The organism is Ciceribacter sichuanensis (assembly GCF_024055605.1).
Classification (GTDB): Bacteria; Pseudomonadota; Alphaproteobacteria; order Rhizobiales; family Rhizobiaceae; genus Allorhizobium; species Allorhizobium sichuanense.
In genome coordinates, this window is sequence record NZ_JAMXLX010000002.1 from 803,269 (window position 1) to 860,733 (window position 57,465).

General features: G+C 61.1%; 53 protein-coding genes (2 of these 53 cut by a window edge). 23 read left to right on the forward strand and 30 right to left on the reverse strand.

Translation table 11 applies throughout. The features are described from left to right. On the reverse strand, positions 1-670 hold the 5' portion of the coding sequence (gene olsC, locus NBH21_RS10145; RefSeq protein ID WP_250915616.1) for an ornithine lipid ester-linked acyl 2-hydroxylase OlsC. It extends 161 nt beyond the left edge of the window; 670 of the gene's 831 nt are visible here — the first part of the coding sequence; its start codon is at positions 668-670; its stop codon lies off the left edge, out of view. Positions 671-979: 309 nt separating this feature from the next. On the opposite strand from olsC, the gene NBH21_RS10150 reads away from it, so the two are divergent. Then, complete coding sequence (locus NBH21_RS10150; RefSeq protein ID WP_250915615.1) at positions 980-4,363, forward strand: hybrid sensor histidine kinase/response regulator; 3,384 nt, start codon at positions 980-982, stop codon at positions 4,361-4,363. Further along, positions 4,356-5,279, forward strand: a complete 924-nt coding sequence (locus tag NBH21_RS10155; RefSeq protein ID WP_250915614.1) for a response regulator — start codon at positions 4,356-4,358, stop codon at positions 5,277-5,279. The genes NBH21_RS10150 and NBH21_RS10155 overlap by 8 nt, the downstream gene beginning before the upstream one ends. A 173-nt stretch (positions 5,280-5,452) precedes the next feature. On the opposite strand, the gene NBH21_RS10160 is transcribed toward NBH21_RS10155, so the two are convergent. The 9 genes from NBH21_RS10160 to NBH21_RS10200 form a co-directional block, all read right to left on the reverse strand. Then, positions 5,453-7,099, reverse strand: coding sequence for an acyl-CoA synthetase (locus tag NBH21_RS10160; RefSeq protein WP_425340396.1), 1,647 nt, complete (start codon positions 7,097-7,099; stop codon positions 5,453-5,455). 182 nt (positions 7,100-7,281) lie between these two features. Further along, positions 7,282-8,400: a branched-chain amino acid ABC transporter substrate-binding protein gene (locus NBH21_RS10165; RefSeq protein ID WP_250915613.1), complete on the reverse strand. Its 1,119-nt coding sequence runs from the start codon at positions 8,398-8,400 to the stop codon at positions 7,282-7,284. A 140-nt stretch (positions 8,401-8,540) separates the two neighbouring features. Continuing rightward, positions 8,541-8,894, reverse strand: coding sequence for a DUF6867 family protein (locus NBH21_RS10170; RefSeq protein ID WP_163900524.1), 354 nt, complete (start codon positions 8,892-8,894; stop codon positions 8,541-8,543). Positions 8,895-8,913: 19 nt separating this feature from the next. Then, entirely contained in the window at positions 8,914-9,642 is a 729-nt protein-coding gene (locus NBH21_RS10175; RefSeq protein WP_163900526.1) for an ABC transporter ATP-binding protein, read from the reverse strand. Continuing rightward, the gene (locus NBH21_RS10180) at positions 9,642-10,514 is read right to left on the reverse strand and encodes an ABC transporter ATP-binding protein (RefSeq protein ID WP_250915612.1); all 873 of its coding nucleotides are present in this window, start codon (positions 10,512-10,514) and stop codon (positions 9,642-9,644) included. The genes NBH21_RS10175 and NBH21_RS10180 overlap by 1 nt, the downstream gene beginning before the upstream one ends. Beyond that, positions 10,514-11,905, reverse strand: coding sequence for a high-affinity branched-chain amino acid ABC transporter permease LivM (gene livM / locus NBH21_RS10185; protein WP_163900530.1), 1,392 nt, complete (start codon positions 11,903-11,905; stop codon positions 10,514-10,516). Before livM ends, NBH21_RS10180 begins: the two co-directional genes overlap by 1 nt. A gap of 4 nt (positions 11,906-11,909) precedes the next feature. Continuing rightward, complete coding sequence (locus NBH21_RS10190; protein ID WP_250915611.1) at positions 11,910-12,812, reverse strand: branched-chain amino acid ABC transporter permease; 903 nt, start codon at positions 12,810-12,812, stop codon at positions 11,910-11,912. A gap of 269 nt (positions 12,813-13,081) precedes the next feature. Then, on the reverse strand, positions 13,082-15,508 hold the full coding sequence (locus tag NBH21_RS10195; RefSeq protein ID WP_250915610.1) for a GcvT family protein: 2,427 nt from the start codon (positions 15,506-15,508) through the stop codon (positions 13,082-13,084). Between the two features lie 183 nt (positions 15,509-15,691). Continuing rightward, a complete protein-coding gene (locus tag NBH21_RS10200; protein WP_250915609.1) occupies positions 15,692-16,324 on the reverse strand; it encodes a TetR/AcrR family transcriptional regulator in 633 nt (210 codons plus the stop codon). 122 nt (positions 16,325-16,446) lie between these two features. On the opposite strand from NBH21_RS10200, the gene NBH21_RS10205 reads away from it, so the two are divergent. Then, positions 16,447-17,649 carry a multidrug effflux MFS transporter gene (locus NBH21_RS10205; RefSeq protein ID WP_250915608.1) on the forward strand — a complete coding sequence of 401 codons (1,203 nt, stop codon included), beginning with the start codon at positions 16,447-16,449 and terminating at the stop codon, positions 17,647-17,649. Here the strand turns inward: NBH21_RS10205 and NBH21_RS10210 are convergent, their stop codons facing one another. The 4 genes from NBH21_RS10210 to NBH21_RS10225 are packed head-to-tail and all read right to left on the reverse strand — an operon-like array spanning position 17,650 to position 22,717. Further along, on the reverse strand, positions 17,650-18,207 hold the full coding sequence (locus tag NBH21_RS10210) for a sarcosine oxidase subunit gamma (protein WP_250915607.1): 558 nt from the start codon (positions 18,205-18,207) through the stop codon (positions 17,650-17,652). A gap of 11 nt (positions 18,208-18,218) precedes the next feature. Continuing rightward, entirely contained in the window at positions 18,219-21,176 is a 2,958-nt protein-coding gene (locus NBH21_RS10215; protein ID WP_250915606.1) for a sarcosine oxidase subunit alpha family protein, read from the reverse strand. Further along, positions 21,173-21,454, reverse strand: coding sequence for a sarcosine oxidase subunit delta (locus NBH21_RS10220; protein ID WP_250915605.1), 282 nt, complete (start codon positions 21,452-21,454; stop codon positions 21,173-21,175). The genes NBH21_RS10215 and NBH21_RS10220 overlap by 4 nt, the downstream gene beginning before the upstream one ends. A 9-nt stretch (positions 21,455-21,463) precedes the next feature. Then, positions 21,464-22,717 (reverse strand): sarcosine oxidase subunit beta family protein, encoded by a 1,254-nt coding sequence (locus NBH21_RS10225; RefSeq protein WP_250915604.1) that lies wholly within the window; start codon positions 22,715-22,717, stop codon positions 21,464-21,466. 239 nt (positions 22,718-22,956) lie between these two features. Between NBH21_RS10225 and cysQ the strand changes: the two genes are divergently transcribed. From cysQ to NBH21_RS10240, 3 genes are all read left to right on the forward strand, one after another. Then, positions 22,957-23,733: a 3'(2'),5'-bisphosphate nucleotidase CysQ gene (cysQ, locus tag NBH21_RS10230; RefSeq protein WP_250915603.1), complete on the forward strand. Its 777-nt coding sequence runs from the start codon at positions 22,957-22,959 to the stop codon at positions 23,731-23,733. 158 nt (positions 23,734-23,891) lie between these two features. Next, the gene (locus tag NBH21_RS10235) at positions 23,892-24,917 is read left to right on the forward strand and encodes a DUF2793 domain-containing protein (protein WP_250915602.1); all 1,026 of its coding nucleotides are present in this window, start codon (positions 23,892-23,894) and stop codon (positions 24,915-24,917) included. Between the two features lie 471 nt (positions 24,918-25,388). Then, the gene (locus NBH21_RS10240; protein ID WP_250915601.1) at positions 25,389-26,015 is read left to right on the forward strand and encodes a sugar transferase; all 627 of its coding nucleotides are present in this window, start codon (positions 25,389-25,391) and stop codon (positions 26,013-26,015) included. A gap of 72 nt (positions 26,016-26,087) precedes the next feature. On the opposite strand, the gene NBH21_RS10245 is transcribed toward NBH21_RS10240, so the two are convergent. Beyond that, entirely contained in the window at positions 26,088-26,825 is a 738-nt protein-coding gene (locus NBH21_RS10245; RefSeq protein WP_250915600.1) for a helix-turn-helix transcriptional regulator, read from the reverse strand. Between the two features lie 37 nt (positions 26,826-26,862). Next, positions 26,863-27,054 carry a hypothetical protein gene (locus tag NBH21_RS10250; RefSeq protein ID WP_250915599.1) on the reverse strand — a complete coding sequence of 64 codons (192 nt, stop codon included), beginning with the start codon at positions 27,052-27,054 and terminating at the stop codon, positions 26,863-26,865. A gap of 182 nt (positions 27,055-27,236) precedes the next feature. Between NBH21_RS10250 and sciP the strand changes: the two genes are divergently transcribed. Beyond that, positions 27,237-27,512 (forward strand): CtrA inhibitor SciP, encoded by a 276-nt coding sequence (gene sciP, locus NBH21_RS10255; RefSeq protein ID WP_006725852.1) that lies wholly within the window; start codon positions 27,237-27,239, stop codon positions 27,510-27,512. Positions 27,513-27,604: 92 nt separating this feature from the next. Here the strand turns inward: sciP and NBH21_RS10260 are convergent, their stop codons facing one another. Beyond that, complete coding sequence (locus NBH21_RS10260) at positions 27,605-28,063, reverse strand: paraquat-inducible protein A (RefSeq protein ID WP_250915598.1); 459 nt, start codon at positions 28,061-28,063, stop codon at positions 27,605-27,607. 112 nt (positions 28,064-28,175) lie between these two features. Here NBH21_RS10260 and NBH21_RS10265 point away from each other — a divergent pair, with 112 nt between their 5' ends. Continuing rightward, entirely contained in the window at positions 28,176-28,469 is a 294-nt protein-coding gene (locus NBH21_RS10265) for a GNAT family N-acetyltransferase (RefSeq protein WP_250915597.1), read from the forward strand. 110 nt (positions 28,470-28,579) lie between these two features. Here the strand turns inward: NBH21_RS10265 and NBH21_RS10270 are convergent, their stop codons facing one another. After that, on the reverse strand, positions 28,580-28,930 hold the full coding sequence (locus NBH21_RS10270; protein WP_250916397.1) for a flagellar export protein FliJ: 351 nt from the start codon (positions 28,928-28,930) through the stop codon (positions 28,580-28,582). A gap of 443 nt (positions 28,931-29,373) precedes the next feature. Here NBH21_RS10270 and ctrA point away from each other — a divergent pair, with 443 nt between their 5' ends. Beyond that, on the forward strand, positions 29,374-30,075 hold the full coding sequence (gene ctrA, locus NBH21_RS10275; RefSeq protein ID WP_099058674.1) for a response regulator transcription factor CtrA: 702 nt from the start codon (positions 29,374-29,376) through the stop codon (positions 30,073-30,075). 206 nt (positions 30,076-30,281) lie between these two features. Here the strand turns inward: ctrA and NBH21_RS10280 are convergent, their stop codons facing one another. Both NBH21_RS10280 and chpT read right to left on the reverse strand, forming a co-directional pair. Then, entirely contained in the window at positions 30,282-30,644 is a 363-nt protein-coding gene (locus tag NBH21_RS10280; RefSeq protein WP_250915596.1) for a response regulator, read from the reverse strand. Positions 30,645-30,794: 150 nt separating this feature from the next. Continuing rightward, positions 30,795-31,442 carry a histidine phosphotransferase ChpT gene (gene chpT / locus NBH21_RS10285; protein WP_250915595.1) on the reverse strand — a complete coding sequence of 216 codons (648 nt, stop codon included), beginning with the start codon at positions 31,440-31,442 and terminating at the stop codon, positions 30,795-30,797. 190 nt (positions 31,443-31,632) lie between these two features. Here chpT and NBH21_RS10290 point away from each other — a divergent pair, with 190 nt between their 5' ends. Both NBH21_RS10290 and NBH21_RS10295 read left to right on the forward strand, forming a co-directional pair. Beyond that, positions 31,633-32,220, forward strand: coding sequence for a DUF1134 domain-containing protein (locus tag NBH21_RS10290; protein WP_250915594.1), 588 nt, complete (start codon positions 31,633-31,635; stop codon positions 32,218-32,220). Positions 32,221-32,367: 147 nt separating this feature from the next. After that, the gene (locus NBH21_RS10295; protein ID WP_250915593.1) at positions 32,368-33,570 is read left to right on the forward strand and encodes a coiled-coil domain-containing protein; all 1,203 of its coding nucleotides are present in this window, start codon (positions 32,368-32,370) and stop codon (positions 33,568-33,570) included. A 33-nt stretch (positions 33,571-33,603) separates the two neighbouring features. Here the strand turns inward: NBH21_RS10295 and NBH21_RS10300 are convergent, their stop codons facing one another. Both NBH21_RS10300 and NBH21_RS10305 read right to left on the reverse strand, forming a co-directional pair. Further along, positions 33,604-34,437 carry a TrmH family RNA methyltransferase gene (locus NBH21_RS10300; protein ID WP_250915592.1) on the reverse strand — a complete coding sequence of 278 codons (834 nt, stop codon included), beginning with the start codon at positions 34,435-34,437 and terminating at the stop codon, positions 33,604-33,606. 12 nt (positions 34,438-34,449) lie between these two features. After that, on the reverse strand, positions 34,450-34,839 hold the full coding sequence (locus tag NBH21_RS10305; RefSeq protein ID WP_250915591.1) for a hypothetical protein: 390 nt from the start codon (positions 34,837-34,839) through the stop codon (positions 34,450-34,452). Positions 34,840-35,019: 180 nt separating this feature from the next. On the opposite strand from NBH21_RS10305, the gene NBH21_RS10310 reads away from it, so the two are divergent. Together NBH21_RS10310 and NBH21_RS10315 are read left to right on the forward strand one after the other, a co-directional pair. After that, the gene (locus NBH21_RS10310) at positions 35,020-36,060 is read left to right on the forward strand and encodes an RluA family pseudouridine synthase (RefSeq protein WP_250915590.1); all 1,041 of its coding nucleotides are present in this window, start codon (positions 35,020-35,022) and stop codon (positions 36,058-36,060) included. 211 nt (positions 36,061-36,271) lie between these two features. Further along, positions 36,272-39,187: an autotransporter outer membrane beta-barrel domain-containing protein gene (locus tag NBH21_RS10315; protein WP_250915589.1), complete on the forward strand. Its 2,916-nt coding sequence runs from the start codon at positions 36,272-36,274 to the stop codon at positions 39,185-39,187. 50 nt (positions 39,188-39,237) lie between these two features. Here NBH21_RS10315 and NBH21_RS10320 read toward each other — a convergent pair whose 3' ends face one another. Continuing rightward, complete coding sequence (locus tag NBH21_RS10320) at positions 39,238-40,110, reverse strand: DMT family transporter (RefSeq protein ID WP_250915588.1); 873 nt, start codon at positions 40,108-40,110, stop codon at positions 39,238-39,240. Between the two features lie 96 nt (positions 40,111-40,206). Here NBH21_RS10320 and NBH21_RS10325 point away from each other — a divergent pair, with 96 nt between their 5' ends. Both NBH21_RS10325 and rpoH read left to right on the forward strand, forming a co-directional pair. Next, positions 40,207-40,890, forward strand: a complete 684-nt coding sequence (locus NBH21_RS10325) for a helix-turn-helix transcriptional regulator (RefSeq protein ID WP_250915587.1) — start codon at positions 40,207-40,209, stop codon at positions 40,888-40,890. 169 nt (positions 40,891-41,059) lie between these two features. Further along, positions 41,060-41,962: an RNA polymerase sigma factor RpoH gene (rpoH, locus tag NBH21_RS10330; RefSeq protein ID WP_250915586.1), complete on the forward strand. Its 903-nt coding sequence runs from the start codon at positions 41,060-41,062 to the stop codon at positions 41,960-41,962. A gap of 88 nt (positions 41,963-42,050) precedes the next feature. On the opposite strand, the gene NBH21_RS10335 is transcribed toward rpoH, so the two are convergent. Both NBH21_RS10335 and NBH21_RS10340 read right to left on the reverse strand, forming a co-directional pair. Continuing rightward, the gene (locus NBH21_RS10335; protein WP_250915585.1) at positions 42,051-44,453 is read right to left on the reverse strand and encodes a hypothetical protein; all 2,403 of its coding nucleotides are present in this window, start codon (positions 44,451-44,453) and stop codon (positions 42,051-42,053) included. Positions 44,454-44,516: 63 nt separating this feature from the next. Beyond that, the gene (locus tag NBH21_RS10340; RefSeq protein WP_250915584.1) at positions 44,517-45,815 is read right to left on the reverse strand and encodes an adenylosuccinate synthase; all 1,299 of its coding nucleotides are present in this window, start codon (positions 45,813-45,815) and stop codon (positions 44,517-44,519) included. A 195-nt stretch (positions 45,816-46,010) separates the two neighbouring features. Between NBH21_RS10340 and NBH21_RS10345 the strand changes: the two genes are divergently transcribed. Continuing rightward, a complete protein-coding gene (locus NBH21_RS10345; protein ID WP_250915583.1) occupies positions 46,011-46,901 on the forward strand; it encodes a DMT family transporter in 891 nt (296 codons plus the stop codon). 106 nt (positions 46,902-47,007) lie between these two features. On the opposite strand, the gene NBH21_RS10350 is transcribed toward NBH21_RS10345, so the two are convergent. Further along, positions 47,008-47,583: a transglutaminase-like cysteine peptidase gene (locus NBH21_RS10350; RefSeq protein WP_250915582.1), complete on the reverse strand. Its 576-nt coding sequence runs from the start codon at positions 47,581-47,583 to the stop codon at positions 47,008-47,010. A gap of 310 nt (positions 47,584-47,893) precedes the next feature. On the opposite strand from NBH21_RS10350, the gene NBH21_RS10355 reads away from it, so the two are divergent. Next, positions 47,894-48,691, forward strand: coding sequence for a creatininase family protein (locus NBH21_RS10355; protein ID WP_250915581.1), 798 nt, complete (start codon positions 47,894-47,896; stop codon positions 48,689-48,691). Here the strand turns inward: NBH21_RS10355 and NBH21_RS10360 are convergent. Further along, on the reverse strand, positions 48,679-49,671 hold the full coding sequence (locus NBH21_RS10360; RefSeq protein WP_250915580.1) for a LysR family transcriptional regulator: 993 nt from the start codon (positions 49,669-49,671) through the stop codon (positions 48,679-48,681). The genes NBH21_RS10355 and NBH21_RS10360 overlap by 13 nt on opposite strands. A gap of 182 nt (positions 49,672-49,853) precedes the next feature. Between NBH21_RS10360 and NBH21_RS10365 the strand changes: the two genes are divergently transcribed. The 6 genes from NBH21_RS10365 (at position 49,854) to NBH21_RS10390 (ending at position 56,366) form a co-directional block, all read left to right on the forward strand. Beyond that, positions 49,854-50,870: an ABC transporter substrate-binding protein gene (locus tag NBH21_RS10365; protein ID WP_250915579.1), complete on the forward strand. Its 1,017-nt coding sequence runs from the start codon at positions 49,854-49,856 to the stop codon at positions 50,868-50,870. A 161-nt stretch (positions 50,871-51,031) separates the two neighbouring features. Continuing rightward, positions 51,032-51,874 carry an ABC transporter ATP-binding protein gene (locus NBH21_RS10370; RefSeq protein WP_250915578.1) on the forward strand — a complete coding sequence of 281 codons (843 nt, stop codon included), beginning with the start codon at positions 51,032-51,034 and terminating at the stop codon, positions 51,872-51,874. Next, complete coding sequence (locus NBH21_RS10375; protein WP_250915577.1) at positions 51,874-52,725, forward strand: ABC transporter permease; 852 nt, start codon at positions 51,874-51,876, stop codon at positions 52,723-52,725. The genes NBH21_RS10370 and NBH21_RS10375 overlap by 1 nt, the downstream gene beginning before the upstream one ends. Beyond that, complete coding sequence (locus NBH21_RS10380; protein WP_250915576.1) at positions 52,725-54,044, forward strand: cytosine deaminase; 1,320 nt, start codon at positions 52,725-52,727, stop codon at positions 54,042-54,044. The genes NBH21_RS10375 and NBH21_RS10380 overlap by 1 nt, the downstream gene beginning before the upstream one ends. A 32-nt stretch (positions 54,045-54,076) precedes the next feature. Continuing rightward, on the forward strand, positions 54,077-55,483 hold the full coding sequence (locus NBH21_RS10385) for an FAD-binding oxidoreductase (protein ID WP_250915575.1): 1,407 nt from the start codon (positions 54,077-54,079) through the stop codon (positions 55,481-55,483). 301 nt (positions 55,484-55,784) lie between these two features. Further along, positions 55,785-56,366, forward strand: a complete 582-nt coding sequence (locus NBH21_RS10390; protein ID WP_250915574.1) for an NAD(P)H-dependent oxidoreductase — start codon at positions 55,785-55,787, stop codon at positions 56,364-56,366. Between the two features lie 82 nt (positions 56,367-56,448). On the opposite strand, the gene NBH21_RS10395 is transcribed toward NBH21_RS10390, so the two are convergent. The 3 genes from NBH21_RS10395 to NBH21_RS10405 form a co-directional block, all read right to left on the reverse strand. Next, complete coding sequence (locus tag NBH21_RS10395; RefSeq protein ID WP_250915573.1) at positions 56,449-56,847, reverse strand: DUF1236 domain-containing protein; 399 nt, start codon at positions 56,845-56,847, stop codon at positions 56,449-56,451. 163 nt (positions 56,848-57,010) lie between these two features. Next, a complete protein-coding gene (locus NBH21_RS10400; protein WP_250915572.1) occupies positions 57,011-57,400 on the reverse strand; it encodes a RidA family protein in 390 nt (129 codons plus the stop codon). A 13-nt stretch (positions 57,401-57,413) separates the two neighbouring features. Then, positions 57,414-57,465, reverse strand: the 3' end of a protein-coding gene (locus NBH21_RS10405; protein WP_250915571.1) for a DMT family transporter. The gene runs 839 nt beyond the window's last position; only the last 52 of its 891 coding nucleotides appear in the window; its start codon lies beyond the right edge, outside the window — the gene reads right to left on this strand; it ends in the stop codon at positions 57,414-57,416.

The window sequence follows — 57,465 nt, forward strand, 5'->3', positions numbered from 1 at the left end:
CGACGAACAGAACGACGCGCGTCTTGTCCGTGTGGTTCCACGCCTCGTGCTCATAGGCGTCGTCGAAAATAAGGACCTTGCCCTCCTCCCAGTGGCAGACCTGATCCTTGACTCGGATAGCGAGGTTGTCACCGGTATTTTCGGGAACGATCATGCCGAGATGCAGGCGAAGCACACCGTTATAAGGACCGCGATGCGGCGGCAGGTGCTTGCCCGGCTCGAAGATCGAGAACATCACCGTCGTCAGGCCGGGGATCTTCTGCATGGCCTTCCATGTTTCCGGGCACGACCGGATATTCTGTTCCGACTTCACCCCGAAGCCGAGCAGGAAGAAGGTCTTCCAGCCATTGTCGGTCGAGATCGTCTTCACATCGGTGGAAATGTCCTGGAACGTCGGCAACTCGTTCTTGCGCAGGAGAATGCGGTCTAGTTCGGCGCGGATCGCCGGCGCCGCCTTCTCGATTTCTGCAGCCCAGGGGAAGGTCGCATTGTCGTAGACCGGCGGATTGCCGAGCTTGGCGTATTTGAGGTTCAGGCCCTCCGCCCATGCGACGATGCCCATGAAGGCACGCGTAATGGCGCTCGGCCGGTCCATCGGTGCTATGCCATCGGTTGCAAAGGTCTGCTGCGGCTCGGGGGTATTAGAATCGGCGGAAAAGGGTGCAGCCACATCAGGCTCCGTGACGTTCAGGATTGAAACTTGAAAACATGTTCTTCGGGTTTACAGACGGCAACCGGCGCAATGCAAGCCCTCCTCCCCACGCTTGCCTCGGCCAGAACCGCAATCTCGACCATCTTTGTCGGAATAGCGGATAAATTGTGACACTTTCCGTCATGAAACCGTTCAGCCGCCTGTTTCCACGCCTTTCACGCATTGTTGCAGGCAGCACCCTTCCTTCCCCGCCCCTTGCAATTCCAGTCATTCCCGGAAAGACTGCCTAATCCGCAATCACCTTCAATCGGACACTAGTTTTTAGGCATGGCCGCACGCCAACGCATCATCCCCGTCCGCCGCGAATATAATCGCTGGGTGGCCAATCAGACGCTGGAAGACTATGCGCTGCGCTTCACGGCCAAGAGTGCCCGCAAGTTTTCCTCCAGCCGGATTTCGCAGACAGCCATCGGCGCCATCTCCTTTCTCGCTCTCGAAGCGATCGGCGGCACCATCACGCTGTCCTACGGCACCACCAATGCGGTCTTCGCCATTCTTGCGGCCGCTATCGCCATGCTGGTCGTGGGGCTACCCATCAGCCGCTACGCCATCCGCCACGGGGTCGATATCGACCTGCTGACCCGCGGCGCCGGCTTCGGCTATATCGGCTCCACCATCACCTCGCTGATCTATGCGAGCTTCACCTTCATGCTGTTTGCGATCGAGGCATCGATCATGACCGGCGCGCTGGAGCTTGCCTTCGGCATACCGCTGTGGATCGGCTACATCGTCTCGGCCATGGTGGTCATACCCCTCGTCACCTACGGCGTGCAGCTCATCTCCCGCTTCCAGCTGCTGACCCAGCCCTTCTGGATCGTCCTCAATATCCTGCCCTTTATCTTCATCGCCTTTGCCGACTGGGAGAAATTCGATCTCTGGCGCGCATTCGCCGGTATCGGCCATTCCAATGCTCAGACCGGCGGCATAGCCCCCTTCGATCTCCTGGAGTTCGGTGCGGCCTCCGCCGTCATTCTGGCGCTGATGCCGCAGATCGGCGAGCAGGTGGACTTCCTGCGCTTCCTGCCGCCCGAAGGCGGGCGAAAGCTCCGCCATCGCTTCGCCGTCTTCCTTGCTGGTTCGGGCTGGGTGGTGCTCGGCGTTCCGAAACTGCTCGCAGGCTCCTTCCTTGCGGTGCTGACGCTTTCGACCGGCGTTCCCGCCCGCGAAGCGGCCGACCCGGCGCATATGTATCTCGCCGCCTTCGGCTACATGATCCCGAACGAGACGGCGGCCATGCTGCTGATGGCCTGCTTCGTCATGGTCTCGCAGCTCAAGATCAACGTCATGAACGCCTATGCCGGCTCGCTGGCGTGGTCGAACTTCTTCTCGCGACTGACCCACAGCCATCCCGGCCGCGTCGTCTGGCTGGTCTTCAACGTGGCGATCGCGCTGCTTCTGATGGAACTCGGCATCTACCGGCTGCTGGAGGAGACGCTCGGCATCTTCTCCATTATTGCCATGGCGTGGCTCTGCACGATTTCCGCCGATCTCTTCGTCAACAAGCCTCTGGGTCTCGCGCCTCCCGGCATCGAATTCAAGCGCGCCCACCTCTACGACATCAATCCCGTCGGCTGCGGTACATTGCTTCTTTCCTCCGGCGTGGCGCTCGCCGCCCATTTCGGCCTGTTCGGTCCGCTGATGGCATCGCTTGCCACCTACATCACGCTTCTTTCCTTCGTGATCTCGCCGCTGATCGCATGGGGCACGCGTGGCAAATTCTATCTCGCCCGCAAGCCCCGCCAGAGCTGGAAGACGCTCGGCTCGATCACCTGCTCGATCTGCGAACACCCCTTCGAGCCAGAGGACATGGCATGGTGCCCCGCCTATGCGGCGCCGATCTGCTCGCTCTGCTGTTCGCTCGACAGCCGCTGCCACGACATGTGCAAGCCGCAGGCGAAGCTCAACGCCCAGACGGCGGCTGTGGCCGCGCGTCTGCTGCCGCAGGACATGATCGCCTGGCTATCCACCCGCCTTGGCAGATACGCGATCACCTCCGTCATCGCCATTTCAGTGATCGGCGCGATCCTCGCGCTCATCGCCCATCAGGTCGCCTCCCGCTCGCCCGACACTGCGGAAGTCGTCAACCGCACGGTTCTGATCGTCTTCTTCGTGTTCTCCATGATCTCCGGCATCGCAAGCTGGTTCTACGTGCTCGCCCATGACAGCCGCGTCGTCGCAGAGGAGGAATCCTCCCGCCAGAACACGCTGCTGCTGAAGGAAATCGCCGCCCACCGCAAGACCGATGCGGCGCTGCAGACCGCCAAGGAGACGGCCGAAGCCGCCAACCGGGCAAAGAGCCGTTACGTCGTCGGCCTTTCCCACGAACTGCGCACGCCGCTCAACGCCGTCATGGGCTATGCCCAGATCCTCGAACACGACGAGACGATCCCCGCACCGCGGCAATCGGCGATCAAGGTCATCAGGCGGTCCGCCGACCACCTGTCCGGCCTGATCGACGGACTGCTGGACATCTCCAAGATCGAGGCCGGCCGCCTGCAGGTGTTTTCCAACGAGCTGAACATCCAGGATTTTCTCGACCAACTCATCGACATGTTCGCACCGCAGGCCGCCGTCAAGGACCTTATCTTCGAGCATGATCGCTCGCGCGCACTGCCGCAATATGTCCGCACCGACGAGAAGCGGCTTCGCCAGATCCTCGTCAACCTGCTCTCCAACGCGATCAAGTTCACCGAAGAAGGAACTGTGCGTTTCGATGTCGGTTATCGCAGCCAGGTTGCGACCTTCACGATCTCGGATACCGGGCGCGGCATTTCCGAGCGCGATCTCAACCGCATCTACGAGCCCTTCCAGCGTGGCGAGGCCGAAATCGTCAAACCGCAACCCGGTCTCGGACTGGGGCTGACCATCACCAAGCTGCTCACCAACACGCTCGGCGGCGAAATCGCTGTGACGAGCGAGCCCGGCAAGGGCTCGTCCTTCAAGGTGCGGCTGATGCTGTCGGCAATCGAGCGCCCGAGCACGGCCCCCGCCCCGGAAAGGAAGATCGTTTCCTACACCGGCCCGCGCCGCACCATCGTCGTGGTCGATGACAACGAGGACCACCGCGACCTGATGCGCGAGGTCCTTGCCCCCCTCGGTTTCGTTGTCCTGACCGCGAGCAGCGGCCCCGACTGCCTGACGCTGATCGAGGGCGTGAAGCCCGATCTCTTCCTCGTCGACATCTCCATGCCCGGCATGAACGGCTGGCAGCTTGTGGAGAAATTGCGAGAAACAAGTCAGACGGCCCCGATCCTCATGCTCTCGGCCAATATCGGCGACGCCCCGGCTCCGGGTGGTGACGGCCATAACGATGCCATCGCCAAGCCGGTCGACGTCAAGCGCCTGCGCGACAAGCTGGCACTCTATCTCGGGCTCGACTGGATCTATGCCGACGAGATGCCTCCCGTGCCCGCCACGCCCGCCCCGACAAAACCCCGCTCGCCGGGACCGGCCCATCTGGAAGAGTTGCTGCGACTCGGGGAAATCGGCTATGTGCGCGGCATCGAGGCGAAACTGGCGGATCTCGCCAGACTGGATGGCAACGCGGCCTTCGTCGAGACATCGAAGAGCTTCGTACAGGGTTTCGACATGACAGGCTACATCGCCTTCCTGAAGACGTTCCAGCCGGGCAAGGAGGAGACCCGTGGTTGATGCCGGCCGGCCCCGCGACATCGTTTTGTTGGTCGATGACAGCCCGGAAGCGCTCGGTTTCCTGACCGATGCGCTGGAACAGGCGGGCTTTTCCGTGCTGATCGCCACGTCTGGACAGGTCGCGCTGTCCATCGTCGCCCGCATCAGCCCCGACATCATCCTGCTCGATGCCGTCATGCCCGGCATGGACGGTTTCGAGACCTGCCGCAGATTGAAGGAGGACGCTGCCGTCGCCCAGGTGCCGGTGATCTTCATGACCGGCCTGTCGGAGACGGAGCATATCGTCCACGCGCTGGAATCGGGCGGCGTCGATTATCTCACCAAGCCGATCAATATCGACGAACTGCGCGCCCGCATCCGGGTGCACCTCACCAACGCCCGCTCGGCCCAGAGCGCGCGCGTGGCGCTCGACGCCGCCGGCCGGCACCTGCTTGCGGTGAAAGGCGACGGCAGCATCCACTGGTCGACCCCGCAGGCGACACGGCTTGCCGAAACCGCCACCAGTCGCTCCGATGGTCTTGATCTCGTGGCGCGCGCAATCGCGGAGTGGATGACGAAGCGTGAGAGTGTCGGCGCGCAGGCCGAAAGCAGCTTCAGCTTCACCCACGGCGGCGGCGCGGCCCTGCAACTCGGCTATCTCGGCGCCATCGGCTCCGATGAATACCTGTTCCGCCTGACCGTCTCCAATCGCACCAGCGACGACGAGACGCTACGCCGCCACTTCACCCTCACCCAGCGGGAATCCGAGGTGCTGCTCTGGATTGCCAAAGGCAAATCCAACCGCGACATCGGCGACATCCTCGGCCTTTCGGCCCGCACAGTGAACAAGCACCTTGAGCAGATATACGTAAAACTCGGCGTCGAAAACCGGGCCTCCGCCGCGGTCAAGGCGGCGAATGTCCTGCATGTGGATTGAGAACAGGCCTATCGGCTTTGCCCCTCACCCCACCCCTCTCCCTGCAAGCGGGGCGAGGGAGTGCCAACGGTGCGCCCTTCACCTTCTCCCCGCCCGCGGGGAGAAGGTCCCGGCAGGGGATGAGGGGCTTTTGTCTTGATATCATGTCCGCCGTTCGATGGCGGATCTCACTCTCAAAGCGCCCGCGCCTTTTCACGCAGAACGAACTTCTGGATCTTGCCGGTCGATGTCTTCGGCAGAGGCCCGAACACCACCGTCTTCGGCGCCTTGTAATGCGCCATGTTGGCGCGGCAGAAATCGATCAGTTCCTTTTCCGTCACCGTCGCTCCCGGCTTCAGACCAATGAAGGCGCAAGGGGTTTCGCCCCACTTCTCGTCGGGACGGGCGACGATGGCCGCCTCCATGACCGCAGGATGCCGGTAGAGAACGCCCTCGACCTCGATCGAGGAGATATTCTCACCACCGGAAATGATGATGTCCTTGGAACGGTCCTTGATCTCGATATAGCCATCCGCATGGCAGACCGCGAGGTCGCCGGAATGGAACCAACCGCCGGCGAAGGCCTTGTCCGTGGAGGACGGGTTCTTGAGATAGCCGCGCATCACATTGTTGCCGCGGAAGAAAATCTCGCCCATGGTCTCGCCGTCGCTCGGAACGGGCTCCAGCGTCTCCGGATCGGCGACCATCAGGCCGTCCAGCACCGAGTAACGCACCCCCTGACGAGCCTTCAGCCGTGCCTTTTCGGAGATATCGTGATCGTTCCACTCGTCATGCCATGCGCAGACGACGGCCGGACCATAAGTCTCGGTCAGACCATAGGTATGGGTGACGTCGAAGCCCAGTTCTTCCATCGCCTCGATCACCGCCGCCGGAGGTGCAGCACCGGCTGTCATGACGGAAACCTTGTGGTCGATCCCCGCTTTCAGCTCATCCGGCGCATGGGCGAGCAGGTTGAGCACGATGGGGGCGCCGCAGAAATGCGTGACCTTTTCCGAACGGATGAGATCGTAGATCGGCTCGACGCGCACGGACCGCAGGCAGATGGATGTGCCGGCGGCGGCGGCAATCGTCCAGGGGAAGCACCAGCCGTTGCAGTGGAACATTGGCAACGTCCAGAGATAGACCGGATGATTGGCCATGCCCCAGGTCAGGATATTACCGACGGCGTTCAGATAGGCGCCGCGATGATGATAGACGACGCCCTTCGGATCGCCCGTCGTGCCGGAGGTATAGTTGAGGCTGATCGCGTCCCACTCGTCGACGGGCCGCTCCCATTTGAAGTTGGGATTACCCTCATCGAGGAGATCGTCATAAGTCACCTCGCCAAGGCGATGCCCACCGGAAAAACTCGGGTCGATGATGTCGACGATCTCGATCGGCCGTCCCGCGATATGAACGGCGCGCTCGGCGACATCCGCGAACTCGGGATCGACGATCAGCAGGCGCGCCTCGCCGTGGTTCAGAATGAACGCGATCGCCTCGGCATCCAGCCGCGTATTGATGGCGTTGAGAACCGCGCCGGTCATCGGCACGGCGAAATGGCATTCGAATATCTCGGGGATGTTGGCGGCGATCACGGCCACCGTGTCGCCCCGGCCGATGCCTCGATTGGCCAGTGAGCTGGCGATGCGCCGAACGCGGTCATAGGTCTGCAGCCAGTTGCGGCGCACATCGCCATAAACCACGGCGGTTCGTCCGGGATAAACCTGGGCGGAGCGCTCGATGAAACTCAGCGGAGTCATCTGGGAAAAGTTCGCGGCGTTCTTGTCCAGCTCGCGATCGTAGATTCCCTCCCCGTGCGGAATCGTCATTCCATGCATAGTGTGAGCCTCCCAACTCTCATAGACGGGAGGAGTATTACCCATTTGATCGCGGACGCAATATAGTCCGTTGGGCTAAGAACCATTTCCGGTTGAAACCGGGCTGCACGGCAATGCGCGTGGTCACAAAAGCAGAAGCCCGGCACGAGGCCGGGCTTCCGTAGCCAGATCGCAAGAGCGTATCACATACCCTGCTGGATGTAGGTGTACTTGCCGTCGGCGCCCTTCTTCCATTCGTACATGACGTAGCCCGGAAGCTTCGGGTCGCCCTTTTCGTCGAAGGAGATTTCGCCGAGAGCAGTCGGGAACTTGCCCTTCTTCATAGCTTCGGCAACGGCTTCGGATTCGAGCGAACCGGCAGCCTTGGCGGCTTCGGCAATGACCTGAACGGCGGAATAGGAGTAGAGGGTGTAAGCCTCCGGGTTGAAGCCGGCAGCCTTGAACTTCTCTACGAGTTCCTTGTTTTCCGGACGCAGCGTCGGATCCGGGCCGAAGGTGTTCAGCGTACCGGCAACGGCGTCACCAGCGATCGATGCCAGTTCGTTCGAAACGATACCGTCACCCGAAACGAGCGTAGCCTTGAGGCCCTGGTCGGCAGCCTGACGGATGATCAGACCGGCTTCGGTGTGGAGACCACCCCAGTAGATGATGGAAACGCCGGCTTCCTTCATCTTGGCGATGAGAGCGGAGAAGTCCTTGTCACCGGTGTTGACGCCTTCGTACATGACTTCCGTCACGCCGGCTGCGTTCATGGCCTTCTTGGTTTCGTCAGCAAGGCCCTGACCGTAGGGGGTCTTGTCGTGAACGACGGCGATCTTGGCGTCCTTGAAGTGGTCGGCAAGGTAAGCGCCAGCGATAGAGCCCTGCTGGTCGTCACGACCGCAGGTACGGAAGGTGTTCCACAGGCCGCGCTCGGTGAAGACCGGGTTGGTAGCAGCCGGGGTGATTTCGAGAATGCCGTTTTCGGCATAGACTTCGGAAGCCGGGATGGAAACGCCGGAGTTGAAGTGACCGACAACGAACTTGACGCCGTCAGCAACGAACTTGTTGGCAACCGAGATGCCCTGCTTCGGGTCCGACACATCGTCGCCGAGAACGATCTTGATCTGTTCGCCGTTGATGCCACCAGCCGCGTTGATGTCGGCAGCAGCCTGCTCGGCACCCTTCTGCAGCTGCGCACCGAAGGCAGCGTTCGGGCCGGTCAGCGGACCGCCGACGCCGATCAGCACGTCAGCCCAGGCGTTGCCGCCGAAGGCCACGAGAGCCGTCAGCGCAACGGCTGAAAGGAGAGACTTCTTCATTTTGTTACTCCCAATTTTTAAAGCGGGTTTGGTTTCAGAAACCCGGCGCAATACCCACCATGACTGCGTCGGAAAAGCTGTTCCACTCTTATGAAAGCTCACGTTATTTTCGCCAATGTGAGGCGAGAAAAACGCGGCTGTCAATCTTTCTTCTTCCATGAAAACGGAGAGGTCCGTTCATAGAGCCAATAGTAGTTGTCGACCATCTGCGTCGTACGGCGGCTCTGGAAGCCGGCAATGGAAAACACAAGAAGAACAACAACATCGATCACATAGAGAGCCGGGCTGACCATAGGCCCCTGAAAAAGGGCATAGTGCAGGAAGCGCATGGCGAAACCCAGCAGCAAAGTATAGACGACGACCGTCGGGTAACCGTGCCATCCCTCGGCCACCGCCTTGCCGGTCCGCCACGCGGTCCAGAAACCGAGCAGCAGTACGAGGAAGCGCAGAACGTAGCGGACGCCGGTATCGTTTTCGAAAAACAAGCCTTGCATATCTATTCTCCCTGCCCGCTCAATGGTGGCCGCCTTCGAGATAGGCCGCGCGGACAGAAGGATCCGCAAGCAGCTCCTTGCCCGTGCCACTCATCGTGACCTTGCCGTTGACCATGACATAGGCACGATCGGAGAGTTTCAGCGCAGCGAATGCGTTCTGCTCGACGAGGAAGACCGTAAGGCCCTCTTCCTGGTTCAGCTTCTTGATCGCCTCGAAGATGCCCTTGACGATCAGCGGTGCGAGACCGAGCGACGGCTCGTCCAGCAGAAGCAGCTTCGGACGCGCCATCAGCGCACGGCCGATGGAAAGCATCTGCTGCTCGCCGCCGGAGAGCGTGCCGCCGCGCTGGCTCTGACGTTCCTTGAGACGCGGGAACATGGTGAAGACCTTCTCCACGTCCTCATGGAAATACTTCAGGTTATCGAGACCTGCACCCATCTGGAGGTTTTCCAGAACTGTCATGCGCGGGAAGATACGACGCCCTTCCGGCGACTGGGCGATACGCCGGCGGGCGATCATGTGCGTCGGCATCTTGGTGATATCGGTGCCGTCGAAGATGATCGAGCCGGTGCGGGCCTGCGGGCTGCCGCAGATCGTCATCATCAGCGTCGACTTGCCGGCGCCGTTGGCGCCGATCAGGCTGACGATTTCACCCGGGCGCACTTCGACATCCACCCCGGCCAGTGCCCGGATATTGCCGTAGTAGGTTTCGACACCCTGTACTTTCAGAAGCGGTTCACCGGTCATCAATCTTCACTCCCGGCAACGGCTTCGACCTCGGAAATTGCGTCGGTCAACTCTTCATCCTCGACACCCAGATAGGCGGCGATCACCTTCGGGTCGTTCTTTACTTCGTTCGGCGTGCCGTCCGAGATCTTCTGGCCGTATTCGAGCACCACGACATGGTCGGAGATTTCCATAACCACAGACATGTCGTGCTCGATCAGCAACAGCGAGGTTCCCTCGTTACGAATGGAACGCAGGAGCGTGTTGAGCGCCAGAGACTCCTTCGGGTTCAGACCGGCCGCCGGTTCGTCGAGGCAGAGCAGTTCCGGACCCGTGCACATGGCGCGCGCGATCTCCAGACGACGCTGCGCACCGTAGGGCAGATCGCCGGCCGGATCGTCGGCGCGATCGGTCAGATCCGCCTTCTCCAGCCAGTACTTGGCCTTCTCAATCGCCTCGGCCGCTGCGCGCTTGTAGGTCGGCAGCCCGAGAAGGCCGAGCACGGTGAAGCCCGAAGCCTTCATCAACACGTTGTGCTGGGCCACCAGCAGATTTTCCAGAACAGTCAGGCCCGAGAACAGACGGATGTTCTGGAAGGTACGCGCCACCTTCGCCTTCTTGGGGATCTCGAAGTCCGGCAAGCGCTCCAAAAGGAATTGCCTGCCGGAATTCTGGGTCATCGTGATCATGCCCATGGTCGGCTTGTAGAAGCCGGTGATGCAGTTGAACACCGTCGTTTTGCCCGCCCCGTTCGGACCGATCAGGGCGGTAATATCGCCGCGCTTGGCCTCGAAGGAGAAGTCGTTGATTGCCATCAGGCCGCCGAACTTCATCGAGAGATGTTCGACTTTGAGGATCGTGTCGTTCGTCATCGTAGTGGTTCCGGAAGTCATCAGCCGTGACCTTCCTTGGTGAAGCTTCCCGAGACTGCCTTGCTCTCCTTGAGGAAGGCTGTCGGTTGACGCGAGCCGACGAAGCCACGCGGCTTGAACAGCATCACGACGATCATGGCCAGACCGAACAACAGCATGCGGTAGAGTTCCGGCGTGAAGTCAGGCCCGAAGACGACCTTCAGGAATTCCATTTCACGCAGCAACTCGGTGCCGCCGACCATTACTATGGCCGCAATGGCGATACCCGTCAGCGAACCCATGCCGCCTAGAACGACGATGGCGAGAATGACGGCCGATTCCAGGAAGACGAAGCTTTCCGGCGAAACAAAGCCCTGGCGCGCCGCGAAGAAGGAGCCGGCGAAGCCGCCGAACATCGCTCCGGTCGCAAAGGCCGTAAGCTTGGTCGCCACGGTGTTGATGCCGAGCGAGCGGCAGGCGATCTCGTCTTCGCGCAGCGCTTCCCATGCACGGCCGATCGGCATCCGGCGAAGACGGATCGTCACATAGGCCGTCAGCAGGCAAAGCGCGAGAATGATGTAGAAGAGGAAGATCTTGTAGTAGACCGAAGACATCGGCAGACCGAAGGTCTTGGCAAACCCGGTTGCCGACGCATCGAACTTGATGCCGAACAGCGTTGCCTTCGGAATGCCGGAGATGCCGAACGTGCCCTTGGTCACATCCGTCCAGTTGATGAGGACGAGACGGATGATCTCACCGAAGGCCAGCGTCACGATGGCAAGGTAATCACCGCGAAGACGCAAGACCGGGAAACCGAGGATGATGCCCCAGAAGGCTGCGAGAATGCCGGACAGCGGCAGCAGGACCCAGAAGGACAGGCCGAACTGCTGCGACAACAGCGCGTAAGAATAGGCACCGACCGCGTAGAAGGCGACATAGCCGAGGTCGAGCAGACCGGCGAGACCCACCACGATGTTCAGGCCCCACGCCAGCATGACATAAATCAGGATCTGAATGCCGAAGTTGTCGACATATTTCAGCGAGCCTTGCAGACCGGTCAGCGCGACGATGACAGGCGGGTAGAGAAGCAGCGCCAGAAGCGCGATCTTCAGGAAATGCTGGTGGAAGAAGGAAGGCTTGGCTTCGATCTCGTGTACCGGCACCTGTGCACGGAGTTCCTTGCGGGCACGGGCCCACGGATGGAAAAAGCCGACTATGAGGAAGCGGCCGATCGCGGCAATCGCCACGAAGATCGCCAGAAGGCCCCATCGCGGATACCAGATCAGGGCATTATTGATGTCCTGATCGGTCTTGATGCCGACATAGAGAATGAACAGGCCAAGGGCGAGAACACCGGCAAAAATGCCTTCCTTGATCGCGCGCGCAAGGGTTCCGGATTGAGGTGCACCGGTCACGTTTGCAGAATTTGTCATGAGGTCAGACCTTCTCGACTTCCGGTCGGCCCAGGATACCCGTGGGCTTGAAGATCAGCACGAATGCCAGGATGCCGAAGGTTGCGACATCCTTGTAGGCGATGCTGAAGTACGCGGACCAGAGCGACTCGATGAGACCGATCAGGAGACCGCCGAGAACAGCACCCGGCAACGAGCCGATACCGCCAAGAACAGCCGCGGTGAACGCCTTGACGCCCGGAACGAAGCCGTCGTTGAACGATGCCACGCCATAATACATCAGATACATCGTGCCGGCGACCGCAGCGAGCGCCGCACCCATAACGAAGGTTACGGAGATCGTCCGGTCGACATCGACGCCGAGAAGTGCCGCCATCTTGCGGTCCTGTTCGGTGGCGCGCTGCGCACGACCGAGAGGCGTCTTGTTGACGATGTACCAGAAGGCGAAGAGCAGCACCGAAGTGATGGCGACGATGATGAACTGCTTCAGCGAAATGGTGATCGCGCCGAAATGATAGACATCGTTGACCAGCGTCGGGATCGGCTTGTTGCGCGGACCCTGCGTGACCTGGATGAAGTTCGAAAGAGCGATAGACATGCCGATTGCGGTGATCAGCGGCGCCAGCCGGAACGAACCGCGCAGCGGCCGGTAGGCCACGCGCTCGATGGTCCAGTTCCACAGGCCCGTCATCAGCATCGCGATGACCAGCATGATCAGCAGCGCAAGCGCAACCGGAATGCCAGCAAAGAACGATGTCAGGATGAGGAAGACGATAAGAGCGGCAAAGCCGCCAAGCATGAAAATGTCACCATGGGCAAAGTTGATCATGCCGATGATGCCGTAAACCATCGTATAGCCGATTGCGACAAGGCCATAGATGGATCCAAGAGTCAGCCCGTTAATGAGCTGCTGGATGAAGTACTCCATTACCAATCCCCCGGGCACGGTACCGATGTTCCCGTGCCTCTTGTATGTTGCCCTTTTGGGTTCTTAACATGAAGAAATTCCATAGCGTTTTGTCCGCAAATGTGAAGCCTAAAACCCGGCTAACGCGCATTTTATTGTCATTTGCTCACAATTTGGCGCAAACGAAATCAATTCTATCAAAAAAGCGGCATCAAATGCCTTTGAAATAGACAGGGGCCGCATCGCTGCGGCCCCCTTTCCTATTCCTTTGGGGATATGGACATCAGGCGTCAGGAACGCATACGCGAACCATTTGCGTCAAAGAGGGGCTGCGGCTGCAATCTGGCCGGCAATTCCTCGCCGAGAATCTCGATCGACCAGCCGTCGATCTCGTCCGCGACCTCCTTCGGAACATAACCGATTGCCACCGAAACGCCGCTCGGATGCGCAAAACCGCCTGATGTCACCCAGCCCTTCACCTCGCCATTGAGGAAGATCGGCTCGTCGCCGATAACGTCGGCGTCCCTGGCCGAAACCACGAAGGTCCTGAGTCGCAGACTTCCGCCTTCGGCCTTTTCCTTCAAGGCTGCTTCCTTGCCGATGAAATCGGCTTCCTTGCCAAGTGCCACGAAGCGCGACAGACCGGCCTCCAGAGGCCCGTAGAGCGGCCTGTATTCGCGCGACCAGCTGCCGAAGGACTTCTCCAGCCGGAGCGAGTTGAGCGCGCGTGCACCGAAGAGGCTAATGCCGAATTCTGCGCCGGCGTCCATGATCGCGTCGAAGAGATAGCGCTGGTATTCCGGACGCATCCACAACTCGTAACCGAGGTCGCCGGTATAGCTGACACGCCCCACGATGGCCGGCGCCATGCCGATATCCATCTCACGGATGTCCATGAACGGAAACTCGCTGTCCGACATATCGAGATGGGTCAGCTTCGCCAACACGTCGCGCGCCTTGGGACCGGCGATCGAAAGGCCGACAAGCCCGAGACCGAGCGGGCTGACCTCGACGGAACCATCATCCGGCAGATGCTGTTCGAACCAGCGCATGTGATATTCTTCGGCGATGCCCGAGCCGATGACGAGGAATTCCTCTTCGTCGAGATTGGCGACGGTGAAATCGCCGATCAGCTTGCCGGCCTCGTTCAGCATCGGCGTCAGCGCCATGCGGCCTGTCGGCGGAATGCGTCCGGCAAGTAGGGTGTCGAGCCATTCGCGCGCGCCATCGCCCGAAACGGAATATTTGGCGTAACCCGACGTCTCCATCAGACCGACGCCTGCGCGCACGGCCTTCGCCTCAGCACCGACCGAATCGAAATCGGTCGAACGACGCCATGAGAACTTGTCCTCGACACCCTCCGGCGCAAACCACAGCGGCGTTTCCAGACCGTAGGACGCGCCGAAGACGGCACCGGCAGCCTTCAGCTTGTCATAGATCGGCGTGGTCAGCAGCGGACGCGCCGCCGGCAGCTCCTCGTTCGGGAAGCGGATGGAGAAGCGGCGGGTATAGTTCTCGCGAACCTTGGCGTTGGTGTAGGCAAGCGTTGCGTAGTCGCCGTAGCGGGAGACGTCCATCGCGAAGACGTCGAAGCCCGGATCGCCGTTGATCATCCAGTTGGCGAGCGCAAGCCCCACGCCGCCGCCCTGGCTGAAGCCGGCCATGACGGCGCAGGCAGACCAGTAGTTGGTCATGCCGCGAACCGGACCGACGAGCGGATTGCCGTCCGGGGAGAAGGTGAAGGGGCCGTTGATGATCTTCTTGATGCCCGCCTTGTTGAAGGCCGGGAAGTGACGGAAGCCGACCTCGAGTTCGGGCGCGATGCGTTCCAGATCCTCGGCCAGCAATTCATGGCCGAAATCCCAGGGGGTAGAGAGCGGCGACCATGGACGGCAGGCCTTTTCATAGGTGCCCATCAGCATGCCGTTGCGCTCCTGACGGAGATAGATCTCGCCGTCGAAGTCCACGCAGTGCTGGATCTCCTTGCCGCTCCTTTGGTTGTATTCAATGACCTCGGGCATGTCCTCAGTGATGAGATACATGTGCTCCATGGCCAGCACCGGCAGTTCCAGACCGACCATGCGGCCAACCTCGCGCGCCCACAGGCCGCCAGCATTGACGATGTGCTCGGCACGGATTTCGCCCTTGTCAGTCAGCACCCGCCAGGTGCCGTCTTCCAGCTGGACGAGGTCCTCGACCCGGGTGTGCAGGTAGATTTCCGCACCGTTCTTCTTCGCCGATTTCGCATAGGCGTGCGTGACGCCGTAAGGGTCGACATGACCCTCGTTCGGGTCATAGACAGCACCGACGAAATGGCTCGGATCGAGCAGCGGCATCATGTCCGCCGCCTCTTTCGCCGTCAAAAGCTCGGCATCCATGCCGGCATACTTGCCCTTGGCGAGAACGGACTTCAGCCATTCGAACCGCTGCTGGGTTGCGGCCAGCATGAGGCCCGAAGTCAGGTGCAGCCCGACATCCTGACCGGAATACTCCTCGATCTCCTTGTAGAGCTCGACCGTGTACTTCTGAAGCTTGGCGACGTTCGGGTCACCATTGATGGTGTGAATGCCACCGGCGGCATGCCATGTGGAGCCGGAGGTCAGCTCCGAGCGTTCGAGCAGGACGACATCCGTCCAGCCGAATTTTGTCAGGTGATAGAGCACCGAACACCCGACGACACCACCGCCGATGACGACGACCCTGGCATGGCTCTTCATGTAAAATCTCCGGTTTTGCGAAGGCCGCGAAGGGCCTGAAATTCCGCGTTGAAAGTCAAAAATCCGGAGCCAGCCTAGTAACTATTTTTTTCGTCCAACAGTCCGTACTGCGAAGCGAAATGTCGCTTCGGACATAATTTTTATCCCGTCCGCGCCACTCGGGTATGGCTCGCTCAAGGCAGGCTACGGAAGTTCCACAACGCCCTTGAGCATGGCCGCTGCGATCTCGACGCGGATAGCCAGCTCGCGCCGAAGGCTATCCTGATCCATATCCAGCATCAGCGCACTGATCTGGGCGGCGCCGAGCGTCGCCCCTATGAACATGTCCGCAATGCGCCTCGCCTCCTGCGGGCTTCGTCCGGCAAAAAGCCCGCCCTGCCCCAGTTCGTGCGTCACGAAGGAAAGCGTCTTCTCCATGCATTCCTTGTGGAAACGCTGCGCGAGATCCGGAGACTTGCGCGCCTCGGCGATGACAAGACGCGTCAACGAAAGCTGCCTCGGAGAAAGGATGAAGGCGGATAGCTCCAGCAACAGCTGGCGAAAATGCTCCTCCACCGCCATCCCCTCGCGCGACCGGCTGGTCCAGTCATCGATCAGGGTATCGTGACTGTCGATCAGGGCGTTGAACAGCGACGCCTTGTCGGGAAAGAACTTGTAGACCGTCTTTTTCGCCATTCCGCATTCGCGCGCCACCTCCTCCATCGTCGCGGCACCATAACCGACCGCATCAAAGACACGCTCCGCCGCCTGAAGGATCAGGCCCCTGCGCTCCTCGTCCGGCAGAAGCGGCGGACGCCCGACGGCAGATGTGTTCACGAAAGCCTCCCTGACGAAATTCAATTGACAAAAGGAAACGAATGCGTTTCCTCTCGCAATAAGGAAACGATATCGTTTCCAAATATTGATTGCAACAATTCCATCTTTCACGGAACCCGTTCATGAACAAGAAGACCCTGTCCATCGCCGTGGCGCTCGGGGCGCTGTGCGCTCTCGGGCCGTTCGCGACCGACATGCACGTCGCAGCGATGCCGCGCATGGCAGGCGACCTCGCCACGACCGACGCCACCATCCAGCTCAACATGATGACCTACTTCGTCGGCTTCACCCTCGGCCAACTGTTCTACGGCCCGGCCTCCGACCGCACCGGCCGCAAACCGATGATCTATCTGGCGCTTGCGATCTTCATCGCCGGCTCCACTGGCTGCGTCGTTGCCTCAGACGCCACCCAGTTCCTCGCCTTCCGCTTCCTGCAAGGGATCGGCGGCTCCATCGGAATGGTGATCGCCACCGCGTCGATCCGGGATCTTTACACCGGCCATGAAGCCGCAAAGCTGATGTCGCTGGTCATGCTGGTTCTCGGCGTAGCACCTGTTATCGCGCCGCTTGCCGGCAGCCTGATTCTCGAGACGGGACACTGGCGGACGATCTTTACCGTGCTGATCCTGCTCGGCCTGCTCGTGGCCTTCGTCGTGCTGTCGCTGCTGCCGGAAACGCGGATGCCGGAACTGCGCGCCCACAGCCGGCCGGCGGCGGCACTGCACTGGTATGGACGCCTGCTGTTCACTCGCAGTTTCATCCCCTATGCCAGCGCGCTTGCCTTCGCGCAGGGCGGTTTCTTCGCCTATATCGCGGGTTCGTCCTTCGTGCTGATCAATGTCTACGGCATGTCGCCGGTGGAATACGCGCTGGTCTTCAGCCTCAACTCGATCGGCATCGGCATCGGCACGCAGATCGGCCCGAGGCTCGCACGCCGCATCGGCATTCGCGGCGTGGTGAAGGCGTCATCGGCAATCTATGCACTCGCCGCCATCCTGATGCTGGCTCTGGAGCTTTCCGGAAACGGCAATCTCCTCTCCATCTGCATCCTGCTCTTTGTCATGGTCATGGCGCTTGGCGGCATCATGCCCTCCTGCAACATCATGGCGATGGAGAGTCACGGCGCGATTGCGGGGACGGCAGCGGCACTGATGGGCGCGCTCGGTTTCGGCGCCGGCGCATTGGGCAGCTTTGCCATCGGCATCTTCGCCGACGATTCTGCCCTGCCCCTTCTCGCCGTCATTGCCGCCTTCGCAGTCGCGACGACGCTTACCGCCCACCTGGCGTTCGGGCCGTCACGGGTTGCGCACGAAGCGGCGATCTGATCAGCCGGCGGAAAGCCCTGAAGACATGGCGAACTCGCGGCCCATTTCCATGAGTTCGTCAAACACATAGCCCGCATAGGAGCGCATGACGGCAACCTCGAATTCATCGTCTCCCGTGCGGGCGACGTTTGCTGTCACATGGCAGCACAGCATATTGGCGGCCTGCCCGATCACGAAGACATCGGGATGCAGGTCGACGGCAACGCATTTGGCGAGGATCTGGCGAACCTTGGGTCCTGCGATGCGCATGACGACGCGACCGTCGCTCTGCTCGACGAAGGAAGCTCGCTCGGGACCCAGCGCGGCAAGATCGCGGGCAAGCGCCTCGGCCCCGATGATTTCCGAAACCACGAGCCACTCGCCGGGAGAAACGAAACGGGCGGAAATCTCCTCCATCGCTTCGAGCGCGCCGGCGATTTCTGTTTCATGCCCCGCGCGCGCCATGACGGAAAACACCGTCGGTCGCGTCAGAACCGTGAGATGATGCGGATTGGCATCCCCTTCGAAGCCCGCGATATGGTCTTCGAGCGCATGCCGGTAGGCGAATGTCGTTGGCATGGTGGCAATCCTCAAAGGTGGAGCTTCTTGTTGTCAGGGTCGACGAAGACCGGGCTGCAGACTTCCGCCAGCACTTCCGTGCCACGCAGGCCATCCCAGACGACGATCTTCTCGCCGATACGCTCGCGGCCGGATTTCAGCATGGCGAGCGCGATGTAGTGGCCGAGCGACGGCGAGAAGCAGACGGACGAGACATGGCCCTGATCGTTGAGCATGGAAGGTTTCGCGCCTTCCTTCAGGAGATGCGCGCCCGCCTTGATTTCCTTGTCCGTCTCCACCGGCTTCAGGCCGACAAGTTGCGGCCGGTCCGCGGCAGTCAGGCCGAAACGGCTCGACATTCGCTTGCCGATGAAATCCTGCTTCTGGGTCGAGAACATGCGGCCAAGGCCGACATCGTCAGGCGTCGTGCGGCCATCCAGTTCGTTGTGGGTAACGTGCCCCTTTTCGATACGCAGCACGTTGAGCGCCTCGACGCCATAGGCGCAGATGCCATGCTGCTTGCCCGCCTCCATGATCGCATCCGCGACCGCCTCGCCGAAACCGGCGGGCACGGCGATCTCATAGGCCAGTTCGCCGGAGAAGGAGATGCGGAAGAGCCGCGCCTTCAGTCCTCCCCTGAGCAAGACCTCGCGGGCGGAGAGGAACGGAAACGCCTCGTTCGAGAGATCCTCGTCCACGAGCTGATCGAGGATCAGCCGCGCCTTCGGTCCTGCGAGCGACATCTGCGCCCACTGGTCGGAGGACGAGACGAAGCGCACGTCGAGATTGGGCCAGAAGGTCTGGGCGGCGAATTCCATGTGCGTCATCACCTCTCCGGCATAAGCCGTCGTGGTGGTGACGAAGAAATGGTCCTCCGAAAGCCGGCTGGTCGTCCCATCGTCATAGACCATGCCGTCTTCCCTCAGCATCAGGCCGTAACGGGCCTTGCCGACGGGAAGCTTGAGGAAGGCGTTGGAATAGAGCCGGTTCAGGAATTCGGCCGCGTCCTTGCCGAACACCTCGATCTTGCCGAGCGTCGACACATCGCAGAGGCCGGCATTCGAGCGGACGTTCATGACCTCTCGATCGACGCTTTCGCGCCACGACTTCTCGCCATCCTTCGGAAACCAGGAGGAACGATACCACAGCCCCGTCTCGACGAAGACCGCGCCGTTCTTCTTGGCCCAGCCATGCAGCGGCGACTGGCGCACGGGGCGGGAATGCTCCGCCCGGCTCGCACCCGCCATCGCGCCGAAAGATACCGGCGTATAGAAGGGCCGGAACGTCGTCGTGCCGATTTCGGCCGGGGAGACACCGCGCATACCGGCGATGATGCCGGCCGCATTGACGTTACCGAGCTTGCCCTGGTCGGTCGCCATGCCGCCGGTGGTATAGCGCTTGGTGTGCTCGACATGGCCCATCGCCTCGCGCTGGGCAAGGCTCAGGTCCTTGATGTGCACGTCGTTCTGGAAATCGATGAAGGCCTTCTGCTTGGCGCCGGCGACATACCAGAGCGGCGCGAAGGAAGCGTCGTACTCACCCTCGACCTCGGGCAGTTCGACCGAACCGACCAGTCGCCCCTGCGCGCCGATGACGGCATGAGCCTTGTCGGCACCGTCCTTCAGGCATTCAGACAGGGAAGCGACACCTGCGGCCGAGCCTGCGATTGCAAGGCCACCCCCCCCATCCGGTGCAAGGAAGGCCTGATGCGCATCAGACCACACAGGCTTCGACCCGCGCTGGCAGGCGAGATGGATGACCGGGCTGAAGCCCCCGGACATCGCCAGCGCGTCGCAGGCGATCTCTTCCTGATGCCCGGAACGCTCGACGATCAGGCCGGAAATGCGTCGCCCGCCCTTGGTCGCGACAACCGCGCCGCCGCGAATGACGCGAACACCCGAGGGCGCCTCGTCCGAAGACGCAGCACGTCCGTCGATCACGACCGAAACGCCGATCCCGGCAGCAAGCAGATCCTGCGCCGTGCGATAACCGGCTCCGCCATTGGTGAACACGGCCACTTCATGGCCGGGTGCCACACCGTAGCGATTGAGATAGGTACGGACCGCACCCGACGTCATCACACCCGGCTTGTCGTTGCCGCCGAACACCAGCGGACGCTCTTCCGCGCCCGTCGCAAGGATGGCGTTGCGGGCGATGATGCGCCAGAGCCGCTCGACCGGCAGTTCCGGCAGCGGCTGCGCCACATGTTTCTGCACCTTCTCGACGGCGCCGAAGACATTGTCGTCATACCAGCCGAACACGGTGGTACGCGGCATCAGCGTGACGTTCGGCAGGCTTCTCAGCTCGTCGACGACGCGCTGTGCATAATCGACCGCCGAAACGCCGCCGACCGAAAGCTTTTCGGAAAGGAGCGAACCACCCAGTCGAAAACCTTCATCGGCGAGGATGACGCGCAGGCCCGCGCGGCCGGCGGCAAGCGCCGCTGTCAGGCCCGTGGGACCGGAACCGATGACCAGCAGGTCGCAATGCGCCCACGACTTCTCATAACGGTCCGGATCCACCTCCATCGCCGCCTTGCCGAGACCGGCGGCCTTGCGGATCAGCGGTTCATAGGCCTTTTCCCAGAAGCTCTTCGGCCACATGAAGGTCTTGTAGTAGAAGCCCGCGCCCAGGAAGGGCGAAAGCAGGCTGTTGAGCGAACCGATATCGTAATTCAACGAGGGCCAACGGTTCTGGCTCACGGCTTCCAGCCCGTGATAGAGTTCCGCGACCGTCGCCCGGGTATTCGGCTCGGTGCGCCCGCCGGTACCGACAGTCACCAGCGCATTCGGTTCCGCCGAACCGGCGGTTACGATGCCGCGCGGGCGGTGATACTTGAAGCTGCGGCCGACCAGTAGCTGGTCATTGGCGATCAGCGCCGAGGCGAGCGTATCGCCTTCGAAGCCCTTGAATTCACGACCATCGAAACGGAAGGAAATGGCGCGGCTGCGGTTGATGATACCGCCGCTCGACAGACGATAACCGGTCATCGGCCAGCCTCCTTCGCCTTTTCGGCAGCATCGGTGACGGAATAAACCTCATGGCTCATGGCATTATCGCGCTCGACCACCAGCCAGCGGCGGCAGCCGGAAGCGTGATGCCAGTATTCCTGGATACGTCCCTTGGGATTGTTGCGCACGAAGACATAGGAATACCATTCGTCATCGGAAGCGGAGGGGGCCGGACGCGCCACCGAGGCATCGCCAAGAATGGAGAACTCTTCCTTCGGACGGACCCCGCAATGCGGGCATTTGATAAGGCTGGCCATGATCTTGTCTCAGTGGAGATTGGGTTGCGGGCCCTTGCCGCCCTCGTCGAGGGCAAAGCCGCGACGGAAACGGTCAAGACGCAGCAGCCGAGCGACGGGATGCGGCTCGTTCTTCGCGATCAGATGCGCGTAGCAGAAACCCGATGCCGGCGTGGCTTTGAAGCCGCCATAGCACCAGCCGCAGTTGAGGTAGAGATTGTCGATCGGCGTGCGGTCGATGATCGGCGAACCGTCCATGCTCATGTCCATCACGCCGCCCCAGGTGCGCAGCACCCGGACACGCGACAGGCCGGGAATGAGGGACACACCCTCCTCCATGGTATGCTCGACCGTCGCCAGATTGCCGCGCTGGGCATAGGAGGAGTAGTAGTCGATATCCGCCCCGAACACGAGCCCGCCCTTGTCGGACTGGGATATATAGAAGTGTCCGGCGCCATAGGTGATGACGTTGTCGATCACCGGCTTGATGCCTTCCGACACGAAGGCCTGCAACACATGCGTCTCGATGGGCAGATCGAGACCCGCCATGCGGCCGACGGTCGTGGTGTTGCCGGCCGCGGCCAGCGCCAGCTTGTTGCAGCCGATGAAGCCTTTGGTCGTCTCGACGCCCAGAACCTTGCCGTTTTCGTCACGACGGATGCCGGTGACCTCGCAATGCTGGATGAGATCCACACCGCGGCTGTCCGCGCCCCGCCCGTAACCCCAGGCGACGGCATCGTGACGGGCCGTGCCCGCCCGCCGCTGGAGGAGACCGCCAAGGATGGGGAAGCGGGCGTGATCGAAGTTGAGATAGGGCATCATTCTGCGCACCTGCTCCCGGTCGAGCAGTTCCGCATCGACACCATGGATGCGCATGGCATTGCCGCGCCGCGCATAGGCGTCGCGCTGCCCGTCAGAATGGAAGAGGTTGACGATGCCGCGCTGGCTCACCATGGCATTATAGTTGAAGTCCTGCTCCAGCCCTTCCCAGAGCTGCATCGACAGCTCGTAGAAAGGCTCGTTGCCCTCGAGCATGTAGTTGGAGCGGATGATCGTCGTGTTGCGGCCGATATTGCCCGAGCCGAGATATCCCTTTTCAAGAACGGCGACATTGGTGATACCGTGTTCCTTGGCGAGATAATAGGCCGTCGCAAGGCCATGACCGCCCCCGCCGACGATGATAACGTCGTAATGCGGCTTGGGCGTGGGTTCACGCCACATAGGCGCCCAGTTCCGATTCCCGGAAAGAGCCTGTTTAAAAATCGAGAAAGCGGAATAACGCATCGGGCATCCTGTCGATATTTCGATGCACATTCGCATACGCCCACCAAAGAGCAAGCCAGAATAGGACGAGAAATAACAAGATTGGGACCTGACATATCTTCTTTCCGGCCCGACCTCCTCCCGCGCGAAACGTCGGGTTCACCTTTCAGCGGAAAAGCATGAAGAACCATTGGCATGAGCGCGCGCCTGCCGCATAAGCAACGCGACACCAAGCAAATACGGAGCCGTTAGAGAGAGGCATGCTGGCAATCTTCGAGAAGGCGGCACTGGCTGCAGGTCGCGCGATCATGGAAATCTGTCGCGCCGGGCCTGATGTCCGCCTGAAGGCGGATCACTCGCCGGTGACCGAAGCCGACGAGTACGCCGAACGGATCATTCTCGCCCATGTCTCCGAAAACCTTGGAACGATCCCGGTCGTCGCCGAGGAATCCGCCGCGGCCGGCAGGATACCGGAAACCGCCGGCAGTTTCCTGCTCGTCGACCCGCTGGACGGCACAAGGGAATTCGTCGGCGGGCATTGCGATTTCACCGTCAACATCGCCCTGATCGAGGCCGGCCGGCCAGTCGTAGGCTTCGTCTACGCTCCGGCACTCGGCGTGGCTTATGCTGGATCATCGGAAGGCGCATTCAAGCTGACGGTCGATGAAGAGTTCCGGGTAAACGAACGGAAACCGATCGCCTCCCGCACCACTCCGGCAAGCCCAAAAGCGCTGATCAGCCGCTCCCACAACAGCCCGGCGACGATGGAATACCTTGATGCGAACGATATCACCGACCGCGGCGTGGTCGGCTCTTCGCTCAAGTTCTGCCTGCTGGCCGAAGGCAGCGCCGATCTTTACCCCCGCTTCGGCTGCACCATGGAATGGGATACGGCGGCTGGCGATGCCGTGCTGCGAGCGGCCGGAGGCATCACGCTGACGCTCGACGGACTGCCCCTGACATACGGCAAGCGGGGCCGGAAGGACCTTCGCGATTTCGCCAACCCCGACTTCATCGCCTGGGGAAAACGACCGTAAACGTCGGAAGAAAACCCGAGAAAGGCAAGCCTTTTCAAGGCATCGACACCGATTGCTCCCCCCTCGACCGCGCCTGTCTCAGGATAACTCCATGAACCTCGCATCGGCCCCTCTCACAGACAGGGAACCGGCGCGCAGCAAAGCGGAGCCCCGAACGCATGCCCGATATCACCAGCAATCTCGCCCTTCCCTATATTCTGCCGGCGCAGGCGCAGAAGCACGTCACCCACAACGAAGCGCTGCAGAGACTGGACGCCATCGTCCAGTTGACGATTGCCGGCAGCCTGCATGAACCACCGGCAGAGGCCGAAGAAGGCGATTGCTACTGGGTTCTTTCTCCGGCTTCCGGCGCTTTCTCCGGGAAAAGCGAGCGGCTCGCCTTCCGGCAGGATGATGCGTGGATTTTCATAACCCCGAAAACCGGCTGGCGCGCCTTCGATCTGACCGAAAACAGCATCAAGGTCTTCGCAGCGACCGCCTGGCACGACATTTCAATGCCCTCGGAGACGGAAGTTTCCACTCTTGGCATTTCGACCTCCGCCGATACGACCAACCGCCTCTCGCTTTCCTCGCCCGCAAGCCTCTTCAATCATGCCGGCGGCGATCATCGCATGAAGATCAACAAGGCTGCGACCGGCGACACCGCATCGCTCCTTTTCCAATCCGGCTGGCAGGGCAAGGCGGAGATGGGACTTGCCGGCGATGACGGCTTCTCGATCAAGGTGAGCGACGATGGCGCGGACTGGAAAACGGCGCTCGCCGTTTCGCCGGACGGGATCGTCCGGATGAGCCACCGCCCCCTCGCCCGCGCGGCGAGAACGCCTGCCACGCTCACGATTGCCGACGGCACGGTGACGGGTTTTCACGACCTGCATGCTTCGGCCGGCGGCTTTCTCCTCGGAGCGCCCCTCGCGTCGGGTCACGGCAGCGGTCTGGTCGTGCCAATAACAGGCCTTTATCTTTTTGCACTCGGCGTGACCGTATTGTCAGCCACCAGCCACACCGTAAGCCTTCGCCAGAACGACACCACCACGCTTGCCGTCACCACGGGACCGGCAGGCAGCCGATCGGCCGTGGCGATTGCCAGCCTGTCCGCCGGAGACATTCTGACCCTCCGTCACACGGGGTCCGCAGAGCTCCAATTCGGCCTCACCGCCACCGAAATCTCCATCGCCATGCTGTGATCGGAATTTTTTTCAACAGGCCTCGGGCCGCGATTCTCGCGGCCCTGCGACTCGCCGGCGATGCAGCTGAAGCTCCTGATATTTCAGGCGATCCACATTTTCGCTTCACAATGGTGTTCCGTTATGGAACACGCAGCCCAACGTCAGTCATGACGCTTTTGCATGGCTGCTTCATAATGAGACCAAATTTAGCCGATAACAATTTTGCCGCTGAAATCGGTAACTTATCGGCAGCTGTTGTCATTTGCGCGTTGAAGAAACGTGCTGAGGTTAACCAACAGTTAAAAACAGTAATGACAATGTCACCGAGCTGTACTATTTATGGGTCCTGACATCGAGCAACAATCGACACTAATGAGCTGGGTAAAGATTTTGAGTTTCCCGCAAGCCCAAAACGATCACGCACCCCGCCATTTTCAGATGGCGAACCCTGCTATACTTCTCGATGACTATTATCGGGAAGCAAGCTTCTTGCCCTCAAAACGCGCAGGGCATGCACATTATTTCATCAAAAGACTGACCGACATCGTCCTTTCCGGAACGGCTCTGCTCGTGCTGCTGCCTTTCCTGCTGACGGTGGCGGCATTGATCCGGCTGGATAGCCCCGGCCCGGTCCTGTTCACCCAGCAGCGCTGGGGCAAGGGCTGCCGGAAGATCAGGGTTTACAAGTTCCGCTCCATGCGGACGGATCTTTGTGATGTAACAGGCGTCAACCAGACGGTTGCCGGCGATCCCCGTATCACCAAGATCGGCGCCATTATCCGTCGTACCAATATCGACGAACTGCCGCAGCTGATGAACGTGCTGAAGGGCGACATGTCGCTCGTCGGCCCCCGTTGCCATGCCATCGGCATGCTGGCGGCCGGCATGCCGTATGAAGAGTTGGTGCCGGAATATCATCGTCGCCACGTCATGCGTCCCGGCATGACCGGGCTGGCCCAGATGCGCGGACTTCGCGGCCCGACTGACAGGCCCGGCAAGGCCCGCGCCCGTATCGCCTGCGATCTTCACTATGTGGAGAACTTCAATTACTGGCTCGACCTGCGCATCATCGTCGGCACCGTCGTATCCGAACTCAAGGGCGGCAAGGGCTTCTGAGGCCAGTAGGGAAATAGGAAATAGCGGCCCGTCATTTGCGAAAGCGATGGCGGGCCTTTCTTGTTTCGGGCGTCAGAGGAGCCGGAAGCGGCAGGCGCGGGCGACAGCCTGCATGCGGTTTACCGAATCAAGCTTGCGCATGGCGCTCTTCAGGTAGCTCACGACAGTGTGGCTCGAAATATTGAGAATGATGGCGATCTCGTCGCTGCTCTTGCCCGCAGCCGACCAGCGCAGGCACTCAAGCTCGCGCGCCGACAGCTTCTCCCGTGGCCCGTCCTGGGGAACGAGGCGACCGAAACACGTGTCGATCAGTTCGATGCAATCATAATGGATCGACGCCATCTCCGCCCTCTCGGGCGCCTGCCGCTGGCCGGAAAAGGCAATGAGATAGTGAGCGAGCGCCCGATCGTGGAGGCTGAAAGCAAGGGTCGAGTTTAGGCCATAGGCGCGAAACGAAGCGCCAGCGGCGCCGTTGGAGGCATCCTGAACGGCCGGAAAGGGACAATCAGCCGAAAAGACCGGAATGATCGTCGCCTTGAGGCGGGAAAGCAGCACACTCGAGGCAAACGTATCGCTCGCGCCATAGGAGGCGACGAGGTCCGCCGGCCAGTTGGTCAGCATCAGGTTCGCGGCAAAGCCCGGCTTGTCGGCCTTGGGAAAGCTCGTCACCAGAAAAAACGGCAGATCGTTCTTGCGTCCGAGCGCGGCGAACTCCTGACCAAGCGCGCAAAGGCCGCTTTCGTCGGCGGGCGCAGTCTTGACCGCACCATCTTCACCGTCCCGACAGACGGCTTCGTTCACCCTGAACATCACGCTCCTTTCGAGCGAATTGCAATTCGCTCGTCCGCTAAAGAATTTCGATCAAACGAGTTTCACCAGCCAAGCAGGAAACGGGCCATATCCCGTTCAACTGGACCCCATCGAGATCACCGGTCAGGTCGTCTCCGTTGGCGACCAACAAAAAATGAACGCGCCGAAACGCCAGTTCCGATGCGGCTTCTACAATAAATTTCGAGCGAATAAATTCCTGAATCGGCATAACTCCTATGCAGATGCCGCAACTTTACGCAACGTCAACCTGCGGGGGAAGGATAACCGCCCCACCACCCCGGTGGCAACCTGTGAAAATTATTATCAAATGCTTACAATGGGCTTAGGCAAATTTTAAAGGTGGAGGGCTAGGATGCGCTCGTGTGGTCTTGAGTTTGTATAGAGAGTCCAATGACCGAAATGATCCGCCCCCGAGTGAAATATGTCATCGGTCCCGATGGCAGCCCGCTGACCATTGCCGATCTTCCGCCGGCCAATACGCGCCGCTGGGTGATTCGCAGGAAAGCCGAGGTTGTCGCTGCGGTGCGCGGCGGCCTGTTGAGCCTTGAGGAAGCCTGCGAGCGATATACCCTGACCGTCGAGGAATTTCTTTCCTGGCAGTCGTCCATCAACGACCATGGTCTTCCGGGCCTGCGCACCACCCGTATCCAGCAGTATCGCCACTGATACCGAGGGCGGGAGACGGCAGGAGACGCCGTTTTCCCGGATCATCGCAAAATCTCCAAGCGGGCCGCGCCATCGGTCCGCTTAACGTCTTGTCAGGCATCCTGCTGCCGTTTCAGCAGCGCATGCAGGAACCCCGCCAGGATCGCCGAGCCGGCATAGAACCACAGGCCGGGCTGGGTGAACGCTTCCGCCAAACCGCTGGTCTTTGCCGCAACGATCACGAGCGCGACCAGCAGCACATCCATCATCGACCACCTGGAGAGGATCGGCACCAGCCGCCGCAACAGATCCCACTCGCCCGGAGTTGATACCGGCGCCAAAACTTCCGCCGTCAGTCCCAACAGCTTTATGGCCGGACAGACGATGGAAAGCAGCGCCACCAGAATCGCAAGCACCCCGTCCCCGCTCTGCCAAAGTGAAGCGACGATGGCGAGAAGCGATGGCGTCTCGCTGAAGAAATAAAGCGTCTCGAAACGCACCAGAGGCAGGGTCAATCCCAGCGTCAGGAAAACCGGCGCAGCCATCAGAGCGATCGATTTCAACCACAACATCGGTGCGCTCCCTCCCCGGCAACGGCCGGGATGCGTTGAAACGGTGTAGAGTTTGGCTATCATTGGCGAACCGTCCCGCGCAAGGGACAGCAATCGTGGAAGGAGCCCCGAGATGAACATCGTCCATGAAGAGGAAAAGTCCGGCGGCCGCTACGTTGCACGGGTAGATGGCGTGGAGGAACCCGCGCTGATGACCTATTCGCGAGCAAGCCCGAAGCTGATCATCGTCGACCACACAGAGGTGCCTGACAGCATGCGCGGCCAGGGCGTCGGACAGGCATTGGCGAAACATGCGGTCGAAGAAGCGCGCAACGGCGGCTGGCAGATCATTCCGCTCTGCCCGTTCTTTCGCGCCCAATCGCTGCGCCATCCTGAATGGAGCGATGTGGTGAAGGCTCAAGGGTGAGCCGTTTCGGCACGAGAAACGCTACCGGAGAATGAAAACGGCCGGACACGGTCGCGGAAACCCGCGCCACTCCGACCGCTTTATGGTTCGATGTAAGCGTCCGCCTCTGACTAGGCGCGCGCCCGCATCTGGCCGTCCCGCTCTTCCAGCGCAGCAGCCTTTGCATATTCGGCCTCGGCTTCTTCCAGCGCGAGTTCGGCAGCATCCTGCTGAACCCTGAGTTCACGAATGGAAACCTGGAGGTTGTCCGCCCGCTGGCGCGCCGCCTTGGCAAAAGTTGGATAAGCAAAATGATTAGGATCGCTGATCCCGGTTTTCTTTTCCTCGATGGCGATCTGGCTTTCCAGCTCCTTCGCCATGCGTTCGAATTCCGACATCATTGATTGCAACTGCTGCAACTGCCGACGTTTTTCTGTGACCTGAAATCCCTTCAGGCGCACTAGGCTCTCACGCGACTTCATACGCAATACTCCCGTGATGCGAGACCCCCCGCCACACATATTAACAAATGCCGAATCCACCTTTTCGACGAATCATTCTCGAAAAAAAACGGCGGCGTTAACAAAAAACTACCGTTGGTAACCTTTCGTTTACGGGCATCGTTAATGATAAGGACGATCATTTAAGGGTCAGTAAACGCCAGGGTCCAAAAAGGCCTGAGACAATGATGAGTCAAATGAATCGGTTACGGGTATTTCCTGATGTTCTGATTCAACAGTGGCGATGCCGGAAACTTGTGAAAAATCAGGAGACTGCAAAAAATGTTTAATGAATTCGATATTCCTTGCCAGAAGGAATCAGAATTTGTTAACCATTTGGTGGCAGCCTTCAAATCAGGCAACGACTGGATCCGTATCGCGTAGGGGGCCAACTCGACCTTTCGGCGGCGGTAAAGGGGATAATTATGCGGGTTCTACTCATTGAAGACGATAGCGCTACGGCGCAGAGCATCGAATTGATGCTCAAATCGGAAAGTTTCAACGTCTACACCACGGATCTCGGCGAAGAGGGTGTCGATCTCGGCAAGCTCTACGATTACGACATCATTCTGCTCGACCTCAACCTGCCCGACATGTCGGGTTATGAAGTGCTGCGCACGCTGCGCCTCTCCAAGGTCAAGACGCCGATCCTGATTCTCTCCGGCATGGCCGGCATCGAGGACAAGGTACGCGGTCTCGGCTTCGGCGCCGACGACTACATGACCAAGCCGTTCCACAAGGACGAGCTGGTCGCTCGCATTCACGCGATTGTCCGTCGCTCCAAGGGCCACGCCCAGTCGATCATCATCACCGGCGAACTGATCGTGAACCTCGACGCCAAGACCGTCGAAGTCGGCGGCCAGCGCGTTCACCTGACCGGCAAGGAATACCAGATGCTGGAGCTGCTTTCGCTCCGCAAGGGTACCACGCTGACCAAGGAAATGTTCCTGAACCACCTTTATGGCGGCATGGACGAGCCTGAACTCAAGATCATCGACGTGTTCATCTGCAAGCTGCGCAAGAAGCTCGCAAACGCCGCAGGCGGCGCGAACTACATCGAAACGGTCTGGGGCCGTGGCTACGTACTGCGCGAGCCCGACGGTTCGGAATACATGGAAACGGCTTAAAGCCGTTTTCCTCTCCCGCTGCCAAATCCCCCAAGGATCTCAACCTGCCCTCCCCGGGCAGGTTTTTTATTGCCGTAATAGTCCCACTCAAAGCCTGATCACCGGAAATCGCGTGCCCTTTCAGGCCAGCCGGCAGCCCGACCGCACACACAAAAACGCCCCGACGAAGCGGGGCGCAAGACGGGGAGGTTAAGCCTCTCGGAGGATCAGGCAGCGATTGCCTTGTCGGTAAAGATCGTCGTCAGGATCTTGCGGTCGAACGGCTTCAGCAAGAAGTCGTTGGCGCCGGCGCGCTTGCCGGCCATCATCGTCTTGAGATCGGCTTCGACGACGCAATAGTAAATCCGCACGCTCTTGCCCTCGGGTAGCGCGCGAATGTTGGCGATCAGGTCCAGGGCGCCGTCGAGACCGGCGTCGATAATCGCGATGTTCGGCAGTTCCGTCTCACAGCGCAGGATGGCATCGCGGGCAGACGCAGCTTCACTGACAAGGAAGCCAAGCTCCGAAAGGATCTTCTTGCCCACCTTGCGAACGACGTCGGAACCATCCACGATCATTAAGCGCTGCATCGTCAACTCCCTGTACTGGTCTAATCCACAGGCGGGATTTCGATCCATGCAACCGAGCATAGGCGCTTTCAACTAAGGAAAGGTTACCGGAAGTCGCGTCCCGCCGTCCCGACTTGAGACAGAGCGGCGGGAGATGCTGACGAAGACAACTCAGGCCGCAGGGATTTCCGCGGTAAAGGCGATGTGATCTTCCGCGACGATATGCTTCAGTTCCATGCCGCATTCCTCGGCAAGCAGCACGGCGTAGTAAGGCTGGATCGAATGGGCATCGATCGCTTCTTCCACGGCACCGTTGCAAATCTCCGCGTATTTCGGCGGCACCCGCATCATGCGTCCCTTGACCACGATCTTGAACTTGGCGTCGTATTCCGGGTTTTCCAGGAACACATCCAGCGAACCGCCACGCGGGATCGCGCCATAAGCGACGAGGAAAAGGTTGAGCAGCAGCTTCACCCGGTTCTTGCCGATGATGGCGCGTGGACCGTTCCACGACACCTCAGTCTTCTTTTCCGCGGCGGCAAAGTCCTTGGCGGCCTTTTCAGCTTCGCCCGTATCGATCGACGCACCGACCGAACCGGAAGCGCCGAACGCCAGACGGGCGAATTTCAGGCGAACCGAAGCGTTGAGGGCGCTTGCGCGAATGAGGTCCATCGCATCCGCATCGGCCCCGCCCTCGTCGAGCAGTTCCAGACCGTTGTTGATCGCTCCGACCGGCGAGATCACGTCATGGCAGACCCTGCTGCACAGCAGAGCCGCAAGATCGGGGCCGGCGAGAGTGAGGTTCGGGTTTTTCGGCATCGTCTCTCCTGAAGAACGCAATCCCGACGAAAGAGACCGGATAGGCCGAATCCCGGCGTCCGGCATGGTCGGATTCCTTTAGGCCATAATGACACCATATTTGGTAAACCGATTATTAAGACGATGCTTTCTAAATTGGCCATAAGCACTGGAGATGCCGATTGCATCGAAATTCGGACGGAGGACCCCCATGCGCCATTTGAGATTTAGCGACTTCGCAGGCCACCGACTGCTGGCAGCCGCCCTCTTGGTCATCACCGCATTGACCCTCGCCCCACGGCCGTCCTATGCCGACGGCGAATACAGCATCCAGGAAATCGTCGATGCCGGGCACGGCTTCTTCGGCGAAGCCAGTGGTGGCCTCGCCAAGGTCATCGAAAAAGCCTTCCAGCAATATGGCCTGCCGAACGGTTATATTCTCGGCCAGGAGGGCTCTGGCGCCTTCGTCGCCGGTCTCACCTACGGCGAGGGCGGCCTCTACACCAAGAACGCCGGCCAGCACGATGTCTTCTGGCAGGGGCCCTCGCTCGGCATTGACTATGGCGGCAATGGTACGCGTGTCATGATGCTGGTCTACGACCTGCCGTCGGTGGACAGCCTTTACGCCCGCTACGGCGGCGTCAGCGGCTCGGCCTATGTGGTTGCCGGCCTCGGCATGACCGCGATGAAGAGCCGCAACGTCGTGCTTGTGCCGATCAGGACCGGCATCGGAGCCCGCCTCGGCGTCAACGTCGGCTACCTCAAGCTGACCCGCCAGCCGACCTGGAATCCTTTCTGATAAAGTCAGTTCGTACGGTTCGCACAAGCTTACTGGATTTTTCTATGCATCGTGCATAGATTAAATATTTGTCGAAGCTCACTTGCTCAGCGAAGCACGGAGCGATTATCGAATTTGTTTGTTCGACGAACCTGAATTGGCGCGCCCGTGATCGAATATGGCCTGCTTTTTGGACTTGGATTTATGGCGGCCGCTCTGGTCGTGATGCTGGTTGCGCCTGCGATCCACCAGCGTATCGTTCTTTATACCGAGAACCGCCTGAAGGCGACGATGCCGCTCAGCCCCCAGGAAATCCGCGCCCAGAAGGACATGGCCCGCGCCGTCTATGCTGCGGAAAATGCCCGCACCACGCAGGAACTCACCCGCGAACGCGAAAAGTCGATCGCGCTGAAGCTTTCGAACGAGCAGCTTGGCCATGAGGCCGGTCGTCTCGTTGCGGAAAACCAGGACCTCCATGCGCAGATCAACGAAATGAGCGTGGAAGCCGCCGAATTCCGCTCCAAGCTGCGCCGCGCCGAGCTTGAAGCCGACAACCTCAAGGAAGCGCTGAAGCGTACCGAGGAAAACATCGTCGCCAAGGGACTCGAAATCGAGGCGCAGTCGAAGCGACTCCGTCTGATGGCCTCCGACATCGATAACATGAAGATCGAAGCTTCCAGCCGCGAAACCGAGATCGAGAACCTCAAGATGCGTGTCCAGACCCTGCGCGACGAAAGGGAGGAACTGCGTCGCGAAACCAAGCTTCTGACCAAGCGGGCAAAGGACGCCGAACTGCGCCTCGCCCAGGAGGAGCACAAGCTGCTGCGGCTCGACGACCGCCTTGCCCGGCAGATGTCCGAGAACGTCGATAAGGACGCCACCATCGACCGCCGCCTGAAGGAAATCGCCCGCCTCAAGCAGAACCTCAAGTCGGCAAACGGCCAGCTGCGCCAGGTTGCCAAGACGCTGCGCGGCGCCAACCTGCCCGTGCCGGATTTCAAGGAGAGCGAAGTGGTGGAAGAAGAATTGATCGAACCCGCTCCCACCCTGCTGGCAGGCCCTGCACCGGAGATCGATATCGAACAGCTCGCCGAAGAGCTTCGTCATCGCCACACGGCGCTGACGGAACGCTTGCTGAAGGCCAAGTCGCCGGCGAACGACGATGCGCTGCGCGAGGAAATCGCCGATATCGCCGCCAAGATGATCGTCGTCACGGCTCACCGCGAAGGCGATGGCTCACCGATCCCCGGCCTGCTGCGCAGTAAGTCGGTGAAGGGCGCCAATGCCCATCCGAGCCTCGCCGAACGCGCACTGGCTCTCGATCCTGCCCTTGGAGGTAAAACCTCCAGCCAGCACTCGGCAGCGGAATAGGGCCGTATCAGAGCCTACGCCCTCACCCGTCGCTCAGGAAATCCGCCCCATGGCCCGCGCCATGGAATAGAGCGCAATACCGGCCGCCGTTCCCACATTGAGACTGTCGAGATGAGGAGACTGGGCAATCCTTGCCGTCGCAAAGCGCGACAATATCTCGGCAGGCAATCCTTCACCCTCGGTTCCGACGACAAGCGCCATCCGATCGGTCGCGGGAATGGAACTGAGTTCGGTTGCTCCGGCAGGTGAAAGGGCCCAGATCGAGAAACCCGCATCAGCAAGCGACGACAGCATGGCCTCGGCGGAACCGCCGCGCGCATAAGGCGTAGCCAGCACCGAACCGACCGATACCCTGAGCGCCTTGCGATAAAGCGGGTCGCAACTGGTCTCGTCGAGCAACACCGCATCGGCGGAAAATGCGGCGGCGTTGCGAAACAGGGAGCCGACATTGTCATGGTTGGAAATCCCGCAGCCGACGAGCACCAGCGATGTCCCGGGCAGGCGCCCGACGAGATCAGCCGGCTCAGCGACCGAAAGCCGCTCTCCAAGCGCCAGCACGCCGCGATGCAGGTGAAAGCCCGCAATGGCATCGATCACCGCAGCATCGGCGACATAAACCGGGACATCCTCGGGAAAAGCGGCAAGGATATCGCCGACACCATCCACGCGGTTCTTCAGGAGCAGGATCTTTTCCGCCCGGAAATCGCCTGCCGCCTGATGCGCCGCGGCCAGCATCCTGAGAACGACCGTTCCCTCGGCAATAAAACGCCCGGAACGCCCCGTCAGGTCCCGCTCGCGGATCTGCGAGAATTCCGCAATGCGCGGGTCCCTCGGATCCTCGATGGTGATGAAAGCGCGTCCGGACACGGGGGGATACCGTCAGTTTCCGGCGAGCGTCACGTCGGCGACGATACGGCCAACGGCGATATCGAAGACATAGGCCTTGCGCTGCCCGTCAGTTGCTTCGCCATAGAACAGGATCTGCGTGCCCGAAAGCGAGGTCGACAGCACGCGGAAGCCGGCGGGAAGCGCCGCGGTCGCGGCGACCGGCTGGTCGGCAGGCACGGCAAGGCCGCTGCCGACGGCGACGGGCCGCTCGGTGCCATCCGTACGCGTGACCTTGTAGACAATCGCTGCCAGCACCGCCATGAACATCAGGAGCATGATGCCGCCGGATACGAGCTGAAGCTTCACCATCTTGCGGCGGACATTTTCCATCGCCGGATCGAGCGGCTTGTCTTCCTGTTCGTCGGGCTCGACATTTGCCATGGCTGGTATCCCGGGTCCTTGTCGTTCGCAGGGGCTCTTGTATTTTCCCTGCTGCGAACCTTAGCTCGGGGAAAACCGGCCATGATTTTCATGGCCGTCGATTGTGGATCGCATCGGTCTGTGCCAATTGGCAGCAAAACCTCTGCCGCAACGCCGGTGGTAGACACGCGGGATGACAGAATGAACGACCCCTTTAAACAAGCAGAGACGTCAAGAAAAGAGCTGATTGCCGGCGAGGATGCCGAAGGGCGGCTCGATGCCTGGCTGACGACGGCACTGTCAGGCGAATTTTCCCGCAATCGCATCAAGGCGCTGATCGAGCAAGGGGCGATTGCCATCAATGGCGAGCCTGTCACAGAACCCAAGCGGAAGATCAAGCCTGGCGACCGTCTGTCCGTTGTCCTGCCGGAACCGGAGGACCCGGAGCCCAAGGGCGAGAACATTCCGCTCGAGGTGCTTTACGAAGACGACGACCTGATCGTCATCGCCAAACCGGCCGGCCTTGTCGTGCATCCCGGCGCCGGCAACTGGACCGGCACGCTGGTCAATGCGCTGATCTACCATTGCGGCGACAGCCTGTCGGGCATTGGCGGCGTCAAGCGCCCGGGCATCGTGCACCGCCTCGACAAGGAAACCTCCGGCGTCATGGTGGTGGCCAAGAACGACGCGGCACACCGCCACCTCGCCGACCAGTTTGCCGATCATGGCCGTACCGGTCCGCTGGAACGCGCCTACCAGGCCATCGTCTGGGGCCGCCCCCGTTCGCTGCATGGCACGATCGACGCGCCGCTCGGCCGCGCCGGCGACCGCACCAAGCGCGCCGTCAAGCGCGAGGACAGCGATGACGCCCGCGAGGCGATCACCCATTACGAAGTGCTAGAGCGCTACGGCGAGAAACCCGATGCGAGCTGCCTCGCCTCACTGATCGAATGCCGGCTGGAGACCGGCCGCACCCATCAGATCCGCGTGCACATGGCCCATATCGGCCATCCGCTGATCGGCGATCCTGAATACGGCGCAGCCTTCAAGACCAAGGCAAACCTCCTGCCGGAACCGGCGAAATCCATCGTCAACGGTTTCCATCGCCAGGCGCTGCACGCCTACCTTCTCGCCTTCGAGCATCCGACGACAGGCGAGACCATGGCGTTCGAAGCCCCGATCCCGGACGACATGCAGCAGGTGATCGACGCCCTGCAGACCATCGAGCAACCCCGCCCCTGATCGAAGGACGGCGCAAATCATGATGCGGATGGACCTGCCCTCCATTGTGACGACCCGCCCGTAGCATTTCATTAACCATGATTGTCTACCGGTTGTTAGCGAACCCGCATCTGCGGCGGCCTCGCTAGCATCGGGCATCATGAGGAAACGACGGCTCTCGGCATATTCCCGGCACCTCGGGCTTTTCACCGCAATGGTCTCGGTGTCCATTGTGCAGCCTGCGCTCGCGCAGTCGGTCTGGACCGGTGCTTCCGATAACGAATTCTCCAACGACGCCAACTGGAACCCCTCAGCACCCGGCGCCGGCGATGGCGCGACCGTTGCTACCGGCTCGCCGCAGGTGACCGGCAACTTCGTCATCACCGGTCTCGACGTCAGCGGCGGCAACATCACCGTCACCAACACGGGCGAACTGACCGCCACCGGCGGCACAACGCTCAGTTCCGGCACGATCAGCATCAATGCCGGCGGCGTGCTCAATTCCAACGTCGAGATGAATGGCGGCGGCCTCTCCATCGATGGTGATCTCAACGGCGAGCTGACGTTCAATAGCGGCAACGTCACCGTCAACGGCACGCTCGGCAGTGCAGCGGTCGGAGCCACGACGGCGCTGACGAACAACGGGGATGTCGGCGATGTCGATGTGTCCGCGAGCGGAACCTTCGTCAACAACACAGGCGCGACAGCCGGAGACGTCACGAATGCCGGAGCGACCTCCAACGCCGGCACCATCGCCTCACTGACCAACACCGCCGGCACCTTCATCAACAATTCCGGCGGCACCGTAACAGGCGACACGACGGTGACGGGCGGAACGGTCACCAACAACTTCGTTATCACCGATGCCGATGTTGCCGCAGGCGCGACGCTGGTCAACAACCTCGGCGCCACCGCCGAGAACGTCACCAATGCCGGCACCCTCTCGAATTCGGGAACGATCGCCTCCGTCGAGAATACTGCGGGCATCTTCACCAACAATTCCGACGGCACCGTTACGGGCCGGACCACGGTGGCGGGCGGCACCGTCACCAATGACGGCACACTCGGCAACGTCGATGTCGCAACCGGCGGCACCTTCACCAATACGACCGGCTCGACGGCCGGCGATGTCAGCAATGCCGGGACATCGTCCAATGCCGGCGACATTGCCTCGCTGACCAACACTGGCGGCACGTTCACCAACAATTTCGGCGGGACCATCAGCGGTGACACGACGGTGACGGGCGGAACGGTCACCAACAACTTCGTCATCACCGATGCCGATGTTGCCGCAGGCGCGACGCTGGTCAACAACACCGGCGCGACGGCGGGTAATGTCACCAATGCCGGCAACACCAGCAATGCCGGCACCATCGCCTCGGTCGAAAACACCGGCGGCACCTTCACCAACAATTCCGGCGGCGCAGTCACCGGGACGACGACCGTTACCGGCGGCACAGTCGTCAACAACGCCACGCTTGCCGACGTCGACATCGGAGCGAATGGCACCTTCGTCAATAATAGCGGCGCGGTCGCGGATGCGGTCACCAATGCCGGCACCGGCTCCAACGACGGAACCATCGCATCGCTGACCAACACGGACGGCCTCTTCTCCAACACCGGCACCGTCAGCGGCACGGCAGACGTTGCGGGCGGCACGCTCACCAACGACGGCACGGTACTCGGCGCCGTCGGGGTCTATGATGGCGGCATCCTCTCCGGAAGCGGCACAACGGCGGATCTCACCATCTATTCCGGAGGCACGCTTTCCCCCGGTCCCGGCATGCAGACGATCTCCGTCAATGGCAACCTGACCTTCGTGGCCGGCTCGACCTTTCAGGTCGACATCGATGCGGGCGGCGATTCCGACAGCGTCGATGTCTCCGGCGCAGTGGTCATCGGCGGCGCGCTGGAGCTCATTGCCGGCACCGGCAGCTATACGCCCGGCATCGACTATACGATCATCACCGCCGCCTCCGGCATCACCGGCAGTTTCGACAGCGTCACGAGCGACTTCGCCTTCCTGACACCGGTGCTGACCTACAGCGGGGCCGATATCGATCTCAGCCTCGACCGCAACGACGTGGCCTTCGCTGATGTCGCCTCGACTGCCAACGGACGCTCGACAGCGGGCGCGGTTGAAGCGCTCGGCGCGTCGAATTCTCTCTACCTCGCCGTCGTTTCCGTGAACGCTGCAACGGCCACCGATGCCTTCTCGCAGTTGAGCGGCAAGGATCATGCCTCGCTGAGGAGCCGGATACTCCAGGACGGTCGTATTCCGCGCGAGGCGATCCTCGACCGGATGAGTGCCGTGCATGCCTCGCTTTCCGGCGCAGCGGAAGATCTGAACATCTGGACGGCGGGATACGGCACTTCGAGCCGGCTTGAGGGAGACGGCAACGCCGCCGGGATCGATGGCAGGACCGCCGGCCTTTTCGTCGGCGCCGATGCGGCGGTGTCGGACGAATGGCGCGTCGGCGGCATGCTCGGTTACGGCCGCACGAGCCTTGGTCGCCTGGCGGACTTCGACACCTATCACCTCGGCCTCTATGCCGGCAGCACCTATGGCCCGCTCGGCCTCACGGCGGGCACCATCTACTCGGTGAATGAAGTATCGACAGCGAGAGATGTCTCCTTCAGCAATTTCGAGGACAGGCTGACGGCGGATTACCGCAGCGCCATGGCGCAGGCATTCGCCGATATCTCCTGGACAACGAAGCTGGACGAAATGACGTTGCAACCCTTCGCCAATATCGCCTACCTCAACCTGAAAACCAACGGGTTCCGGGAAGACGGCGGTGCAGCAGCGCTTTCAGCAGCCGGCGCCACCGACGATATAACCCTGTCCACGCTCGGCCTGCGATGGTCGGCCGACCTTGCGGCCGGTGAAATACCGTTCATGGTTTCCGGCATGCTCGGCTGGCGTCATGCCTTCGGCGACCTCACCCCATCGACCAACTTCGCATTTGCCGGCGGCAGCCCCTTCCTGATCGAAGGCGTGACGATCCCGCGCGACGCCATGGTGGCCGAGGCAGGCATCACCGTCGCGCTCACGAAAAGCGCGAGGCTGAACCTGACCTATTCCGGCGAGTTCGGTTCCGGCTCGACATCCCACGCGGCCAAAGCCAATCTCAGGGTCGATTTCTAGGAAGATCGCCTAACCTCAACTCCGATGCCGATACATCACGGCCAGAGCCTTCAGGCGGTCCGCGCCCGCATGTTCTGCCTGGTCGTCGCGACAACATGCAACCCGACCGCTGCAAGCACTACGCTGCCTCCGACCATGGTCGGACCGGAAGGCACTTCCCCGACAAACAACCACACCCAGAGCGGTGCCAGCGGCGCATCCATCGCCCCGATCAGCGCCGCCTCCACGGGCGGCAGCAGGCGCGAACCGACAATCAGCAGCACCACCCCGAGTGAAAAGCCGAAGATGGCGAAGAGCAGGACCACCATGAGATCCTCACTGGACGTGGCAAGCGGAGCAGCGAAGGGCGCGGCAAAGGCAGCACTCAGCAATGTTGACAGCACCGAGCAGGCAAGCACCGGCTTGTCCGGATAGCGGCGCACGAGAACAGTCCAGAGCGCGATGGTGAACGTCATGGCAAATGCCAAGAGATCGCCGAAGATCGAACCTTCTCCTCCCTGCCCGATCATCAGCACGACACCGGTGAGAGCGATGCCGCTTGCGGCAAGCGCGCCCCGCCCCGGCCTCTCTCCGAGCATCAAGAAGCCCAGACCGGCAGCAGCGAAGGGACAGGTCGCGAAGATGATGGCGACATGGGCAACCGTCGTCTCGTGCAGAGCCGCGATGAAGAACGAGGCGCTGACGGCCGATGCCACGCAGATGGCAAGCCCAGAGAGCCCAAGGCTCGCGAAATCGCGATAGACGCTCCTCCCCCTGACCACGATCAAGCAAACGAGCAGGAAGACGCCGCTGATCGTTCCTCGCCAGAAGAGCAGCGTCGCGCTGTCCATGTCGATCAGCCGCGTCATCAGCCCCGCGGTGCTGAGCGCGATGGTCGCAACCGAGACGCTGATGAGGCCGACAAGATAGGATGGCATCTGCATGGGAGAGGTCTCGACGGATTGGAAAGAGACGCCAGTTGTAGCAGAATACTGCTGACAGCTTCTTGTCAGCAGAGGCCGAAGGGCCGGGAGACGGCGATGGTGCAGCCGAGCCGCATGTTCGACATCATCCAGATGCTGCGCGCATCGCCGACCCCGCTGACCGCCGAGGCGATCGCTTTACGGCTGGAGGTAACGAAGCGCACCGTCTACCGCGACATCGCCGCCCTGCAGGCCTCCCGCGTGCCGATCGAGGGGGCCGCCGGTGTCGGCTATGTCATGCGCCGGGGTTACGACCTGCCGCCGCTGATGTTTTCCCCTGAAGAGATCGAGGCGATCGCCGTCGGCCTGTCGCTCGTCGCTCGCACCGGCGACAGCAGCCTGGAAGCCGCCGGTCGCAGCGCCGCCGCCAAGATCGGCGACGTCCTGCCCTGCGACACGACAGGCATCGACGCCATGCCGCTTTACGTCTCCCGATGGCACGAGATACCCCAGCCGAAGGCTGACCTCGCCACCATGCGCCGCGCCATCCGCGAGGAACGCAAGCTGCGGCTCACCTATCGCGACGCGGAAAACCGGGAGACGGAAAGAACGATACGCCCGCTCGGCCTAGTCTATTATGTCGATGGCATACACCTTGCGGCATGGTGCGAAATGCGGCAGGATTTCCGTCACTTCAGGCATGACAGGATCGAGTGCTGCCGCCTTCTGGAAGAAGGTTTTCGCGACGGGGATAAACTCCGCAAGACATGGCGCGAGAACCGCAAACTGTTCGATTACTGAGCGCTCCGGACATTAACAAAACGTAATGTCATAACGCGTCCGTGATCGCTTGAAACACCGTTTGGCCGCACTTATCTGTTACGTGGGTTTCTGTGGGGTTTTGGAAATCCACGGAGATCCGGCTCGCCCAGGGATGAAGGGGAGCCACACTTGGAAAAGGGGGTGCTTTATGGCCCGCAATACTCTGCCTACCATTACCGCCGGTGAAGCCGGCCTCAATCGTTATCTTGATGAGATCCGCAAGTTCCCGATGCTGGAACCGCAGCAGGAATACATGCTCGCGAAGCGCTATGCCGAACACGGCGACCGCGATGCAGCCCACAAGCTCGTTACCAGCCATTTGCGCCTCGTCGCCAAGATCGCCATGGGTTATCGCGGCTACGGCCTGCCGATCGGCGAAGTCGTGTCCGAGGGCAATGTCGGCCTGATGCAGGCCGTCAAGAAGTTCGACCCGGAACGCGGCTTCCGTCTGGCAACCTATGCCATGTGGTGGATCAAGGCCTCGATCCAGGAATACATCCTGCGCTCGTGGTCGCTCGTGAAGATGGGCACCACCGCGAACCAGAAGCGGCTGTTCTTCAATCTTCGCAGGCTGAAGGGCAAGATCCAGGCAATAGAGGAAGGCGATCTGAAGCCTGAGCAGGTGGCGGAAATCGCTACCAAGCTCAACGTTTCGGAGGAGGAAGTCATCTCGATGAACCGTCGCCTCTCCGGCGACGCCTCGCTGAACGCCCCGATCCGCGCCACCGAAGGCGAATCCGGCCAGTGGCAGGACTGGCTGGTGGATGATCACGACAGCCAGGAAGAAGTGCTGATCGAGCAGGACGAGCTGGAAACCCGCCGCCGCATGCTGGCCCGCGCCATGAGCGTCTTGAACGAACGCGAACGCCGCATCTTCGAGGCCCGCCGCCTCGCCGAAGATCCGGTGACCCTCGAGGAGTTGTCCTCCGAATTCGACATCAGCCGCGAGCGCGTACGCCAGATCGAGGTTCGCGCCTTCGAAAAGGTGCAGGAGGCCGTCCAGAAGGAGGCGCTGGAACGCGCCTCCCAGCTCCGCGTCGTCGAAGCCTGAACCCGCTGAGAAACGAATAAAACGAGAAAACCCGGGGCCGCGAGGCACCCGGGTTTTTCATTTGTTGCAAGACGTACAGGGGGCCGGATCAGTTGCCGGCCGATCCCAGCGCCCCCCATTCCTTCAGCACGGCATCGAACACCGCCGTTCCGGCAGCACCCTTGTCGAGCGTCAGCAAGGCGCGGCGGCCGTTGCGGTAGGTGATCGGCATGTCGATCCAGCTGCGCGTGGACAGGAGTTCCAGGTTCTTCTTGATGACGTCCTCGAAGTCGTTGAGCGCCACGAGATAGGTATCTTCCGTTACCTGTGCCGAGACTGCGACGAGCTGATCGCCCCGATCCTGCTCTGTGCGCTTCATCGCGATGCGCTGCAGGTTGTCCACCGCTCCGCCCTCGAAATCCGGCGGGATCGAGAAGACGACTTCGATGATGTGGCTTGCCGGCAGTGAGTTGTCGGTGTTGCGCTTGATGGTTAGCAGCGCGGTCATGCCGCGTTCCGGAATGGTGATCTTGCCCTGGATTTCCGGATTGGGCTTGCCGTCGTCGCCGGTCTCGCGAACGGCAGTCCAGGCAACGGTGCCGGCCACCGCGACCGGAGTGGTCTGGCCGAGCTTCTCCTCATAGAGGAATGCCTTTTCGCCGGCAGCCGTGCCGGCACCGGCAGCAGCCGGAGGCGTCGTGGTAGCGGGAGCGACAGGCGTACCGGCATTGGTGCCGACCGGCGGTTGATCCGTCGGCTCGACGGTCGAGGCGACATTCTGCTGCGAAACCGACTTGCCCTCAGCGTCTGCACCGGCGGCAGCGGCCGTTCCCGCGCCTTGATCGACTTCCGAACCATCAGCCATGAGACGCTGGGTGAACTTCTGCCCCTCGACTGCCCCTTCTTCCGGCGGCGTCGCCGGCTTAGTGGCCGTGCCATCCGTAACCGGCGGAGTTTCGGTTGCCGGCTGTTCCGCCTGCCCGTCCGTTGTCGCCGGCTGTCCGGCGACAAACGGCGGCTCGGAGCCCGTCAGGCCGTTGATGAATTCCGTCATCGACGTGCGATAAGTCCATGCAGCGAAGCCGCCGCCGGCCAGAAGCAGCACGCCGAGTGCACCAAGCACAATCGGAGCGAAGTTGCGGCGCGGCTTGGTCTCCTTGCGATAGGCCGACTGCTGGGCGCTTTCGAGGAAAGCGTCGACTTCCTCATCGGACGCAGCCACAGGCGCTACGGGAGCCGCCGGTCGACCACCATTTCCGCCGGCTGCTACCGGTTGAGGCTCCTTCGACTTCAGGTCGCCGACATCGGCAAACCAGTCCGAGAAATCATCTGTCTGCTTGGGAGCGGCCGCGGCGGCAGCCGCGGTCTGCGCAGGCGCCGCCGGAGAACGGTATTCATCGACATTCCACTCGAGAAGGTCGGGAACTTCCGTCGCAGCAGGCTCGGCGCGCGCCACCGGAGCTGCCGGCGCGAAACCACCGAAATCAAGGTCGCGCCGCTGTTCGGACGCCGTCGGAGTGCCCCCCTCGTGACGAACCACGGGTGCGATATCCTCGATCGGAACGGAATGAACCGGCGTATCCTCCGGGAAATCCCAGGGCTCATAGGCAACAGGTTCGGAAGCGGGAGCAGGTTTGGCGGTAAAATCGGACCGGGCCGGCGAAAGCCATTCCTCGGCCTCATCGGTCATCGGAGCAGCCTGACGGGCCGCCGGCTGCACGGACTCGACCCGCTCTTCCTCGTAGCGGTGGACCGGCTCCTCTTCCCATGTCGGGAAAACCTCTTCCGCATGCGGAGCCTCGACGGACACAGGCTCAACCGCGGGTGCGACAGGCGCGACGGCCTCCGGTTCGGGGCTTACAGGCGGCTGATAAACCGGCGTTTCCGGCTCAGCGTCCTGCCAGGGGTCTTCGACCTCTTCGTATTCTAGCGCCGGAGCGGCGCGAGCAGGCTCGACATATTCTTCTTCGTGCTCGCGATAGGTCTCGTCAGCGGCAGCCGAGACCGGCTCCTCGGCCCATGCGACCTGTGTGGACGCAGGAGCTACAGCAGCAACATGAGGCTCGTCTTCGTATTCGGGACGAGCAGCCTCTTCAGGCTCTGCGGCTTCTTCCGGTTCCGGCTCGTAGGCCTGCTCCGGTTGGTAGGCCTGTTCCGGTTCATGGACCGGTTCAGGCTCTTCCTCGGTCTTGTAGGCTGGAGCGGGCGCGGGCTCGGAAACACCGGGAACATGATCTTCCCAGGATGCCGCGACCGGCTCGGGCGAAACCTCTTCCGGAAGCTCTTCAACTTCCGGAAGTGCCTCGGCGTGCTCGGCCTCGACTTCGTTGATGGCAACCTCGAGCTTGTCGAGTTGACGGCGCAGCATCTCTTCGGGCGGGCGCGGCGACATGTTCTCGAGCTGCCGCAATACGGCACTGCGAGCCTTGTCATAGACCTTCGCACGCATCTCAGGGGTATTGTTCGACAGTCCGTCCACGGCCCGCCGAATAACTGCGATAAAGTCAGCCATCAGCAATTTTTCTCTTGGTCGCCGGAGTGATTCCGACCGACAAAACGTTAACGATTTCTATCATTAATCCTCAAACGGATCGGTCACAAGTATGGTGTCGTCACGCTCCGGGCTGGTCGAAAGCAGAGCGACCGGCGCGCCGATCAGTTCTTCGACCTGTCGGACGTACTTGATCGCCTGTGCCGGCAGGTCCGCCCACTTGCGCGCACCGACCGTCGATTCCTTCCAGCCTTCGAGCGTGATGTAGATCGGCTCAACGCGAGCCTGGGCTGCCTGCGATGCCGGAAGGTAGTCGATTTCCTGCCCATCCAGCTTGTAGCCGACGCAAATCTTGAGTTCATCGAGACCGTCGAGAACGTCGAGCTTGGTCAGCGCTATGCCGGTGATGCCGTTGGTGGCGACCGACTGGCGCACCAGTGCCGCATCGAACCAGCCGCAACGGCGCTTGCGGCCCGTAACCGTGCCGAACTCATGGCCGCGCTCACCGAGGAACTGACCGATTTCATCCGTCAGTTCGGTCGGGAACGGACCTTCGCCGACGCGAGTTGTATAGGCCTTGGTGATGCCGAGGATATAACCCAGTGCCCCTGGGCCCATGCCGGAGCCGGCAGCAGCCTGGCCGGCGACCGTGTTGGACGAGGTCACGAAGGGATAGGTACCGTGGTCGATGTCGAGCAGCGAACCCTGGGCGCCTTCGAACAGGATGCGCGAACCCTTGCGGCGCTCCTTGTCCAGCAACTGCCAGACGGTATCCATGAACGGCAGAACGCGGTCGGCGATGGAGGTCAGTTCCTCCATGATCGTCTTGTGCTCGACTTCGGCAGCGCCGAAGCCGCGGCGAAGCGCGTTGTGGTGCGAGAGCAGACGGTCGACCTTGCCTTCGAGCGCGGCGATGTCGGCGAGTTCCATGAGGCGGATCGCGCGACGGCCAACCTTGTCTTCATAGGCCGGGCCGATGCCGCGGCGGGTCGTGCCGATCTTGGTGCCGCTGTTGGAGGCGGCGTCTTCGCGCATGCCGTCCAGCTCGCGGTGGAGGGAAAGGATCAGTGTCGCGTTTTCGGCGATTCGCAGGTTTTCGGGAGTAACGGTAACCCCCTGAACCTTGAGGCGCTCGATCTCGGCCAGAAGTGCATGCGGATCGACGACCACGCCGTTACCGATAACCGCCATCTTGCCCGGACGCACGACGCCGGACGGCAGAAGAGACAGCTTGTAGCTGACGCCATCGATGACCAGAGTATGTCCGGCATTATGTCCGCCCTGAAAGCGGACAACGATATCGGCTCGCTCGGAAAGCCAGTCGACGATCTTGCCTTTACCCTCGTCTCCCCACTGCGACCCTACAACCACGACATTCGTCATTTCCAAATCCTGTTCATTGCACAAGGCCTGCGCCTAACCCAAACCCGCGCATCTATACTGTGTTGTTTTTGGGAAATCGACCCGTTTGTGATCAGCAATTTGGCTTTTTGCGTGACATGTGAGCGCCCGTCGCCTATCCAAACGGCGAATTGCAGTCGAGCGAAACCCCTTTCCTTATTCCATCTGGTGTTGCAGTTGCTTCTTCGGGCCTATTTTTTCCTCACCGTCGCGACACTTCTATGGGGCGGAAACACCATGGTCGGCAAGCTGGCCGTCGGCCATGTCAGCCCTATGGTTCTCAATTTCTCACGCTGGCTGATCGCCGTCATTGTCATCTGCGTCATTTCCGTGCCGCAGATCAGGAAGGACTGGCCGCTTCTGCGCAAGAACTGGCTGCTGTTGCTCGCCTATGGCGCGGTGGGCTACACGGCCTTCAACGGTTTCCTCTACACTGCCCTCAAATATACGAGCGCAGTCAATGGCGCGATCGAACAGGGCGGCATCCCGGTCCTGATCTTTATCCTCAACTTCGTGCTCTTCCGCATCCCGGTTTCCCTCGTGCAGATCATCGGCTTTGCCATCAGCTTTGCCGGCGTCGCGGTGACGGCAAGCCATGGCGACCCGATGTCGCTGCTGCACCTCACCCTGAATTACGGTGACGGGCTGCTGCTGCTCGCCGTCCTCGCCTATGCGATCTACACCATCGCGCTGCGCTGGAAGCCGCCGGTGCACTGGAAGAGCCTGATGGCCGGCCCGGCGCTCGGTGCGGCAGTGACCGCCCTTCCCCTGATGTTCTGGGAGCAGGCGAACGGCGAAATGATCCTGCCCGATACGCTGGGATGGGCAATCATCGCCTATGCCGGCCTGTTGCCGTCACTGGTCTCGCAAGTCTTCTACATCAAGGGAGTGGAAGGCATCGGCGCCAATCGCGCCGGCCTCTTCATCAATCTGGTTCCGGTGTTCGGAACGCTTCTCTCGCTTGCCCTGCTCGGCGAAGCGCTCCAACCGTTCCATATTCTTGCCCTGGCCCTCGTTCTGGGCGGTATCGCCATCGCCGAATGGGGCAAGCCAGCGAGCAAGACCTGACGCCGAAAAAGAAAAGGCCCTGACGGTGGTTCACACCATCAGGGCAAATTTGGCAGTACAGACAGAAACATTCAGCCGGGCGGAACCTACCGCCCTGAAGAATTATTTAGAGCCCCATCGGGCGAATGCTTGCGGTCGGGATCTCGACGCGCTTCCACTTCTTGATGGCGTTCGAGCGGTCGTCCAGTGCGTAGTCACCCCTATTGGTGGTGACCACCAGAACGACACGGCGCTCGCCGTCCGTGGTGCGGCCATTCGCAACCGTCAGCGCATCAGCCGACCAGCCCATGGCGATCAGCATGGCGCGCTTGGCGCTGGCGAGGTCAGAGCCGATGGTGACAGGCCCGGAAATCTTCAGAACATCCCGACGACCGAACGAGTAGAGGTCGTTGATAAGCTGGACCGAGGCATTGACCGTCGCATTGACACGCTTCAACTGGCTCTCGCGATACGAGGTGAGCACGAAGGTGTAAGGGCGCTCGACGGCCTGGCAGCCCTCCTGTGCATCGACGCACAGCTTCGCGTCGCTCGACGACAGACGCTCACCGGAAATCACGAGACGCATGTTCGGCGCATCGGTGAGGTTGCGGGCAAAGCCGCCTGGCCCGAATGCATGGGCCGGGTCAGACAGGACGAATGCCGTCGCGGCGACGACGGCCGTTGCGAGGAGTTTCTTCAGCATATCCTTAGGTCCCCGTTCAGAACTCTTGGTTTTGGCGGGCCGGAACAAATCCTCCGGCTTCCTTGTGACTGAACCTACACGGGGTGTTTTTCGGTGCGCTTAAACAGATGCCGACAATTTTAGCGAATAGCGTCTTTTTCTCGAATCGAGACAGACGCCCTCCCCGCGACAGTTGCCATCCCTTCTCGCCGGCGCGCCCGCATCCGGCCCGCCGCGACATTTAAGGCATCAGCCTGCACGCAATATGATGCTTTTCGCAGCCTGCATTATTTCCTAATCGATTGGGTAGAGAAACAGCGAGGGTGCGGACATGGCGAAGCCATTCTTCTGGAACGAACTGAACACGGGCGATTTCGCCGGCCTCGATCCGGAAAAGACCGTCGCCATCCTGCCGATCGCATCGACCGAGCAGCACGGCCCGCACCTGCCGGTCGCAACCGACGTCGCCATTGCCAACGGCATGCTGGCCGAGCTTCGCAACCAGCGGCCCGACGATCTCGATTTCCTCGTTCTGCCGACCCAGGAAATCGGCAAGGCGAATGAACACATCTACGGTCCCGGCACGCTGTCCTTCGGCCCCGAGATCCTGATCCCCGCATGGACCGCGATCGGCACCAAGGTTGCCGAAGCCGGTATCCGCAAGATGGTGATCGTCAACTCCCATGGCGGCAATGTCGATGTGATGAGCATCGTCGCCCGCGAGCTGCGCGTCCGCCACAAGATGGCAGTTGTCTCCACCCAGTGGGGCCGTTTCGGCAATCCGGAAGGCATGATTTCCGAGCATGAAAGCCGCTACGGCATCCATGGCGGCGAAGTCGAGACCTCCCTCATGCTGCATTTCCGGCCGGAACTCGTGCGCATGGAAAAGGCCGAGAACTTCGTCTCCCGCGCCGAGGAAATGCGCGCCAATTCGAAGTTCCTGACGCCGCTGCCGCCCCATTCGCTGGCATGGATCGCCCATGACCTCAACCCGAACGGCGTCGTCGGCGATGCCTCGAAGGGCACGGCCGAAAAGGGCGAACTCATCTGCAAGCATCAGGTAAAGGGTTTCATCGAGCTTCTGCGCGATCTCGTCGCCTATCCGCTCGCCAACCTCTATTCGCGCTGATCCCCGGCGCTATCGGCATCCGTTGACCGCTCGGCCGGTTTTTCACCGGCCGGCAGATGCCCCTTGGAACGCAGTTCCTGGATCAGAAGCAGCAATTCCTGCATCAGATATTCGACGAAAAGGCTGGTCGCAGCATCGAGCGGCGCCCTCGCCCGGGCAAAAAGCCTCATCGGCTGATGTCTGACATGCTGTTCGAAAAGCGGCCGGAACACCAGTTCACCGGCCCGGCATTCGCTGATCACGTCAAGCGGATTGAGAAGCGTCAGTCCCGTGCCGCACTTCACCAGCTGCTTAATGAGTTCCGACGAGTTGGTCTCCAACAGCGGCTCGACCGGCAGCGGCAGCGGCGACAGCGCAAGGTCTATGATGTTACGCAAGCTGGTTCCCGATTGTGCCAGCACCAGCTTTTCCTGCACCACGTCCACGAGATCGATCGGCCCTTCCTCCTGTGCGAGCGGATGGGCAGGCGGCAGCACGACGCCAACAGGCACATCGAAATTGGCCAGTGTCCGGATGCCCGGCGTCGCCGGAATGTTGAAGCCGAGGCCGATATCCACTTCCCCCGTCAGTACCGGATTAACGGTGGTGGAACCGCTGTCGTTCCTGAGTTTGATGCGCACGCGCGGATGGCTTTCAAGGAAACGCGCGAGGATCGGCGGCAGGGGACCGGAAGCGAGCCCCACCGTCGTCACCAGCGTGACCTTGCCCGCCTGAGGCATCTTCAGCCCACGGATACGGCTCTCCAGCCGCTCGTAATTCTTGAGCACATCCCGGATGTGCTCGACGCAGAGTTCCCCGGCGGCCGTCAGCCGCAAGCCCCTCGGCAGGCGCTCGAAGAGTGGTGCGCCGATCTCTTCCTCCAGCGCAAGAATCTGGCGATTGACCGCCGAAGAGGCCACGTTCAACCGCGCCGCCGCCTTCCGGATGGAGCCGCAGCGCACGATTTCGTTGATGTAGAGAAGTTTTCGGGAATGCAGCACGAAACCACCATTGCGCAAAATTTATTCAGAAAGCATTATTTGTGCAGTCATCTTTGATGCAGTGCAAAAAAGGCATCAATGCGGACGAATTTTGATGCTTTTCAAAGAGCAAGGCAATCGCTCAAATATCAAAAACGGCCAGTCTCACGATGCCGCAAGGTTTAACAGGGGAACAGATAAATATGCATAGCTCTTTGAAACTAAAGGCTCTCGCGCTCTCTTTCGGCCTCTCCGCTGCGTTTTCGGTGACCGGTCAGGCTTACGCGCTGGATGAAGTCAGCTACGGCACCAACTGGCTCGCTCAGGCAGAGCATGGCGGTTTCTACCAGGCCGTTGCCGATGGCACCTACGAGAAATACGGCCTTAAGGTCACCATCGTTCAAGGTGGCCCGAATGCTGCGAACCGCGCCCTGCTGATCGCCGGCAAGGTCGATTTCTACATGGGCAGCCCGCTCGGCGAAATGGACGCCGTCAAGGAAGGCATTCCGCTGGTCGACGTCGCCGCGATCTTCCAGAAGGACCCGCAGGTTCTTCTCGCCCATCCTGATCAGGGCATTGAAAAGTTCGCAGACCTCGCCAAGCTCGACTCGATCTTCATGGGCAAGGACGGCTACGTCACCTATTTCGAGTGGATGAAGAAAAACTACGAAGGCTTCAAGGACGAGCAGTACAAACCCTACACCTTCAACCCGGCTCCTTTCATCGCCGATCCGAAGTCGGCACAGCAGGGCTATCTGACCTCCGAGCCCTATGAAATCGAGAAGCAGGCCGGCTGGGCTCCGAAGGTCTTCCTTCTCGCCGACAACGGCTTCAGCCCCTACTCCACAATGATCACCACCAAAGCCGATCTCGTCGAAAGCAAGCCTGATCTCGTCCAGCGCTTCGTCGATGCTTCCGTCGAGGGCTGGTACAACTACCTCTACGGCGACAACAAGGCCGCCAACGACCTGATCAAGAAGGACAATCCGGAAATGACGGATGGCCAGATCGCCTTCTCCATCGCCAAGATGAAGGAATATGGCATCGTTGAATCCGGCGAAGCCCTCGACAAGGGCATCGGCTGCATGACCGACGAGAAGTACAAGGCATTCTTCGACGCCATGGTCCAGATCGGCGTAGAGCCGGCCGACCTCGACTACAAGAAGTCCTATACGACGAAGTTCGTCTGCAAGAGCGTCGGCGTCTCGCTGAAGAAGTAAGTTTCGAACGCGCCCTGAACGGGACGCATCGAACGACAAAAGGTGACGAGGGGAACCGGGATTTTCCCTCCCCTCGTCCCGTCCTTTTTTGGACCACCCCTCTCCGTCCGAGGGTAAAGGAGCCTCAGGCTCCGCCATCCGAGACCTGACAAAGGCCCGCAATGACTGCTTTCGACGCCACGACGGCAACGCCACCCGTTCCTGCCAGCGCCCCACGCGAGCAACGCCGGCCGCTCGTTGTCATGAACGCGGTATCGAAGACCTTTTCCAGCGGAACGCTCGCCCTTTCCGATATGTCGCTCACCGTCAACGGCGGTGAATTCGTGAGCCTGCTCGGCCCCTCCGGCTGCGGCAAGTCGACAGCGCTCCGCATCATAGCCGGCCTCGGTGACGTGTCGAAGGGCACCATCGACTGGCCGAGCTCGCGCATCAATTCCCGGGGCCTGCCGGAAGGCGACATTTCCTTCGTCTTCCAGGAACCGACACTGATGCCCTGGCAGACCGTGTTCGGCAATGTCTACCTGCCGCTCAAGCTGCGCGGCATCTCCAAGGTTGCGGCCCGCGACGACATCATGGCGGCACTCACCACAGTAGGCCTCAAGGACTTCGCCGAGGCCTATCCGCGCGAACTCTCCGGCGGCATGAAGATGCGCGTCTCTATCGCCCGCGCGCTGGTCACCAAGCCGAAGCTGCTGCTGATGGATGAGCCCTTCGCCGCGCTCGATGAAATCACCCGTCAGAAGCTCAACGACGACGTGCTGCGTCTCTGGAAAGAGACCGGCATCACCGTCATTTTCGTGACCCATTCGGTGTTCGAAAGCGCCTATCTTTCCAGCCGCATCGTCGTGATGAAGGCGCGCCCCGGCCGCGTCCATGCCGATTTCCCGCTGAAGACCAGCCTCGAACGCGATGCGCATTACCGCACCTCCGAGGAATACCGGCAGGCCTGCGAGACAGTTTCCGAAACCCTTCTCGAAGCCATGGGCGGAGAGGACGCGCACTGATGTCCGACATGACAGCCAGCCCTTCCGGGACTCCTTCCGCAACCGCCCCAGGTTTCCTTGCCCGCCACGGAGAGACGCTGCTACGCATCCTCGTGCCCATCCTCGTCGTCGCAGTGCTGATCGGCATCTGGCAGATCGGCGTGATGGTGAGCGGCGTTCCGCAATACATCCTGCCGAGCCCGGGCGCGGTCGCCATCTCCCTGTTCAAGGACTGGGCGATCCTCGCGCCTGCCCTCTGGGTCACCACCCAGATCACCATGGCGTCGCTGGGGCTGGCGCTGATCGGCGGTGTCGGCATCGCCGTCTTCCTCGTCCAGTCGAAGTGGATCGAGACGGCCTTCTATCCGATCACCGTCATCCTGCAGGTCACCCCGATCGTGGCGATTGCGCCGCTGATCCTGATCTATGCGCCATCGACCCAGGTGGCGCTGCTGATCTGTGCCTTCCTCGTCGCCTTCTTCCCGATCCTGTCGAACATGGTTCAGGGCCTGAAGAGCGTCGATCATAATCTGCTGAACATGTTCGACCTCTACGGCGCTTCCCGCTGGCAGACGCTGCTTTATCTCAAGCTGCCTGCCTCCCTGCCCTATTTCATGACGGGCCTCAGGATCGGCGGCGGTCTGGCGCTGATCGCGGCGGTCGTCGCGGAATTTGCAGCGGGTTCCGCCGGCGCCGGTTCGGGCCTCGCCTTCCGCCTGCTCGAGGCCCAGTATCGCCTCAACATTCCGCGGCTGTTTGCCGCCCTCTTCCTGCTCTCCTGCCTCGGCGTCCTGATATTCGCCATCACCTCCTTCATCTCCTGGCTGGCATTGCATCGCTGGCATGAAAGCAGCCTCAAGCGAGAAAACTGATGCCCGCATATCCTCCCCGCTTGCCTGTTGCCGATCGCTTCGTCCTTACGAACGCCACCCTCCCCGCCGTTTCCGTCGATGGCTTCGCAGCACCCGCGCGCGAAGGTCTGGTCAGCGCCGATCTGATGATCTCAAGCGGCAGGATCGAAGCCATCCTGCCTGCGGGCACGGCACCGGCCGAACTGCCGCAGGCGGATCTCAACCGAAGCATGGTCTGGCCCTGCTTCGTCGACATGCACACCCACCTCGACAAGGGGCACATCTGGGAGCGCAGACCGAACCCGACGGGAGACTTTCCCGGCGCTCTGGATGCGGTCCGCACCGACCGTGAGGCCCGCTGGAACGCGGACGATGTCCGCGCCCGCATGGAGTTCTCGCTGAAGACAGCCTATGCTCACGGCACCAGTCTGATCCGCACCCATCTCGACAGTCTCGCCCCCCAGCACCGGATCTCCTTCGAGGTCTTCGCCGACCTGCGCGAGGAATGGAAGGATCGGATCGCCCTGCAGGCCGCCGCCCTTTTCCCGCTCGACATGATCACCGACGAGGCCTACTTCCCTGACCTGATCGACACGATCGTCACCCATGGCGGCCTCATCGGCGGCCTGACCCAGATGTGGCCTGATCTCGACCAGCGCCTTGACCTCCTGTTCCGCGCGGCCTCCGACAACGGCCTCGACATCGACCTCCATGTCGACGAGACCCAGGACAAGGAGGTTCTCACCCTGAAAGCCATCGCCGAGGCGAAGCTCCGGAACCGTTTCGAAGGCACCGTTACCGTCGGCCATTGCTGCTCGCTCGCCCGTCAGGACGAGGACGTCGCGAAGCAGACCATCGACAAGGTAGCGGAAGCCGGCATCGCGGTCGTTTCACTGCCCATGTGCAACATGTACCTGCAGGACCGCCACCACGGCTTCACGCCACGCTATCGCGGCGTGACGCTGTTTCACGAACTGACGGCAGCCGGTGTCGCGACCGCCGTATCCTCCGACAACACCCGCGACCCCTTCTACGCCTATGGCGATCTCGACGCCGTCGAGGTCTTCCGCGAAGCGGTCCGCATCATTCATCTCGACCATCCGCTGGATACGTCGGCCCGTGTCGTCACGCGTACGCCGGCCGACATTCTCGGCCGCCCGGACAAGGGCCGCATCGCCGCCGGCCTTCCAGCTGACCTCGTACTTTTCAGCGCCCGTAGCTGGAGTGAATTCCTTTCCCGTCCGCAGGCCGACCGCATCGTGATGCGGAATGGCATGGGCATCGACCGCAGCCTGCCGGATTATCGCGACCTTGACCCGCTGATGCGTGATCCCGACTGAGATCATGCAGTTCAAGAATCTGGAGACCGACCGTGCCTGACTACCAGCAGATCAGACAAGAACTCGAAGGGATCGCCGTCGAGGACAACCCGGCGCTCGTCAAGCAGAAGAGCCGCGACTTCTATTGGTATTCGCCAATCCTGAAAGCGCAGCTCGACAACGTGACAGCCGACCTCATTGTCTCGCCAAAGACGGAAGAGGAAGTGATCCGCACGCTGAAGGTGGCCTATGCCCACGGCGTGCCCGTTACCCCTCGCGGCGGCGGCACCGGCAATTACGGCCAGGCCATGCCGCTTTCGGGCGGCATCGTCCTGAACCTCCTGAACATGAACAGGATCAAGGAGATCCATCCCGGCCGCGTGATCGCCGAACCCGGCATCATCACCGCTGAACTGGATCGCCAGACCAAGGCCCATTCCGGCCAGGAACTGCGCTTCCATCCGTCGACCACCGGCACGGCGACCCTTGCCGGCTTCATCGCCGGCGGCTCCGGCGGCGTCGGCTCCATCACCTGGGGCGGGCTGCGCGATCTCGGCAACATCCTGCGCCTGCGCGTCGTTACCATGGAAGCCGAACCGCGCGTTCTGGAGCTGTCCGCCTGGGACCTGCAGAAGGTCAGCCATGCCTACGGCACCAACGGCATCATCACCGAAGTCGAAATGCCGCTGGCGCCCGCCTATGACTGGGTCGATGTCGTCATCGGTTACGACGACTATATGGACGCCGTCCGCTTCGCCGACGCGCTGACCCATCGCAACGGCATCCTGCTCAAGGAAGTGGCCCCGATCTCCGCCCCGATCCCGTATGAGTACTTCACCCGCCACAAGCCGTGGCTGAAGGAAGGCCAGTCCGTCGTCGTCCTGATGGTCGCGCCGCACTCCATGGCACCGCTCGTTGCCTATGCCGAGAAGATGAAGGGCGACATCCGCTTCCGTTCCGACAAGGTCGAGAGCATGAAGGGCATCCCGCATGCCTATGAACTCGCCTGGAACCACACGACCCTTCGCGCCCTGAAGGTCGACCCCGGCATCACCTATCTGCAGGTCCAGTATCCCGGTCCCGACCACGTCGAGAAGGTCGGCAAGCTGGTGAAGATCTTCGGCGACGAGGTCATCAGCCATCTCGAATTCATCAAGTTCGACGGCGCCATCCAGTGCTCCGGCCTGCCGCTGGTCCGTTACACCACGGAAGAGCGGCTCGAGGAGATCATCAAGATCCACGAGGACAACGGCTGCCCGATCTTCAACCCGCATCGCTATACGCTGGAAGAAGGCGGCATGAAGCAGACCGACACCGTCCAGCTCGCCTTCAAGAAGGAGACCGATCCGAAGGGCCTCCTGAACCCCGGCAAGATGATTGCCTGGGACAACCCCGACTTCGACTTCAAGTCCGGCAAGAACTACCTCTTCCCGGGTCTTCAGTCTTTCATGGAGGCCTGATACCGCCTGAAGCAATTCCAGCAAAAGTGCGAAGCGGTTTGCGTTCGGAATTGCGTAAAAACAAAGAGATAGCGCATCGACGGTAACTCCGTTTCCGCCGATGCCCTAGATCAACAGAACTTCCGAAGGTACTCCCGGCCGGGGCGAGACGATTGCCTCAGGTGCATGGAACAGACCATGGTGATGACAGGACCGGCTATGGCGGCGGGCCTCCCGTCATCGGGACAAACGGCGCGGAAAAATTTCAATCGACGCCCGGCGAAACCTTTTCGTCGGGCCAAGACATGGAGCTTTCCAGACTATGCGCGTACTTGTTCTGCATTCCCACCCCCTCGATGAAAGCTATGGCCGGGCGCTTTACCGTCAGACCTGCGAGAGCCTGACGAAGGCCGGCCACGAAGTCGACGGTTGCAATCTCTACGAGGAAGGTTTCGACCCGGTGCTGTCCGCCCATGACCGCCGCGTCTATCACGACTATCCCGAAAACATGGTTCTGGTGAAAAGCCATGTCGAGCGGCTGAAGGCCGCCGAGGGGCTGGTGATCGTCACCCCCGTCTGGAACTTCGGCTTTCCGGCAATGCTCAAGGGCTATTTCGACCGGGTCTGGCTCATGGGTGTGTCCTTCGACCTCCAGGATGGCAAGTTGACGCCCACGCTTCGGCATATCAGAAAGTTGGCCGCCGTCATGACTTACGGCGCCACTCCGTGGCGGGCATTCGTGGTCGGCAATCCGCCGAAGAAGATCGTCACGCGCGTCCTGCGCGCCCAGATCAAGATCGGTGCGCCGGTGAAATACCTCGCCCATTACGACATGAACAACTGCACGGACGAAACGAGAGCCGCCTTCCTTGCCAAGGTGAAACACCAGATGGAGCGGTTCTGAACCTTTGAATGCAAAGGCGGGCCGCATCTTTTCCGGCCCGCCTCGCTCAACGTTCGATCCCTCTCGTGGCCGTTGGCCCGCGTCAGGGAAGTACCTGAACGACCACATAGCTTTCAGGGTCGACGATGACCCAATGCTCGTTCACCATCGCATAGGCATAGCTCGGGTCTTCCGGCACCGGAGTCAGCACGACGTCGGGCGGCAACGGCTCACCCACGGCAATCGGCTGCTGGATAATGATTGGCTGCGGCGGTACCGGCTGTTCCTGAATGTAGGTGACAACACGCTCCGGCGGGGGATCGATCGCAGTGCCGGCAACAGCGCCGACGACACCGCCCACGGCCGCGCCCACCGGACCACCAACGATCGCGCCGGTCACGGCTCCGCCTGCTGCACCCGTCAATGCACCTTCCTGCGCGAAGGCAGGCGCTGATACAGACGCAAGGAGTACCGCAGTTACGGCTATAATCTTCATGGTCATGGCGAGTTCCTTTCGTTTCTGTCATGCCAATGACAAAACAACCCGAACCACCAGACTTTGTTCCTGCTATATATCCCCCGAGAAACAGGCAGGACACTTAACGTTTTTTATTAAACTCAGCTCCCAACGTGAGGTTTCCACGATGGGACGGGCCAAAATTTTCTTAAAATACCTTTGCGGCGGTCACTTCAACCTCAACAAGAAAGTCCGCGCGAGTAAAGCCACCGACCACGATCAACGTGGAAACCGGCTTTGGTTCCAGCGTGTAGCGGTCCCGCACTGCCATGTAGGCGGCAAAGTCCTCGCGCTTTGTCACGAAGCCGGAAATGCGGATCACGTCGGCGAAGGTCATACCGGCATCGTCGAGGATCGCTTTGATCGCCTCGAAGCAGAGTTCCGCCTGACCTGTGACATCGGCCGGAATGCTGTCATCGACGCCGATTCCCAGTTGACCTGATGTCACCAGCAGGCTCGCGCCGGGCGGCACCAGCAGACCATGATTATAATTACCGAACGGGGCACGGACGGATGACGGATTGAAGACCCGTTTCATGAGACACTCTCCTTTAACTCGCGACGACAACGGTCCGATCACGCCGGACCTCGTGGAAGATATGG

Excerpts from the sequence above, each read along its gene's own strand:
- NBH21_RS10150 (WP_250915615.1), top strand. The coding sequence starts at position 980 with ATGGCCGCACGCCAACGCATCATCCCCGTCCGCCGCGAATATAATCGC.
- NBH21_RS10160 (WP_425340396.1), bottom strand. The coding sequence starts at position 7,099 with ATGCATGGAATGACGATTCCGCACGGGGAGGGAATCTACGATCGCGAG.
- NBH21_RS10165 (WP_250915613.1), bottom strand. The coding sequence starts at position 8,400 with ATGAAGAAGTCTCTCCTTTCAGCCGTTGCGCTGACGGCTCTCGTGGCC.
- NBH21_RS10170 (WP_163900524.1), bottom strand. The coding sequence starts at position 8,894 with ATGCAAGGCTTGTTTTTCGAAAACGATACCGGCGTCCGCTACGTTCTG.
- NBH21_RS10175 (WP_163900526.1), bottom strand. The coding sequence starts at position 9,642 with ATGACCGGTGAACCGCTTCTGAAAGTACAGGGTGTCGAAACCTACTAC.
- NBH21_RS10180 (WP_250915612.1), bottom strand. The coding sequence starts at position 10,514 with ATGACTTCCGGAACCACTACGATGACGAACGACACGATCCTCAAAGTC.
- livM (WP_163900530.1), bottom strand. The coding sequence starts at position 11,905 with ATGACAAATTCTGCAAACGTGACCGGTGCACCTCAATCCGGAACCCTT.
- NBH21_RS10190 (WP_250915611.1), bottom strand. The coding sequence starts at position 12,812 with ATGGAGTACTTCATCCAGCAGCTCATTAACGGGCTGACTCTTGGATCC.
- NBH21_RS10195 (WP_250915610.1), bottom strand. The coding sequence starts at position 15,508 with ATGAAGAGCCATGCCAGGGTCGTCGTCATCGGCGGTGGTGTCGTCGGG.
- NBH21_RS10205 (WP_250915608.1), top strand. The coding sequence starts at position 16,447 with ATGAACAAGAAGACCCTGTCCATCGCCGTGGCGCTCGGGGCGCTGTGC.
- NBH21_RS10210 (WP_250915607.1), bottom strand. The coding sequence starts at position 18,207 with ATGCCAACGACATTCGCCTACCGGCATGCGCTCGAAGACCATATCGCG.
- NBH21_RS10215 (WP_250915606.1), bottom strand. The coding sequence starts at position 21,176 with ATGACCGGTTATCGTCTGTCGAGCGGCGGTATCATCAACCGCAGCCGC.
- NBH21_RS10220 (WP_250915605.1), bottom strand. The coding sequence starts at position 21,454 with ATGGCCAGCCTTATCAAATGCCCGCATTGCGGGGTCCGTCCGAAGGAA.
- NBH21_RS10225 (WP_250915604.1), bottom strand. The coding sequence starts at position 22,717 with ATGCGTTATTCCGCTTTCTCGATTTTTAAACAGGCTCTTTCCGGGAAT.
- cysQ (WP_250915603.1), top strand. The coding sequence starts at position 22,957 with ATGCTGGCAATCTTCGAGAAGGCGGCACTGGCTGCAGGTCGCGCGATC.
- NBH21_RS10235 (WP_250915602.1), top strand. The coding sequence starts at position 23,892 with ATGCCCGATATCACCAGCAATCTCGCCCTTCCCTATATTCTGCCGGCG.
- NBH21_RS10245 (WP_250915600.1), bottom strand. The coding sequence starts at position 26,825 with ATGTTCAGGGTGAACGAAGCCGTCTGTCGGGACGGTGAAGATGGTGCG.
- NBH21_RS10250 (WP_250915599.1), bottom strand. The coding sequence starts at position 27,054 with ATGCCGATTCAGGAATTTATTCGCTCGAAATTTATTGTAGAAGCCGCA.
- sciP (WP_006725852.1), top strand. The coding sequence starts at position 27,237 with ATGACCGAAATGATCCGCCCCCGAGTGAAATATGTCATCGGTCCCGAT.
- NBH21_RS10260 (WP_250915598.1), bottom strand. The coding sequence starts at position 28,063 with ATGTTGTGGTTGAAATCGATCGCTCTGATGGCTGCGCCGGTTTTCCTG.
- NBH21_RS10265 (WP_250915597.1), top strand. The coding sequence starts at position 28,176 with ATGAACATCGTCCATGAAGAGGAAAAGTCCGGCGGCCGCTACGTTGCA.
- NBH21_RS10270 (WP_250916397.1), bottom strand. The coding sequence starts at position 28,930 with ATGAAGTCGCGTGAGAGCCTAGTGCGCCTGAAGGGATTTCAGGTCACA.
- ctrA (WP_099058674.1), top strand. The coding sequence starts at position 29,374 with ATGCGGGTTCTACTCATTGAAGACGATAGCGCTACGGCGCAGAGCATC.
- NBH21_RS10280 (WP_250915596.1), bottom strand. The coding sequence starts at position 30,644 with ATGCAGCGCTTAATGATCGTGGATGGTTCCGACGTCGTTCGCAAGGTG.
- chpT (WP_250915595.1), bottom strand. The coding sequence starts at position 31,442 with ATGCCGAAAAACCCGAACCTCACTCTCGCCGGCCCCGATCTTGCGGCT.
- NBH21_RS10290 (WP_250915594.1), top strand. The coding sequence starts at position 31,633 with ATGCGCCATTTGAGATTTAGCGACTTCGCAGGCCACCGACTGCTGGCA.
- NBH21_RS10305 (WP_250915591.1), bottom strand. The coding sequence starts at position 34,839 with ATGGCAAATGTCGAGCCCGACGAACAGGAAGACAAGCCGCTCGATCCG.
- NBH21_RS10310 (WP_250915590.1), top strand. The coding sequence starts at position 35,020 with ATGAACGACCCCTTTAAACAAGCAGAGACGTCAAGAAAAGAGCTGATT.
- NBH21_RS10320 (WP_250915588.1), bottom strand. The coding sequence starts at position 40,110 with ATGCAGATGCCATCCTATCTTGTCGGCCTCATCAGCGTCTCGGTTGCG.
- NBH21_RS10325 (WP_250915587.1), top strand. The coding sequence starts at position 40,207 with ATGGTGCAGCCGAGCCGCATGTTCGACATCATCCAGATGCTGCGCGCA.
- rpoH (WP_250915586.1), top strand. The coding sequence starts at position 41,060 with ATGGCCCGCAATACTCTGCCTACCATTACCGCCGGTGAAGCCGGCCTC.
- NBH21_RS10335 (WP_250915585.1), bottom strand. The coding sequence starts at position 44,453 with ATGGCTGACTTTATCGCAGTTATTCGGCGGGCCGTGGACGGACTGTCG.
- NBH21_RS10340 (WP_250915584.1), bottom strand. The coding sequence starts at position 45,815 with ATGACGAATGTCGTGGTTGTAGGGTCGCAGTGGGGAGACGAGGGTAAA.
- NBH21_RS10350 (WP_250915582.1), bottom strand. The coding sequence starts at position 47,583 with ATGCTGAAGAAACTCCTCGCAACGGCCGTCGTCGCCGCGACGGCATTC.
- NBH21_RS10355 (WP_250915581.1), top strand. The coding sequence starts at position 47,894 with ATGGCGAAGCCATTCTTCTGGAACGAACTGAACACGGGCGATTTCGCC.
- NBH21_RS10365 (WP_250915579.1), top strand. The coding sequence starts at position 49,854 with ATGCATAGCTCTTTGAAACTAAAGGCTCTCGCGCTCTCTTTCGGCCTC.
- NBH21_RS10370 (WP_250915578.1), top strand. The coding sequence starts at position 51,032 with ATGACTGCTTTCGACGCCACGACGGCAACGCCACCCGTTCCTGCCAGC.
- NBH21_RS10375 (WP_250915577.1), top strand. The coding sequence starts at position 51,874 with ATGTCCGACATGACAGCCAGCCCTTCCGGGACTCCTTCCGCAACCGCC.
- NBH21_RS10380 (WP_250915576.1), top strand. The coding sequence starts at position 52,725 with ATGCCCGCATATCCTCCCCGCTTGCCTGTTGCCGATCGCTTCGTCCTT.
- NBH21_RS10390 (WP_250915574.1), top strand. The coding sequence starts at position 55,785 with ATGCGCGTACTTGTTCTGCATTCCCACCCCCTCGATGAAAGCTATGGC.
- NBH21_RS10395 (WP_250915573.1), bottom strand. The coding sequence starts at position 56,847 with ATGACCATGAAGATTATAGCCGTAACTGCGGTACTCCTTGCGTCTGTA.
- NBH21_RS10400 (WP_250915572.1), bottom strand. The coding sequence starts at position 57,400 with ATGAAACGGGTCTTCAATCCGTCATCCGTCCGTGCCCCGTTCGGTAAT.